Here is a 56,681-nt window from a genome sequence, read left to right on the forward strand (position 1 = left end):
CTAACACCAGCAGAGAAATTTGATGCCTGTGTTGCGTCGATCCGTTGAAACCACACCGCAAAGCGGTCATTTGGGAAAACTACCGGAAGTTCCGCTTTGCGGACCATTCCCGACCTTAGCTGTACAATCATGAACTGGCTGGACGCGCCACTAAGCAGACCTTCGCTGCGGCCGCCAAATTCGTGCTGTGAGTGCGAAGCAACCAAATGGGGGGCAAAATCCAGACTTTCGCTGCGGGTGCAAAGGCGACCCAATCCCAAGGCGAAAGCAGAAGTCTTGGCTGGCGCTCACTGGGTCCGTTGTATGAGGTAAACGGCTCGCTTAACCTACTGTCTAACCGTCGTTACTTCGCTTTTGACGGCGTATCGAAACAGGCCCGGTAAGGACAAGTGACAAAATGAACTCATTTGAGCAGTCGAATATCTGGAAAAGTGCCTTTGAACGTTCAGGAGAAGAGCAGTTAAAGGAAAGACTGTCCTCGGCTTTGAATGCCGTTAGGGAAAACGCCAGCGTATTGGGTTCCAAGATAGCTGCGGATTTTCCCAGCCTTACCGTCCACGACATCACACATATGGATGCTTTATGGGACGTTGCCGACCTTTTGGTCGGGCCGGATCATGGACTAAATCCTTTGGAAGTTTTTGTCCTTGGATGCACCTTTTATCTCCATGATGCTGCGCTTTGCTTCGAAGCATATGAGGGCGGACGGGATGCAATCCGGCAGACCGATGTTTGGAAGGATGCCAATTGGCGGCACAAGCAAGCCGGCCAAAAAGATCTTGAAGCCAAAAAGAACGCAGATTTCGACGCTATTAGAACACTTCATGCTCAACAAGCAGAGAAGATTGCCTATGAAGAGTGGAGAGTTGATGAAAACGGTGAATCATTCTTTGTGATCGAAGATCGTCTAATTCGTGAGCATCACGGGCGCCTAATAGGTAAACTAGCAGCCTCCCACCACTGGGATATTCATCAGGTAGAAGAACAATTACAAAACATACAATCTCCGGTAGTTGGCTTTCCAAATAACTGGACGATACGGCCTTTGCTGTTGGCCTGTATACTTCGATGTGCAGATGCGGCCCAGATAGATGGTACAAGGGCACCTGAAACTTTGCTGTGCCTGCTTAAGGCAAGCGGTGTGTCTCAAGACCATTGGCGGGCGCAAAACAGGATCGGTGCAGTGTCTCGGCTGGAAAACTCGTCGAAGCTGTTAATCTCAACCACTAAGCCCTTCGCCAAGAATGATGCCTCAGCATGGTGGGTCATGTACGACAACGTCCAAATTGTTGAACGGGAATTGGCAACTTCAAATGCACTTCTAATTGAGACCTACGGTAGCGAGATTGCGCTTCTCGCAGATGGCGTTGACAGCAATTCCGGACCAAAAGAGCTTTCTAGACGCATTCAAACAGAGGGTTGGGAACCCACGAACGCGACGGTAAAAGTCGGTGACGTAGAAAGGGTTGTTGGCGCGCTTGGCGGGCAACAGCTGTATGGTGCTGATGATATTTTAGCGGTCGTTGCCCGTGAACTGGTCCAAAACGCTATAGATGCGGTTTCGGCGCGACGGGCCTTTGACGTGAGTTTTGACGCCAACGTGGAGATATCGATTGAACTCCTGAAGCATCCCTTGACCGAAAACTGGGTTCTGCGCGTAGCGGACAAGGGGGTGGGAATGTCGCCTGCTGTCTTGTTGAACTCTCTCTTGGACTTCGGCAGTAGTTTCTGGAAAAGCCCCAAAGCGTCCGAAGAGTTTCCTGGCATGCAAAGCAAAGACGCGCAGATAATCGGGCGTTTTGGGATCGGGTTCTTCTCAGTATTCTCTATTGCAAAAAGCGTGAGAGTTTTCTCTCGTCGGTTCGACGCAGCGAGACAGAATTATCGCTGCTTAGAGTTCCCAAGTGGTCTTACACTTCGTCCGCTGCACTCATCCGATGCACCTGAAGCGGGTCTTCGCGGATTTTCTACAATTGTCGAAGTGGAGATTTCTCCGGATCAATACGACGGCGAAGGAGAATTTGAAGTCAAAGCAAACCATCAAGGTCAAAAGAGCTTTTGTGTTCCATTTACAGATTTCATCAGCTCCATGATTTGTGACATTCGAGTTGGAGTGGAAATAAAGCATGGTGACAACATCAGGCATCTCAAAGCGCCGACTGAGTTTAACACTTTGGAAGCGAATGAATTACTTGAACGAATGACTTTTGAGAAACCATCTGAACAGGCAAAAAATCTAATAATTTCCCATGCAAGTCGAATGCGAGCCATTCAACATAACGGAAAGACTTTTGGGTTTGCAGCACTAACCACAGTTCCCATCAATGGATATCACTATGTAAGCGCCAAAACCATCGACGGATTGACTACACCGCACAATCGCGGGACCGATAGCTACATAGGATGGATGGAAGCCGAGTGCCGTTCAGCGAAGAGAGATGTGGGTGAACTAGAGATCCCAGAAGAAGCACTCAGCCTATGGGTTGCTGAACAAGTAAAAATCTACCAGAGCACTAATCCCGATCTTGTTTCACGATTCGTTACGGCAGGCCATATCGAGAGTCTTGGTGGTGACCCAAGATCAGTTTTGGATCACATTATGTGTTATCAGCCAGATGGAAATGGTTTTGCCTTTATCAAGCTTTCGGAAGTTTCCACCGTAATGAACTCACACCAAATATTGGTTCCTGTAAATGAATATGGTGGATTGGATCAGTACTGTCGAAATCCAGCGAAAGCCGGTGCGTTTGTTGTAGTTCCGCATTTTCGGGCTGGCAGAAATTACATGAAGGCCAATCTTGAGAACGGTCGACCAACAGATGCCAACTCTCTGATTTCTTTGATCACAGAAAGCGCGGAGAATTCGGGTAAGGCGGTCAGCTGGGAGCGACAACCTGGTGTATTTGAGAGCGCCTTTGGGCGATCGGATGCATTGGCTTTAAAGTTCTTCTGCACGTAGAGCGACGCACTCGGGATTCTATGTATGAAGGCTTCTGTTGCCACAACATCCTTAGTCTTGGGTACGAGAAAACTCAGTACAAAGATTGAATGTTCGCTTAGCGGGCTGCGACCGCAGCATTTATGCGGTGCGCCCAGTGTCTGGAATGGGCTGGACCGTCATGCCGCGAATGCAAACGCGTGAAATGAGAGTAACGGCAGGTTGGGGCTCGAACTTGTAGTATCGGCTTCTGTTCGCGAGTGATTTTCTTGCATGTTCTCGGAAGCCGCTTACGTGTACGCACCGTGATACCTTGTTCCATCAAAAAGCGCGGATCTGATTGATCGTCGCAGTTCGCCGCGACGCCAGCCGTGATCGAACGCGATGGAGCGCCTGTAGATCCAACTGTTCTGAGCTCTTCCCTGGAACGACGGGCAGATTGGGACGCAAGCCCTACTAGGTAATTCGTTCAGCTTTGGTTAACGCACGGCTCAGCTGGTAAAATAATGCCGATAGAGGATCTCGTGCATGTCGCGCCTACAATAGCCCAGGTCACCTGCCATCGGACACCGGAATTTGAGCGTAGGAATGTGGGGTTCGCAACCTGCTACATCAGCGAAAGACCAAAAGCTGACCTTAGAGCAGTCTGCAGCATCAGCTGGTCTGGGCTCGAAGCCGACATCCGATCATTTCACTCAAACAATGACGGGCATCTAGGCGACCAAGGTCGACAATGCGCGGAGAGCAGACAAATGCACCCGCAGCACGCAGTTCTTATAGCAATGGCGGCTCAATGGCAGCTCTGGGCTCACTGCCTCAGTTGATGCATCCACAGAGAACTACAGTAGGGAGTCCTTTCTAACGGATGCTACGCCTTGCTCCGATGTCTTTCAGCAGGAGTTCCCAATGAAATGAAGTTTCAGACAAGACAAACGATATTGGTACTACAACCCGATGGATTTTGACCAGTCGCCGCTTCGCGTGTTATCCTTCCACGCAATTTCAAACGGTGACATTTATTGCAAAATGCCAGAACCAATCAAAATTAGACCACCTTCCCGTCGAGCAGAAGACCTTTCGCGGAAGCTCTTGGAGGAGGCATTTTTGGAGCCAACACAAGTCTCCGTACAAGACTATAGACAGAGTATTTCGTTCAACAGCGCCCCGGGTGGTGGTGGTGCGCAGGCTTTAGAATGGCTGATCACAGTCACAAACGTTGGCTTGTGGGAGTATCTAGCAGCATTTCTGTCGGGTTATGCCGGAAAAGAGTTCCTAAAGAGTTATTTCAAAAACGCAGGAGAAGACTTTTGGAAGGCCACTAAGCTCCTTGTTGTATCGATTGCGCGTAATTCGAGCTTGTCGAAAGAAGAAAAGAATCTGATCAAGATCACCAATGATGCTGACGACGGCCAATCGCCACTAGCGCTCACTTTGGATCCACAATGGTTGGTCAGCGACGAGGGTCGAGTTTTAATGGCTGATTTAGAGTGTCGAGCTTTGCCAGCAATTGCGGAGTTTGTTGATTGCTTCGGTGCCGATCGCAACTCTTCGCTGAATTTCACTGTCTCGCCAATAAGGAAGGAACCATTTGGCTGGGAAACTCGCGCTTTCCGCACAGCATCATCCAATGAAGTGACTATCCGACTTGTAAGAGATCGCATCGAATGGGACACGCGTGGCAAAGAAACCGGTAAGTTCGCTAATTTTTTGCTTGTGAAAATTTTCTCGAAAGGGGGATGGGCCAAAACTACTCAGGTGCAGATCTATAAGTGAACACAGGTTTTGTCGGCCTATTATCCACGCGACAAGACACATTGCAGTTTGCCATTACTGAGATTGACGCAGCCGCTGCGAAATTTCACTTTGTCCGCGCTTTCCCTCTTCACTCAGCGGAACTGAACGTCCGGACTGCGCCGTCTGCGACTTGCTGCGCGAGAATAGAAGAAAGCGTGGCAAAGGCAGCTCAGGGCTATTTAACGGACCTTGCCCCCCCTGCCCTTCTTGTATCAAAGTTGGCGGAACAGACTTCCAGAAAAGGTCCCTCAGTTGGCGACTCTTGTACTGGGCAAGTTACTACGTCGGGAAGCAGGATGACTTGTGATTGGGGCCCGCATGTCGCCACGCTCAAATTCAACCCTCCGATCAGGGAGTGCGGATGTTAATGCATTTGTCTGACAAAGGTGCCAGCTGATGACTAACCCCAACGGTCAGAACGTCGAGGTGGCCAAAATTAATGCACGCGCGTTGATTATCACAGCCGTAATTTCAGCCGGTTCTGGCTTTGGTGTGGCAGCGCTTGCCTTGCTAAATGACGACGGCCAGAAGACAGGCTTAATAGCAGCGGAATGGGAAGACGGGGATCTACCACCCTCGGTCTGCACTACTGTTGACGGCGAAATCGGAAAAATTGTTGTGACGACTGCGATCTTCAACAAACCAACTGGTTCATTTCATGCCTTCGAGCAACAACACATAAAACCAGCCGGTAAATACGGGTATTCGACCAATAGCATTGCAGACCTAATCCCCAAGACCGGCGATTATCGTGTTCGCCATTGGGGCGCAAAATGGGAATGTGTCAAATGATGTCCAAGAAAGGTGTGGATTGACCTATGTTTGGTTGGCTTAAAGACGAACACAATCGAGGCGTCGTAACCCTGATAGTAACCATCTTGGCACTTTTGATCGGTGGTATTTGGACGGTTTTCACGTTCTTTATAGATAGACTGCCGCAACTGGCCCCGGATACCGAAGTTCCCGAGATCGTAGTCGAGGAACCTTCCGAGCAGGTAGTCGATGTGGAAATTCTCCTTGGGGACTATGATGGAGCGGCTTCCTTCGTAGTGGATGAGAATTGTCAAATCGACGGAGCTATAGATTGGGTGAACAGAGTCGATAACAGCACAATTGTAAATAATAGTGTTGTCGGTCAGGTCGATTGTAGAACGTTAACTCTAAAGCGGCCCTCAGTTGGCGACTCTTGTGCTGGCGAAGTTACCACATCAGGTACCAGGATGGCTTGTGTTTGGGGTCCTCATGCCGCCTCTCTCAAATTCAACCCTCCGATCAAGGAGTGCGGATGTTAATGTATTTGTCTAAGAAAAGTGGAGAACCAGATCATGAGTAACAGCACAGTAACCATAATATTCAAAGGCGGCGCAATCCTCTCGGTCGATGCGGCGATTGATGAAGGCAAAGCGATATTGGCTCAATGGGACAAGCATTTGAAAGATCCTAAAAGCCAGGAATTCATTCAAACCGGGTATGCCGACACAAAGGGAGACCTTCGCTTACGGGCTGTAGAGATTGCCGGTATGACTAGGCTCACCTCCTAGACTTCCAACAAAGGTGCCAATGACAGCTGAGCGGACAGAGCAGCCATTTGACTGAGCCTCCCCAACTGAACTGGTCCACCGTTATGTTTAGGAAACGGAGGACTACAAATGGCAAACAAGAGACCGAAGCCCGAAGAGATTGTCTCGAAGTTACGGCAGGTTGAAGTTCTGATGGGGCAAGGCATGTCCCGTCTTGATGCGATCAGGCAGATTGGAGTTGTTGAGCAAACCTATTACCGCTGGCGGAAGAAGTACGGTGGAATGGGTGTTGATCAATTGAAGGAACTGAAACGGCTTCAGAAAGAGAACGAGCGGCTGAGACGCGCGGTTTCAGATCTGACGTTGGACAAACTGATCCTGACGGAAGCCACAAAGGGAAACTACTGAGCCCCGCTCGTCGTCGTGCTTGTATTACCCATATACGCAACCAGCTGAACGTTTCCGAGAGACGCGCCTGCCGCGTGCTTGGACAACACCGATCCACGCAACGGCGCGTCCCACAAGGTCGCGCTGACGAAGACCGACTGGTGGCCGACATGATCGAGCTGGCCCGTCAATACGGCCGATATGGCTATCGCAGGATCGCAGCGCTGCTGAGAGAGGCTGGGTGGTCTGTTAGCGACGGACGGATTGAACGGCTTTGGCGACGAGAGGGGCTGAAAGTGCCAGTGAAACAACCGAAGAATGGACGGCTCTGGCTGAATGACGGATCATGTGTCCGGCTTCGACCAGAGCATCGCAACCGGATGCATGACCCATCGTTCAGGAACGGTCGAGAGTTCGCAGCTTGGTTGGGCCTGACCCCTGCCAATAAATCCAGCGGCGGGAAGGAGAAGCTTGGACGGATTACCAAAATGGGAGACCAGTATCTCAGACAATTGCTGGTTGTCGGGATGACGTCTTTGGTTCGGCAAACCAGATCCCATCCCGAACGAGCGAACAAGTGGCTGACATCACTGCTCGAACGTAAACCAGCCCGCGTCGCGACAGTCGCCATGGCCAACAAGACCGCCCGGATCGTATGGGCCGTTCTGACCCGCAACGAACCTTATAGCCCAAGAGCTGCAGCCTGAAACCAGAGGAACAAAGAGTTAGCAAGACCCGCGAGATGATGGTGCACAAGTCAGCCGCCAAAACCAGGACACCCCGCCGAATGTCCCGGGCGCTACAGCCCGTATTCCTGTAAGGGACCTGGTTTGCGGAACCCATCAGGGCCAGCGGTCAAAACCGCGCAAACAGGCCGGACACATGACTGCTTCTGACAAACGCACGAAATCAGCTCAAAAAGGACTTGCTATGCAGGAGCCATCCACACAGGATTTTCGCTACAGACGCTGACGCTAGTTCTCGAATCAAACCGGTTGATGTGGACATTCTTTCGAACAGAAAAGGCAGTTTGCTCGAGATTTAGAGATTTCCGTGAGCAGCAAAGGAAAAAATTCTTAAACTCTCAGTTTAACTGCCTCTGTCTACGTACCACTTGTTGCGTGTGCGCCAGCGCGCATCCGCTAGGTATTGAATACCGGGCGAGATAATGAGCTTCGTAATGTCAAGTCCTAATTCTTAGTTTGTTCCGCGAACGCTTGACCTGCTCAAAGTTTCTCCATAAATCTGCTTCTCCAGACCGCGAAACCAGCTTAGAGGCTTGTCCGCGGGCGTTGTGGCATTTTGCTACGGCAGACATCTCATACACGTTTACTTGTGTGAGAGAGTAGCGGTTTGAACCTATTTGCATCGGCGGCCTCTAGGGGCCGCCGTCAAAGTTCGTAGATGAATTTCCCATTTTTCTTGACAGCGTATGCCCAGCTGTCTGGAGCGCCATGCCTCAGAGCCACATCATTGGTGTAGTCCACCGCGTATTTTTGTGGTTGGGAATAATATATCGGAACATCTGCTTTTCCCGATCGCTCTGAGGCAATCGCAAACAGGCACATCGCTAACGAAAAAGGCTTGGGACCATAAGGGGCCATAACCGAGGTTTTTTCGCCACCTTCAGTTACAATCTTTATTGCGTCAAATGTTTGAGATACGTCTATTGAATCCAAGTGCAGGTAGCTAATTGGGTCTGATCCTTCAATTAGACTATCATCTTTTTGCACCTTCATCTCCACTTCCTGGACAAACTTCCAGTTCCGATGAATGCCGGGTGGGCCCGGCGGGAAGGGAAAAAGTAGTTGCAGAGACATTGCCTTGTCGTCCCCGAAAAGTTGCATCATGCTATGCGTGTGAAATCCTACCCCTACAAACGCAAAGTCGTGGTCGTCTCGGTCATCTTCTGACATGAAGGTAGGTAGGACACGAAGAGTTTCGGGGTTCTCAGATAGTGCCTCCGCGTGCACGTCTCCTTTGGTATAGATAACCTGAAGATTGGTTACATTTGGATTCTGCACCAAAAACCTCACCATTGGGAAGAACCAGCGCTTCGGCAATGAGGTAATGTCCAAAACTATGTTGCCCGACGCAGCAACGGCTTTGTCACAGATTGCTCGGATAGTATCAATTGATGCCTTTAGAGGTTCACGCAATTGGTTGATCTGTGCGGCGCAGTTGGCCGAGATTATTCCCAGGTTGTTGTTATAGGCCTGCTCGCGCTTTAGCTGTTCTTCAGCTTGACCTAACAAAGGATCGTCAATTCGAATGAAAAAAACTTCGTCTTTTTCTGCTGCTGAGGCAGCAACAGACTTAGCACTCCGCTTTTCAAAGCCGTGACAAGCAATGAAACTCCATTTTTCCTCATCATACTTTGCGCGCAGCCACGAAGGACGGCCCCAAGGGCGAAATTTGAAGCTCTGCATATTCTTCTAAAATAACTCTTCTTGCTGTGCTTTCGGGCTTTGAGCCAAAGGAACATCATAGCCAGCCTTGTAAATCCAGTCGGCTACTTCGCGAATACGAGCATAGTAGGGCTCTTTGGTACGCACGTATGGAAGACCCAATGTCGGACAAAAAATAGGGTGAAAATAAAACTTGGTTCGTTGACCCGCTCCTGGGTTTTTAGTTGTGTGCCTCAGCATTAACATGTTGGCGTAGTCCGCCAGTTGCTCAAGGAAACCTCTAACGGCTGGCAGATTATCAAGTTCTTCATTTAGAATGGAAAACCCATTGGCTCCCGGGTAGCTTAACTTTTCGTCCGACAAAATTTTGTAGCGGAGAACATCCCCCACATACTTCACGAACCTTGCGCGTTCCGCGCTTCGACCTGATTGTTGAAAAACCATATCGTACCAAGCATTGCTGGCTCTATGAATCGCGGTCGACTGGACGCCTACGCTTATCTCAGGAAGTGTTGACCGTGAAACTTCTGGCCGGTCGTTTCGCTGCAACCACGTACTCCAAATAAACTGGTTGAGGCCGAGGAAAGCCAAGATACTTCCACCTGAGAGTTCCAAAATTTCCTTCGCGCCTCCCCAAATCGATTTTTGCCTACTTTGAGAAGCAATCAACACAGCGAGTACGTTGGCTCGCTCCTTCCTCCACCACCGATTTGAATTCCGCATCCATGGTAGAAGCTCATCGCGAACATTTATGTTCTCGCGATCTCCTTTTTGGCGTACCCAAAACTCACCAAGTTTCGCACTGTACAAGTCTTTTTTTGCAAGGCGGAGCAAGGCATCTTTAGTTTCTCTAGACCACTCGGCATCGAGCTTAAGATATTTCTCAGGTTCCCGCAGGCCCATCTCTTGATTAACCTTTTGCATGGGCGTGAGGTTCGGACCGTAAACGCGTTCGAGCAAATCCTCATCCAGTTCATCCGAAAACGTAAACTGTGCGTAGCGGAGCCGTCGTGCAAAAACATCCTTTGCAAAACTGTCAAAAACATTTTTGGCACTAGCGCTGTCATCCTCGTCTTTCTTAAGAATTTGATCGAGGTCGATGTATTTGTAGTCCCTCATGAACTCTAAATTACCACTTGTTCCGTGTATCCGACCGTGCCTCTTCCACGAATAACCTCTGGTGCCTATACGATAGGACAACTCAGGATTTCGAGATGCCAAGGCTTTGTTAATCACAGCTCGATAATCGACCGTTTGCCCTGGTGTATCGCGTGAAGAAATATTCCCAAGTTCTTCATATTGATCGATATCGACAAAAACATTTGTGTCGGCAGCTAGCGCTCCACTCGAATGAAGAAGTTCGGCTAACGCGATTTGTGGAGCACCAATCGCCGTCGCGGTATCAAAAATTTCGCTAGACAGTTCCATGTCCTTCCCATGGACAAACCGGCGGTAGAGTTTAGCGCGATGCTGTAATCGAAGCCTTAGTTCGCTGATAGAATTGCACTCACCAAGCCAACCTTCCCAAACCGCCAAGTTGGCAATTTTCGGTGCGAGAAGATCCATTTGTTCACGGTCGAAATTTAGGCCTATCTCGTCCCTGATGTTTTTTGAGGCGCCAAGATAAACCTCGATGCTCTCCAAGAGGCTGTCACATATGAGGTAGTTTAGGAAATCAGCAAAGAGCAGCTCTGTCTTTTGAACATTCTCATCAATGGCATCACGATAGCCAAAGTCGATAACGCTACTGTGAGCCAAGTTGACGGAACCACACACGAACTTCCGCAAGGACTCCGGTACGGGGAATTCTCTATTGGCTTGCTCGTATTCAATTCTGGTTTGAGGTTTGAGCAGTTTTAGCAACATGCTCTTTCCGCAACCTTGTATTCCGGTAACAACAATGTTGCCAGGCATAAACAGTGGTTCCGTATGCGTAACAAGCATCGGGCTGAAAATAGTGACAAACTCATTTGAGCTTATCCGGTCACCCACATAGAGTTCGAAGAAGGGATTTGCTTTCATTACTGTCTATTCACCCTCGGGAAGAGCGGTGTCCAAGTGTCCGATTCGAAGTGGAAAATCGGCAGCGAATTGTTAGGGCAGTTTGAATACATGATCACTTTGGCTCCGGTTTGCTTGAAGCCAAACATGTATTTCTCTGATGATACTCCCACTTTGTCCTTAAGCCCACAAAGAAACTTCTCTGCATCAGTTGCCTGATCTGTCTTAGTGTTCTCATATGAATGAAATGCTGAAGATGGCAGCAATAGCGCTGGATCATATGTGACGTTGTCCAGCTCGCCAACTGTCTCGTTCAAAACCTCGTCACCCTTGGGGCAAACGACAAGAGGGCATAGTAAAATTCGTGTTTCCGGTAGAGCATCGGCTGCAAATTTCACAACACCTTTCGCCTGAGTTCCGGAGCCGACGAAATCTTCTAGCAATACAAGATCCTGTATTTCTTTTTTTTCTACGTAAGCTCTAATTTTAGCGACATTCCCGAACTGCCTCAGAGATCGCCAGTCTGGGCGTTTGTCCAAGCTTTTAAGGCCATTAACCTTCAAAAACGAATTGATACGCAAGCTATCGGAGATAGGGCAAATCCAAGCTTTGTTGATTCTGTCTACGATGCTTTTCTCAAGATCACTTGAGAAAACATCTACTTCTTCAACTTCCAACATCCATCGAAAAAGGTTGCCGTGAAAAACTGTGCGATAGAGCGCCTCAAATTCACGGCGACCGACAAAGAAAACCTTCAAAAGCAGAGAAAGTAGGTGTTGTCGATCCTCTTCAGTATCAACATTGTTCAACCAATCGAGAAGCCTTTGGCGAAAAGGATGGAACTGTGAAGGCTCATAATCGTTGAAGACTTTCTTACTGAGAAAATCAATCATTGATACGGACTCAGGCGGCAAAGGGCTTCCTTCGGAGGGAAAGTCCCAAGACGGTGGGATTTGAGTGAGTTTGGTCATGTCAACAGTTCTCGACAGGCCTGCGCGATTTGGATGGACATTGGTGGTGGGACTGCATTGCCGATCAACCTGAAAGCATCTTTCTCTCGTTCAGGGAATACGAAGTCGTCAGGAAACCCTTGAAGTCTAGCAGCTTCTCTAACGGTCAGACCTCTGTTTTCCGAAGGGTGCAAAAAAAGCTGGATATCGCCAAAACGAGTATCGACGGTGGGTGAAACATCGTCTGGTTCCAACCTTCGATATTTTCCGTTGAAGGTATCTCTTAGGTCATAGAGGTCTCCTGATCTTCGTATGAAACCTCGTTCTTCCAATTGAACTAACTGACTACTTTTGATCTCTGGGAGTTCCTTGCCAATCTCAACAAGCGAAACTGGGTCCGCATCGCCGAAACTCCGCTTCCGGTTTCTTCTACGAAGAGCCCGAACTGTAGTCAGAATTTTCTTTTCATATTTTGACGTATTACCAAACCATTCGGGGATGTCCCAAGTCGCGACACTTGCGTCTCCTCCTCGGACGTTGCACAGCTTTTGCCCAATACCGATCCGCTTTGCTATGACAGCATGTTTACTACCCTTTGTCGGATACTTTGGGTTGTGCGCTTGAAGTGCGGTGGACATACCTCGAAAGGCTTTTTCGACCGTAGGACGGTAAGATCGGTGGGGCGTTGGGCATCGAAATGACGCACTGCCAAGACGAGCTAGGATCACCGTACGTTTTCTTCGTTGAGCCACTCCGAAATCTGCGGCGGAATATACTTGAACTGAACATGAATATCCGCCTTCAGTAAGTATCTGTATCGCTAGCTGTAGATATTCTTGGTTCCGCCTGTTGGTTAAAGCCGCCACATTTTCAATGACCGCCAGTTTTGTTTTGCTTTCGACCACAATTTCGCAAGTTGCTAACAGAAGAGAGTTCCTTGGGTCGTTTTCTTTATAACCGCCACCCGTAGAAAAGCCTTGGCAGGGTGGCCCTGCTACAATTACGTCTGAGGGGGTTTCCAACACAAAGGGATGGCCGATAACTTGCCGTTTGGCGGCAATAGAATGGTTCATATTATAGCACGAAACAGCTTGGGCATCATTGTCGAATGCGGCTTGGATGTTGAAGCCCGCGCGAGCGAACCCGTAGTCCAATCCGCCACAACCGGAGAATAGGCTGACCACCCGTAAAGCGCTATGATCCAAGTCGAACACTGATTTCTACTTAGCTTTGCCACGGAGACACAGCGTAGTTCGCTCTAAGTGGCTGATTGGCCAGGCTGTCGACGTCATTTCGCCGTTTCTATCCGCAATTGATAAGTGGCGATGTTGAAAATGGTTCATTTGCGCCTGTTTTTGGCAGTATGTTCTCGATTCATGCCTTATCTTTCACAATCGTGACTTGTTGAGCAACAGGTGATTATCGGCAAGGCAGATGATGAGCTTAACCTGGTCAGAGCGGCGATAACTAAGACTGTTGCGCATAGTTCCTTGACGCACCCCTTCCGAATTTACGAAGAGAGGAGCTGACATCTCTATCAAATGTGAAGCAGCATCATGTTGCGGTGACTTGGTATTGGCGACCCGACTGCATCAGGTTTTCTTTGTGTACCCTCGTGACAGAGCATGATCTCATTTCACTTTCGGGAAGTTTCCTCGGTGTCCAGGGCGGACAGCCCCGGCACGTACTTTAAATGTGATGCTCCTTGCGCAGTCCCAGCCGGTAGAAGGCAAAAATGCTCTGGAGGTACAATTGGCTTGGAGGAGTAGGTTAACACGGGATAGGGACGTCACAGTATGAACGTTCTTGCCGCAGTTGGCATGCTATGGGTCGGTGTAGGTTGTGCGGACCAATCTGATACGCAGCTTGAGCAAAGGGAGAGATTGCCTCGCGGCCTAGATTATATGCTTGCTTGGACGTCGATGAAGGACGTACTTATATTGGTTGGTTCCGAAAGGCTTAGGTGCGTTTGTTCAAAATCACGTGTGAATGCTAGCATTCGCGTGAAGGAGGGCGATTCTATGCGAATGCCAGCTTGGCTTAGCACACTTTTTTTGTTGGCATTCTTTTCCTTCTGTTCTTCATATGCTGTTTCAGCAAATGACTTGCGGATCGTTCCGCAACTAAACGCGACGCGCCTTGCTCCCAGGACGGTCCAATTCAATCCAGGGAAACCCGACATATTGTTCGTACTCAACAAATTCGGCCGGATTGACATTCTTGATGTTTCGCAACTCGATCGCCCAATGAAGCATGCCGAGATCCTCACTGGCGCGCTCTCGGCTGCATTTTCTCCGGACGGTAGCCTCATTGCCTCAGGCGGGCCTGACGGAACGGTTCGGCTCTGGGAATTGAACGGCGCCCTGGTTGGCGCGCCGTTCAAGGGGCACGGGGACTGGGTCCGGAGCGTCGCATTTTCTCCGGATGGCACGCGCATAGTCTCCGCCGGCGATGATGGCACAATACGGCTCTGGGAACTCGACGGCACCTTGGTGGGAGCACCTTTCGAAGGGCACGTTGGGTCAGTCCTGAGCGTTGCTTTCTCTCCGGATGGCACGCGCATAGTCTCCGGCGGGGTTGATGGCACGATACGGCTCTGGGAACTGGACGGCACCCTGGTGGGAGCACCTTTCGAAGGGCACGTTGGGTCAGTCCTGAGCGTTGCATTCTCTCCAGACGGCATGCGCATCGTTTCTGGCGGGGCTGCTGGCACGATGCGTCAGTGGGCTCTTGACGGCACTCCATTCGAGATGCCTTCCCATGCCTACCGGTACGCGGTCCTGAGCGTTGCCTACTCGCCCGATGGCACGCAGATCGTTACTGGCGGGGGAAGTTCCTACGTCACCACATCCAATGGTGCTGATGGTTCGGTGCGACTTTGGGGGCTCGACGGAAAGGCAGTCGGTCCGCCCTTCGAGAGTCAAGGTCGCTCGGTCTCGAGCGTCGCATTTTCTCCGGATGGCACGCGCATAGTCTCCGCCGGCGACGATGGCACCGTTCGGCTCTGGCAACTCGACGGCACTCCGGCGGGCATACCACTCGAGGGGCAAGGGAACTGGGTCCTAAGTGCTGCCTTCTCTCCGGATGGCCGACGTGTAGCATCCGGAGGGGAAGGCGGCATCGTACGGTTTTGGGAACTCGACGGAACCCCGCTCGGGTCTTCCCGCGAGCGACACGGGGATTACGTAACAAGTCTTGCATTTTCTCCAGATGGCATGCGCATCGTCTCCGGCGCGGATGACGGCACGCTACGGCTCTGGGAATTGAACGGTACTCCGGTTGGACAACCCTTCGGGGGGCACGATTGGTGGGTTGCAAGCGTTGCTTTCTCTCCGGATGGCACCCGAATTGTTTCTGGTGGGAATGACGGAAAAGTGCGGCTCTGGGCGCTTGACGGATCTCCAGTGGGCAAGCCGTTCGATGGACACGGGGGGAATGCAGTCTGGAGCGTTTCCTTTTCGCCGGATGGTACACGCATCGTTTCAGGTGGAATTGACGGTACGTTACGGCTCTGGGAAATTGACGGAACGCCGCTCGGTAAGCCAATCGAGGCGCACGTTGGCCCGGTTTATAGCCTTGCCTTCTCTCCAGATGGAACCCGCTTCGTCTCCGCCGGTGATGACGGCTTGGTAAGGCTTTGGGCGCTTGATGGCAAACCGGTCGGCCTACCTTTCAAGGGGCATGGGAGTCCGGTCCGGAGTGCCGCCTTCTCTCTGGACGGCACTCGCATTGTCTCCGGCGAGGGCGACGGCAACCGCGGCTACACTTATCGTGGCGAGACTAAGGTACAGGTTTGGGAACTGGACGGCACCCCGGTCCACGCACCCGTCGAGGGGTGCAACAGCAGTCTTGTTGGGTACTTGGCGACCGATAGGTTGGCCGCTTGGTGCATCGATCGACTCGCCGTTTTCGACGCACGTCTCGATCTATTGGGGAGCGTATTTTTTCGCGATGGAGCTGCAGTCGCTGTTCTCAATGGTGAAGGCGCACACTTTTCTGGAGACGATGCGCGATCGTTTCTCAAGACATTCTCAGATTCCGATGGGAAAACCGCCTCTTTGGATGAGACCCCGCCAGTGACTCAAGAGCGTGTACGGCAGGTACTGCTGAATGATTGGCATCCACTTGGGCGCGCGTTCATTTCTCTCGAGTTTGCGGCCAAACAAGCGCAAGCAGTTTATCAACGTCAGCACGCCGTTATCAGACTCTCATTCTGGCCAGTTCTTGTTTGGTCTATCGTTGTCTTTGCCGCATTCCTCTCTTGGCTAGTGGTGCCCGCTTGGCTCTGCAGCCGGTTTCTTCCCAAGGCCGTGGAACCGGATCCACCACCATGGAAATGGCTTGTTGACGTAGTGACCACCTTCGGATGGGCTAGCCGAACCGGACGGCCAGTTAAGGCGTGGCTACGCAAGCATCGCCACTCGCTGGAGCGGGCATGTTTTTTGGAACGCCGACCTGTGGTTGAGAGAGAACGCTATGCCGAAGTGACCATGGACGGCGCACTAGAACTGCTGACGGCCAATCGGCTACGTGGGGCTCGGCTGATCGCTTGGGTTCATGGTGTCGGGGGGAGCGGAAAGAGCTCTTATGCTTTCGCGTACGCGCGGCGTCACCTCGTGGGGAGAAAGGACCAACCGATGCCGGTTCTCGTGGATGAGGACTGGGAAGGATCGCTCACTTCCCATGTGGCCGGTTTGCTCCGGCTTACCGACTGGGACAGAGGGCCGACTGAAACCATCGTCAAGCGTCTCGGGTCCGCGGGTCTGCTCTGCCCGATCGTTGATTCACTGAGTGAGAGAAGCTCCGCCAATGCGGCAAACTACGTGGAGCACGCGATCAAGAATAGCCATTTCCGACATCTCATCGTTACATCACGTGAAAACCCGCACGGCTCGACCGTTTGGCAAAGCGCGACGATCGTGGCGACGCAACCATTGTCTCGCAATGAAGTTCCAGCTTTCGTCAAGCAATACGTGGAGGACGTGGCGCTCCGCAGGGAAGTGAATCGGCGAATCGCAAGTTTCGTTGACGCCGATCTTATGCCAAACCCTCTATTCCTTCGGTTCGCGGTTGAGCAAGCAATGAAGGGCGAACTTGGATCGACGAAACAGGTTGATCTCGTGCTCCGATATGTGGAAGCGGCACGGATTGACCGGGTCGACGTCAATGGCGACGACTTCCTAAGGGCGGCTAGCCACGCCGCTGTCGAAGCTGTCAGAGGAAACAGGCTCTTTCCTCGCGAACTGGATTTCGAATTTCTCAATGGCGTACTGGTCAAGGTTGCCGACGTCCTGCCGTTCCTTAACGTCAATCGGTCAAACGAGGTCCCACCGTCGAAGATAATCGAAGAGCTACTGAGTAGTGGTATCCTAAACCGGAACGCTCGGAATCGACGGATTCAATTCGCGTATGACCCGGTCGCGGAATACCTAGCGGCGTGGCGCCTCGAAAAATCACCAGCCGAAGAGAGAATACTTCGCGCCATAGTCGAGGATGCCCCGACAAGTTCCGTCGCCCAGGCGCTGGAAGAAATCGTAAGTCGTCGTGAGAGAACCAGGAAGCGGCACAGCAACAGCTACCCGCCCAATGTGAAGTAACGTTTATCGAAGCTGCAAACCTTTATAGAGATCACTAACTCTTCTAAGAGGCCGGGACATGAAAAGACAACCACAGCATCCTGAAGGCCTAGGAAGAAACCGATTGTGTGCGTCTTTGCACCAAACTTCCAAGTGTCAAGGGATTTCACACAGCCTCGGCGGCTAGCAGTCATAGATACCCGCTTTTGACCATCTGTCCGAAAGTGGTCAATTGCACGGATGCCTTAAACGGCAGATTTGTCCGCGAATCGTGAGTTCGCTGACTTCGAAGTTTTGCACCTGCGGTGAATGTCCGAAAAGCGGGCTGCGTCCGCAGCATCGCGACCTGCCGCTGGACGTCGGCTCTGGGCCGTTAGCGCAACGAATTGCAATTCGTGCGACTTAAGGGGTTTCCCGGTAGCGTTATTCACCCCGAGATATACACCAGCCGGAAGGGGTGGGATTTACTCCTAGAGACTGTAGAAAACGAAAAAAACTGCGCCGGACTGCAACAGGCGCGGGGGTTTGAATCATTGATCGGAGATCTGGTGACAGGCGGGCTGGATCAGAGCTCAGAAGTTTGTCGATAGGCGCGACGCACCATGCCAGCGGGTACAACCTGGCCCTGACGGATCAGGATCTCGTTGCGGACAGCGAGCTCCAGAAAGGCCGATACATTGCCGTTTGTGACTTCCGATGCCGCTTGCTCGGCTGCGTCCCAGAGACCGCGCTCGACACTTACGTTTTTGCGCACCTTGATCGTATCGCGCGGAATATATGGCACTGAGAGAATATAGGCCCCTTCGGCCAGAACGTCCGACACTTCGGCACGAATCTCCTCGATATCGCGCGGCACCGGCACCTCATCCAGATCCGCGAAATAGTCGTCTAAAGCCGCAATGGCATGTTTGGATATATCGGCTGCCTCATCGGCGGCGGCAAAACAGTCCGGCACGTCGGGAAAACTCACGCCATAGGCAGAGCCGGGATCGTGTTGGACGATCGCGAAATAATGCATGATTATGGACACCTTTGGGAATTCAGTCTTTCAGTTTCGATTTCCAGTTTCCGGTACTTTTATTGTTTTTTACCTAGCCAAACCAACAAGAACCCTTAGATTTTTGGTTACCCGCAGTCTGGTTCAGTACTAGCCTGCCTGCTTTGCTTCGTTGCGGGCGGTGCCGAGTGGCAGGTCCCGCTTGGGGAGTGGAATAATCACCGTTCGGTCCCCTTTGCTCAGCTTCACGTGTGGAGCTTTCTGAGACACCTGCGTGAAACCCTGCACGAGGAGCTTCTTGATGATCATCTTACTGTTTCGCTCGATATATATGTGTAATTATATACACAATGTTACAAGGGGTGGGCGCAAGTCGTGCGAAATTACTTACACAATACCTCAAAGCCGGGTCAGACCTGCAGGTAAAATTCTCGCCGGAGATCGATGGAAGTAACGGGACAAGAACGACCCTGCACCGGAGCGGTGCAAAACGGGTGCAAGCCCGGTGTCGATCTCTCGTAACGCTTTGTTTTTTATGGGATTTTCGGAACTGGCGCGGCCCTTAGCAGGGGAGCGCCTTCGACCACTCGGCCACGTCTCCGCTGGCCGGTATATCCTTGCCTGTCACCCGGATACAAGGCGATTTTCGACACCGCTGACATTTTTCTCAGACCCATCACATCTGCAACAACACCAAAAGCACTATTGGCCGGCACACAGGTTATCTGCGCTCTGCCTCGGTCAGTGACCCAAGTAGTTTGCCGAGGCCGCAAAACCCGTCATAAGGGTTAGCTCCCGCGGGTTTCGCATAGAAAACTTGCCAAACGCGCAAGGTTTAATGCATATTTGCATAGATTTAATGCCAATCATTCAAAAACTCGCATATCAAGAGGCATAAACCAGGCAAGGAGCTCGTCGCGCTCATTACATACCTTTGGGGGAAGGGAAGTAAGGTTTGGCCTGGTTAAAGTTGATTTGTATTGCTTGGTGCTTGGTGATTCTGCCGTCACAGCTGTCCGCCAATATCGGTACTGTTATTGGCGTCCAACAAGGCGCAGAGGTCACACGTGCGGGGAAATCACAGCAATTGCGTGTAGGTATGGAAGTTGCATCGGGAGATTCTATTTCGACCGACAGCAACGGGGTTGTTCAGCTGGTATTCGTTGATGAAACGAAGATCGCAATTGGTCCAAACGCACAAATGACGCTGGATGTGACGATGTTGCGCGGCAACAAAAAGGCCAAGACCTTTGCAGTTCAGGCGCTGGGCGGCAGTTTTCGGTTTATTTCCGGCAAGAGCAAAAAGCGGGTTTATTCCATTCAGACACCGTCCGCGACAATGGCCGTACGGGGTACCACCTTTGACATGTGGGTCGTCCCCGGCACTCAGAGTGCGATGCTGGTTCTGGAAGGCCGGGTGGAAATGTGTAGCCTGAGTGGAAGCTGCCAGTCGACCGGACGTCAATGCACCTTGTTTGCAACGACGCAATCCGGCGGTATCGGGCGCCCTGTGGACCAGGAGCAATATGAAAAAGCGCTGATGAACGGCTTTCCTTTTGTTCAGTCACAGGAAAGACTGCTGGCTCCTCTGCAGGTGGATTTCGGAGGATGCGGAGCAGAATCCCTTCCATTGCCGCCGCAACAGTCGGACGCACGAGTACCCGATCCCCCGCGGTCTGAACGAAGCGGCGTTCAGAGCACCGCGGCGTCCGCTCCCCAGAGTGACCCATCGACCCCTGAAACGCCCACCGCTGAGCCGCCCGCCCCTGAGCCTCCAGCCGTTGGGCGTGGTAATGGTGGAAACATTGGGGGGAACACCGGCAGCGGAAGCGGTAACGGCGGCAACATCGGCAGCGGCGGCAGCAGCGGAAACGGCAACGGCGGAAACATTGGCAACGTCAGCGGTGGTGGCGCAAATGGAAGCGGTGGCACGATAGGCGGCGGCAACGGAGGCAACTTTGGCGGCGGCGCTGGTAGCGGCGGCAGCGGCGGCAATGGTGGCGGCAGCGGCAATTGATAACTACACGCCCCTCTGCGCGATATCCGATCAGGCGGGCGGGCCGCAGCAACAGCCAGCGGTTGACGCCTCCAGATACAGCTGACCCCACCGTTCGGAGGCTAACGTGATCGGAAAGCCCAAAGAAAAAACAGGTCGACGGCGTGCCTTTCAGTTTGTCGGCCTGGGACTGATCATCTTTGGGTGCTTTGTCAGGGTGCTGGATCCCTATCCGGTGCGGATGACCCGACTTATTTACTTCGACATTCTCCAGCGCTTATCGCCGCGTGAATACAACCCGGAGCTTCCGATACGGGTTGTGGATATAGATGAAAGGTCACTGTCGAATTGGGGGCAATGGCCCTGGCCCAGAACCTTACTGGCGCAGATGGTAAAAAACCTGGGCGAATACGGCGCTGCTGCCATCGCGTTTGATATGCTGTTTGTTGAGCCGGACAGGTTTTCCCCGTCGCGACTGTTGAACGACCCGACCCTTGCCGATGTGTTGTCGTTAGAGCGTCGTGCTCAAAAAAGGGACAATGACGTGGTATTCGGGTCGGAAATTGCCAATTGGCCTGTCGTTCTGGGAGCTGCTGCGCGACTTTCCCGCGAGGGAAGACAAATAACCCCCCTGGCCGGTCTCATTGAAATTGGTGAAAAACCAACCGCCGGATTGGTCACTGTCCCACATTGGACGCCACCCGCGCCGCCACTGGACCGAAGTGCGGCCGGTTTAGGAGGGGTCAATGTCTCGCCTCTCGGAGGGATGGGGATTGTGCGCCGTGTGCCCGTCCTGTGGGGCGGACCGGATGGGGCATTGCCAAGCCTGAGCATCGAAGCGCTCAGGGTCGCTTTGGGCGAGCCCATCATTCTGATCGAGGGCGCCCCGGACGAAGCAGGAATTATGCTGGCCGTCGAGATTGGGGGTTTTCGATTGCCTACCACGGAAAATGGTGAAATCTGGGTCAGGTACAGGCGCGAAAACCCGGATCTCTACCTTTCGGCTGACGATGTCATGCAGCAACAGGAGAATCCGGACCTGCGTGCTGAAATTGAAGGCCGGATTATTCTGGTCGGCACATCGGCCGCCGGGCTGTTCGATATGCATCAGACCGCTCTGGGTGAGTCTGTTCCGGGTGTGTCGATCCATGCGCAAATTCTCGAACAGATATTGACGAATGAGATGCTGAGCCGATCGGATGTAACAGCGGCGCTTGAACTGTTGTCCTTTATCATCCTCGGGATAGTGGTCACAGCCGTCATGGCAAGGTTTGGGGCGGTCGCATCATTTGTGGCGGGCGGGGTGTCGGCAGCGGTCGTTCTTGGGATCAGCTGGCTGGCATTCCGGAACCAGCTTGTCCTATTCGATGTGACCTTTCCGTTAATGGGAGGGATGGCCAATTTTGGCCTGCTTGCCGGATATCTGTTCATTTCGACCGAGCGCGAAAAACGCGTAATCCGGCAGGTTTTCTCGCACTACGTCGCGCCTGAAATTCTGGACGAAATGGAAGGATCGGGCCACCAATTGCAACTGGGTGGGGAAACTCAGGAAATCACCGTGATGTTCTCTGATATCCGGGGATTTACCCCATTGTCCGAGTCCGTTTCCGCAACCGATCTTGTGGCCCTGCTGAACGAGTTGTTTTCGAAGGTTGGTGATCAGATTTTGCACGAAAGAGGGACGATCGACAAATTCATCGGCGACGCTGTGATGGCTTTTTGGAACGCACCGCTGCCGGTCAAGGACCACCCGTGCCGCGCGGCGCAGGCGGCTCTGTTGATGCGCCGGGCACTGGTAGACTTCAACGCCTCGGATGTGATGCAGGGCCGACCGCCAATCGCACTTGCGACGGGGTGTGCCACCGGTCAGGCCTGCGTTGGCAACATTGGTTCAAGGCGCCGTTTCAATTACACCGTAATTGGTGATGTCGTAAATGTCGCTGCGCGGATCGAACAAAGCTGCCGCCATGTCAATTACGACATCCTTGTTTCCAGTTCGGTTTATGAGAAAACGAAACACGATATGGCCATGCTTGAGGCCGGGTTTGTCGACCTCAAAGGAAAAGCCGAGCTCGAAGCGGTTTACGTTCTGGTTGGCAACCGGGATCTGCTTGAAACCGCCGCATTCCAAAAGCTTGAGGCAACTCACACGGACCTGGTGTCGGCGATCCGGGACCGCCAGTCGCAAAGAAAAATTGAAGATTTATGTGAGGACTGCGTTGCGATGGTGTATCCTATCGAACCCGGTTTGCAGAAGTTCTATCGTGCGCTGTCTGGCAGAGCAGCAGATTTCCGGTCGGAATTCCAATCGAATCAGCTGATTTTCAGCCACCGCAGTCAGGAAAGAAAAACCTCTGCCTAAGACATTCAGAGCGAACCACTTTCACTAGTGACGTGTTCTTGCAGAACGGCAGGTTTTCCTCATGATGGGCATCGCAGAAATACACGCAGCGATCGGTCTGATTCCGGGTTGACGGCCAGCCGCCACGCTGCGGGCGATAACATGAGGCGCATCGAATGGCATTTAAGTTGGTTTCCTGCGACGGGGGCGGGATCAGGGGATATCTGACCTGCCTTATCCTTCAGAGCCTTCACGAAGAGACCGGATTTTTGGACAAGGCGGACGGTTTTGCGGGCACGTCAACCGGCGGTCTGATCGCCGTTGCGCTGGCGGATGGCCGGACACAGGGCAAGGATATGGCTGTGCTGATTGGCGAGTTGGCTGCGCATTACAGGGGCGATGCCGACCTTATCTTTCAGGAGAACGAACGTGGCTTGCTGGATCGGGCTCTGGATAACATTCTGCGTCGATTCAAGCTTGGGGGCGGCCCGGGCATCACGGCCTCGCAATACAACGCCTCGGGGCTTGAACGAATTGGCTTGTCGCTAGTTGCGGATCGAACCATCGGCTCACTTTCGTCCGACGTGGTTCTGGCTGTCAATACGGTCTGCTTGCACCGCAACGACAAGGTCGGGTGGGCCCCGTTCACGATCACGAACCAGTACCTCGAACATGAATCCTGGCTGAATATGGAGGCGGTCAAGCTGCTGGACGTCGCGATGGCGAGTTCCGCCGCGCCTTCTTATTTTCCGCCGCACCTGATCACGGCGGGGGGCGAAGATTACGGGTATTTTGCCGATGGCGGAACCTTTGCCAACAACCCGGTGATGAACGGAATCAACGTTGCCATCGCCGCAGATCGGGCGAAAGGGCTTGAGGATATTGAGGCGCTGTCCATCGGCACCGGTCAGCAGCCAACGGACATTTCAGAGGCGATGATCAAGGACCCCGATGGCTGGGGCCTGCTGAAATGGTTCGGCGTCACGTCGAATGCCCCGAAAGGTGCTTTGATTGAATTGCTGCTGACTACGTCAGCCGAGAACCAATACTGGATGGCACATCTGGTTTTGAAAGACCGGCTTGTACGCATCAATCCTCCGCTTCCCAAAGTCGTGGGGCTGGCGACGCACAAACCGGACTCCTACAGGTTGATGGAAGAGGCCTTTCAGACCAGCAAGCAAAGCGAGTTCTGGGCAAATGCCGTCAAAATGGTGCGCGGCTGGTGATCTCTGGGTGCATTCCGAGCTCTTACCGACAGTTTCAACGCAACCCAGTCGTCGTTTCTGTTGCCTTTGAACGCGCAACGCTTATGGTTAACGCGGAATTTTCAGCGAGTTTTCAACGACTGAAAAAGGGGGAGAGGTATGAGCGATCCCGGCATCGCCGAGAAGCTGGTGGAGGTGTTGCATCGCCCAGACGGTGATCCCACCATGCGCCCCGTGCACACAATCGGCATCAGCGCGACAGGGTATTTTAAACCTTCTCCGATTGCCCGCAATTTTTGCGCCGCCGATCATTTCAACGCGGAAAAGACGGATGTAATCGTGCGGTTCTCGAACGGATCGGGTTGTGCCATCGTGCATGACGGTTGGTCGGACGTGCGCGGAATGGCGGTACGGTTTCACCTGTCCGATAGTACCGATACCGATCTGATCGCAATGACCCTGCCCGAGTTCTTTGCCCCAACACCCGAGACCTTTCTGGAATTCGCCGAAGCGGCCAGACCCAAACCGTATGAGGCCGAGACCCCCTGGCAAAAAATCCTAAACTACCTGCAATTGATGCTGCCAAAGCGTGACCCATATCCGGGTGAAACCATCAGCCCGGATGAAGGCGCTATCGGGTTCGCGGACAACAACGCCTATTCTCAATTGGGAATACTGCAGGCTGCCCAAATCGGCGCCCCAACCAGCTATGTCCGCGCGGCCTATCATGCGGTGCATACCTTCGTTGTTACCGGATCAGACGGCACGCGCCGCTGGGTACGGTTTTCGTGGCAGCCGATTGCAGGTGTCCTCAGGACCGATCCGACGAAAACGCCGGACGATGACTATCTGCGGGCCGAGTTGAGGGCGCGGCTGGCCAAGGAACCTGCGCGATTTTCCCTGATGATGACGATTGGTGAAGTTGGCGACGATTTCGGCAACTCGTCCCGCCCGTGGCCGCCGCACCGGAAGCGGATCATGATGGGAACACTGACACTTAACGCCGTGCCCGAAGACCAGTTCGCGCAATGTGAAAAGCTCAGCTTCAATCCGGGTCTGCTCACCGATGGCATCGAGGCTTCGGACGATCCGGTGCTGAAGGTGCGTATCGCCTCATACAAAATCTCAAGCGAATGGCGCGGCGGTTCCCCCTGCCCTTTCTCGGAAGGTTAAGTTCATGACAAGCCGGAACAGCTGGTTCAATAGCTACGTCAACAGCCTGCCGGAACGTGGTTGGTTCAAGTTCCTGTCTCGATACGTCGTCGTGCCCTATTGGATCTGGCGCGATCCCAAGCCAAAGCTGCCGGGCGGCCCACGCCCCTCGCCCCAACCCAGCGAGAATGTGCAGCGCATGATGAACCTGATCATGCCGCTGAAAGATCCCTCACCAGCTGGGCGCGCGCGAGCAACGCTGGCCGTCGCGCAGAACGTAGACGAGATATTTGCCGGGCTCGATAATGTCGGCACGGTGCATTTTGCGCGGTTTCTGCTGATCGACAACAACATCTGCATGATCTCGGTCTATGACGGGGATTTCAGCAACTATATTCGCGATTTCATCACAACAATCGGTAGTGTCTTCAACGATGTCATCTCGCTGGTGGACGGTGCCGAACACCTGATCCCGACCGAGCACAATGTGGAAGAGTTCATTGACTGGGTGCAAGCGCATGACCTGTTTCAGGCCGCTGATTTCCCGACCGACCTGTTCGGTCTGCAGGATGCGGCCAAGGGACTGCCACCAAACCAACCGCCGCATATGCTGGCGTCGCTTCCGCGTGAATTCGTGCTGCAACTGCATGCAAATCGCAACATTTCGCTTGGGGGGGGCTATCGTGCCTATCCCGGAGTTTCAGCCGCGCAAGTGCGCCAAAAATTCGGACAGGGCTGGTGAATACGAAACTCGATCTCGCCGACATTCAGGGCAACATTCTGCGGGGGTATCGCCGCGATCTGGTGCGCCACTTGATCCTCGAAGTCACCGACCGTGCCGCGGCGCGACGGTTTTTGGGTTCTGCGGTCGACGGTGGCAGCGACACCGTCCCCGCAATTACACCCGGCGAGTTGTGGGACATCAAACCGCCCTTCTGCTTCAACATCGGTATTACCTATGAGGGTCTGCGGGCCCTGGGCACACCGCCAGAGCATCTGAAAACCTTTCCCACCGAATTCGCGCAAGGCATGACAATGCGCGCTATGAAACTGGGGGATTTCGGCGACAGCGCGCCCGAAAAATGGCCCGCCCCGTTTGATCGACCGGACCGTGTGCATCTGATCGCGTCCATTCATTCCGATATCGCCGATCAACTCGACATGGTCGAACAACAGGTCGCCGAGGCCTTCACCGTTCTGGGTGTGCGGAACGGGCGGAACCTGCCCGAGGGCAAGGTGTTTTTCGGCTATGTCGACGGGATTTCGCAGCCGCGCTTTGAACAGGTTTACGACCCGGAGCAGGAAGGCGTGGATGAACCCATCGACCCGCTCGGAACCGCACTGTTGGGTTATCCGACCAAGCAAGATGGCGTTTTGTTCCGCGTCCCCACACCCCATGCACTTGGGTTCAACGGCTCGTTCAACGCCTTTCGTATTCTGGCTCAGGATGCGGCCGGGTTCGAGGCTTATCTGGACCAGGCCGCCGACGCCTTGATGGAACATCCCAAACGCGAGCAGCTGGTTGACCCCAACAATCTGGACCTAATCGGCAAGGGGCTGGATATGCACGGTGCGCTGCGCGAAGTCGTCGCCGCGCAGATGTGCGGGCGTTGGCGCAATGGTATCCCTTACGAGCTGTCGCCGGATGCGCAATGGCCCGAGCAAGAGGTCTCACTGACCAATTTCGATTATACACACGTATCTCGTTGCCCTGCCGGATCACACCTGAGGCGCGGCAACCCCCGGGGCGGCCCGATCGTTCAGCGTATTGCGAATTACACACGGCGGTTGGTGCGCCGGGGAATGTCCTATGGCCCGGACTTTGATCCTCAAAACCCCGATACCGAAGAACGCGGGCTGCTTGGCAGTTTCATCGGCGCAAATATCGGCGCGCAGTTCGAGGCGGTGATGTGCGACTGGATAAACCTTGGCCTGCAAGATCCTCGGATCACCGGCGCAAACGACCCGCTGCTGGGCGCGAACACACCGGAAACCAGCTGGTTCGACATGTCGCTGCCGGACGGAGAGTCCATCCGCCTGCACGGCTTTCCACGCCTGATCAATACACGCGGCGGGGCTTATACATTCCTGCCCAGCCTGACGGCGATCAAATACCTGTCTGAACTGTCTGATTAAGCAAGCTCGGCCAGCGCCGCGTCGATGCGTGCAAGCATCGGCGACCGCCCGGCGGCTTCGACGACAACGCGGGCTTTGGTCAGATAGTCCCTGGCCCGTGACTTCTTTTTCTTCGCCTTGTAGAGCAACCCCATCATCATGTCGCAACGTGCGATGTAATGACCTTTTTCATCGAACTGAGGATTTTTGCGGACCGTCTCGATCATCGCGATCAAGCGTTTCTCGCCAAAGAGCATGACCCAAACAATAGACCTGAGGTTTTTGATCAAAACCTTTATCGACCCACCCCCTTCGCCGGTCAGAATGCTCAGATACATCTCGCACAGGAACAACCGGGCCCAGTCTGCCGAAACAAGGGTGCCTTGGTCCGTTCGTTTCTGAATGGCCTCTTCAATCTGACGCAATCCGGCTGTGACCTGACCATTCAAAGCGTAAGCCACGCCCAGCATCGCTGCAGGACCAAAGGCAAACAAAGCCCAGCCTTTTTCAGTGCAATCTTTGATGTGCCTCTGAACAACCTCAATCGCGCCCGGCTTCTCCAGCGGAACCATGGCGCTGACTCTGGCTGCCTCGGCAATGGCCAGTTCGAATTCGGCTTGCGATGCTTCGCGCGCCTTTTCGGCCATCGACAGCGCCAACTCATGGTCATCCGTGACCATTGCAATCAGCGCTTTCATCGCGGTTCCATAGCCCATCGCACGCGGGTCGTTCTTGGATTTGCCAAGGGCAATCATCTGGTCCGATGCTGCATGCGCTCGCGCCACCCGGCCACGGGTCAGTTCGTTCCACCCGACCGTCGCCAGATAAAAGTTGTGGATATACGCATCGTCGATCTTTTTCAGAGCAGCCTCGATCTCACGTTTTTTCGCCTCAAACCGCTCATTCGCGATCGGAGAATGATAGATGGAAACCGACAGTTCGTTGACCATGGCATAGGCCGTGGAGGCGGGGTCCTTCAGACGCTCGGCCATTTCGGTCAGTTCCTGCTGCACCCAATGCGCCTCGTGGTATCTGCCGTTGCACACCAAACATGAAACATAGTGGTGCAGGAACAGGGCGTGGTCCCGGGTGTCGCCTACTTTTTGCAGGATCGGACGCACTGTACCTGCCAGTTCAATGATCGTTTTGACGCGCATCGAGATGTTGGCGCACAGCGCAAAGCTGGCCATGAACGCCGCGAACTGTTCGTTCGTGGCACAGCCCGGGTCGCTTTGGTACAATTCCAGCGCCGCAACAAAGTATCGATTGGCTTCGTCCAGCGAATAAACACCCAGGCTCTTGTCCCCGGCCATTGCACTGTACCGAAATGCCTGATCGGTGCGGTCCGTTTGCCCGTAGTGGAACGCCAGCGCTTCAGCCGCCTCCTGCAAACGGTTTGCGTTGCGCAGAACCAGAGCGTCAGCGATTGCCAGATGCAATTCGGAACGCCGCGACAATACAAGGCTCTGATAAACCGAATCCCGCAACAGTACGTGTTTGAAGATGTAGTCTGCCGAGTTACTTTCGCGATACAGCACATCCTGCGCCTGCAATCTTTGAAGAACCGCGCCGATCTCATCGGCGTTTTCGACAACCTGAGACAATAGTCCGGGATCAAATCGGCGTCCCATCACAGCGGCTGCCTGCAATACTTCGCGATCTTCGGGCTCAAGGCGTTCAATTCTGGCTGTAAGCAGGCTGCGCATTGTAAGGGGCAACCCACTTTCACTCATTTCCGCTTCGAAATGCGCCTTGCTGCCGTCGACGCGCAATGCCCCCTGATCCAGCAAAAATCCCAGAATTTCTTCGCCAAAGAGTGGGTTGCCACCGGCGCGATCGGTCAATTGTTCTGCCAGCCCATCCGGCAATTCGGTCACGCCAAGACGGCTCTGCGCCAAATCGGCGAAATCTTCTACGCACAATGGCCTCAGCGCTATGGTCGTCACGCCGGTTTCACCCAGCCAGCCCGGTACATATTCCGGCCGTCGCGTCTGAATGATCAGCAGGTTCGAAAGGTCGGAATCTTCGATCATATTCGCTAGCAGACTTTCGGATGCGCTGTCGATCCAGTGGCTGTCTTCGATCAACAAAGCCACCCGGTCGTGCGCGCACTTTATTTTTAGCAAATCCGCCAGAAGCTCGCGGACGCGCAATCCGACCAGAACGCCATCCAATCCGTCCAGTGACCCCTCGGGCGGCTTGATCCCCAGCAGATTCATCATCAGGCCCAGGTTCACTTGCGTAAACAGCCCAGACTTTTTAAGGCCTGCTTCCAGTTTCGCCTGGACACGCAATAGATTGTCCGCGTTGCTGATTAAAAAGGACTTCCGAATTATCTCCAGGAAGGGCAGGAACGGCACCTGCTGACCATCCGCAAAACAGTATCCTGTCAGTACCGCCACATCGTCAGACGGCAACTGGTGAAGAAACTCGAATACCAGGCGCGTTTTGCCCAACCCTGGTTCAGCCACCAAATCTACGACTGAGCGCGCGGATTTGGACCGGGCAAGCGCCGCAGACATTGCGACCAACTCATCCCTACGACCGACATGATCGCTCAACCCCTGCGCGACCGAGGCGCCGAACCGGGTCGCGTCGTCGGGGACTGCCTGCAATTGCCACAGTTTTTGTGGACCGGGCAAACCCTTGATCGAATGCTCGCCGAAAAAGCTCAACTCAGCAGTCCATTCGACCAGACTGCGTGTGGTATCGCAAATCAGGCTGCCCCCTGACTGCGCAAGGTTCTCAAGACGCGCCGCCAGATTCACTGTATTGCCCACAGCGGTTGTCGGACCATCCTTCCCTTGCACCGCTGCCATCAGGACTGTACCGGAACTTATTCCAACGCGCATTTCGGGGCGTACACCGAAACGGGTGTCAAAATCTGTCGCGGCTGATTTGAACGCTGCGTGAATTGCCAGCGCGGTGCGGCAAGCGCGCAATGCCGGGTCCTCAAGCGCCTCGGGTATTCCGAACAACGCCATTATACTGTCGCCGGCAAAATCGCGCACTGTTCCGCCATTGTCTTCGACCACACGGACAAGCGTGTCGTAGACCATGCGCACAAATTCCAGCGCTTTTTCTTCCTCCAGCCGCGCGACAATTGCGGTATAGCCGACCATATCGGCAAACAAGACAGACACCTGGCGCCTTTGCCCCGGATCCGCCGACTGCCGCACAGTTATATCCGTAGTATCCCCCATATGAACAAGGGGTTTACATCACGGCAGGCCGTACCGCCAGTATTTGCGGTTAATAAGCCCGTAAGGCACATTCAAATGGCAGCCAAAATGTCACGCTGGGCGCGCATATGGTCAGATAGTGGTCCCTAAACGGGCCCATACCGGGTCAGGAATTAAACTCCAGTTTCAACCCCGGGCGAGGCCATCTGGTCTTGTAGATTTTGCCGGTGCTCGACGCAGTGATCCATAAATCGCGCATATCGCTGCCACCAAAGCACATATTCGTTGTGAAAAGATCCGGAACGTTCACGTGCTCATTCGTGCCATCAAGATTGAACACTGTGATCCCGCCATTAAATATCGTGCCAACGCAGACTCGCCCGTCCGCTTCGACCTTGAGGCTGTCCAGCCACTGATACCCCGGCAAAGTTTGCACGACATTACCCGGCATTCCCGGAATTGGTCCAGGTTTGACTTGTCCCGGCCCCGTAATCTCCATCGCCCAGAGCCGCCCGAACACAGTGTCCGAGACGTAAACAGTCTTGCCATCCGGTGACAAGCCGACCCCGTTAGGCATGGGAATTGTAGCGGCTTTGATCAGAGTTTTGCCGTCGATCGAGGCGTAGTAGAGACCACCATAGCGAGTGGACTCATCATCTTCGATCCCCGTGTCGGTGAACCAGAAGCCGCCGGACTTGTCGAACACCAGATCATCCGGCGCAATCAGACGTTTGCCTTCGTACGAGTCGTACAACTGCGTCACAGCGCCCGTTTTCAAATCGATGCGGTGGACGGAACCGCCCTTATAGTTCGGCCGTATCGGAGCCGGAACGGTGATCTTCTCGGGGCCGAACGGCACAAAGCTGTAGACGCCGCCGTTGTTGCAGACATAGGCCGCCCCATCCGGGCCAATTGCAACACCATTGGGTCCGCCGGGAATTTCCGCCACAACACTGACGTCTCCGTCCGGCGAAAGGCGCGCCAGCGTCTGTTCCTTGATGTCAACGAACAGGACCGAACCGTCGTTCATCGCAACCGGGCCTTCGGGAAAACCCAACCCGCTGCACATTTCCTTGAGTTCCAATGCCATTCCCGTTCTCCCTGGTCGCGCCGAAGATCTGGATAACGCGACGTCTGCCGATCCTTACCGATTTGCCAAAGCAAACGGCATCTCCGGCACTATTCCGCAAAACTCTTCGTTTGTACCCACTTTTTTTCAGACCATTGGCGCTGGCCAAACTTTATCCGGCACCAGCCCCGTTTTGGTGCTTTCCTATCGTTTCGGCCGTGCTGTTCGGAACAGCAACAGGAACACGAACACCGAGCCGATGGATGTGGTGATGATCCCAACAGGCAGTTCCTGCGGCGCAAGCAATAACCGGCTGACGATGTCCGAACCGGTCAGCAACACCGCGCCCACGATCGCTGCGGTCGGCAACAGCTGGCGGTGCAATGGCCCTGCGATCCCGCGGGCAATGTGGGGCACCATCAGACCGACAAAGCCAATCACCCCCGCCACCGAAACGAACACCGCCGTAGCGAGGGCAGCGGTGAAGAACATGCTGAACCGCAACCCTTTCACGGGCACGCCCAGTGTCGAGGCGGTCAGGTCTCCGGTCAGCAGCGCATCCAGCCAGCGGCTACGATAGCGCGAATAGATCAGGATCAGAAGCAACCCGGCGCAGACCAAAGGAAACGTCTCCCACCGGGCCAGACCCAGACCGCCCAGCATCCAGAAGATGACCGAATGTGCGGCGCGGCTGTCACCTGCGAAAATCAGATAGTTGGTGATGGCCGAGAACAGGAACGAAACCGCAAGCCCGGAAAGGATCAGTTTCTCGGGCGCGCTTGCGCGCAGGCCGTGGACCAGTGCCAGCACGATGCCCGACGCCACAAGCCCGCCGCAGAACGCGGCAAGAGGCAGGGTCCAGAAACCCAGAATGTCTCCGGTCACTGTAATTACGAACACGGCGCCCGCAGCTGCACCCGAGGAAAGGCCGAACAGGAACGGGTCGGCCAGATCGTTGCGTGTTGTGGTTTGCAGGACAACACCGACGATACCCAACCCGGCTCCGATCACGGCAGCGAATAGCGCTCGCGGCAGGCGCAGGTCGAACACGATCCGATGTAGGGGCGACATGTCTCCGTCGCTCAATCCGGTGCCCAGCAAGACAGCAATTACCGTCTCAGAGACCGGAATGGACGTGGTTCCGTAGATGGTCGAAACCAGCAAGAGGGCGGCCAGAATGGCCGCCCCCAGTATAAGTGTCAGGCCCAGTCGGCCCATATCAGCTAAGGCCCGGATGCATGGCCCGTGCCATTTTCGAGATCGCCTCAATATTTGCCGGTCCGGGGGTCAGCTCCTCGTACCGAAGACCAATCCAACGTTTGTTTTTCACGGCATCGGTCTGCGACATCACCGGGTGCTCCTGCAGGAACTTGAACGTATCCGCTGCGCCGTTTCCGGTCTGGTAGTCCAGCAGAACGAGGAATTCCGGGTTCGCGGCAGCGACCGCCTCCCACGAGGTACGGCCCCAGCTTGTGTCCATGTCGTGGGTGACGTTCTCACCGCCTGCGGCGGCAATCATCGCGTCGGGAATGGCGAACTTGCCCGCCGTAAAGGGCGCATCCGCCGGACCGTCCAGCAGGAAGACGCGCGGCTTGGGCAGGTCGGCCGTTTGAGCCTCAATCGCGGTAAGCTCATTTTTCCAGCCCGTAACCAGCGCCTCGGCTTTGTCCTCGACATGCATGACCTTGCCCAGCCGCAGAACGTCGTCAAACAGCAAATCCATGCTCGCTTCGGGGCGATCCTTGTCCAAATGCACGCAGCTTTCGGTCAGAACCATGGTCTTGATGCCGAAGGGTTCCAGCGTATCCGGAGTTACGTCCCCACCGGGTTTCATCCCGTAATACCAGCCTGCAAAGAACAGGTCGGGCTCGACCGCAACAAGGTTTTCAACCGTGGGGTATTTTGGCGCAATCTCGGGGATATCACCGCGCAGCATGTCGAATTCCGGGATGGTCTTGTACCAGCCGGTGATGCCGGTCAGGCCAACGATTTTGTCTTGCAGACCCAGCGCAAAGGCCATGTCGGTCATGTTCATGTCGTGTATGACCAGCCGCTCGGGCTGGGATTTAAACACCAGCGGCTCACCGCAGTTGTCGACTGTGACCTCATGCGCGGCGGCGCCGGTTGCCATGGTTGTGACCAGTGCCACGGACCAGATGTGTTTCATTCAGGAATGCTCCTTGGGGTATGTTGAGACTTTGGTTCTTCGGATATCCAGCGCCGGAATCACGCGGCCTTCATGGTGAAAGCACAAGTAATCGACGCCAAAAGTGTCGCGGACCCGTTCTGGAGTCAGCACCTCGGTAACACGACCGAAGCCTGTGAGCCGCGTGGATTTCATCAGTGCTACGTGGGTGGCAAATTCAGGGATCATCACCAGATCGTGGACGATCATCACCACCGTGATTCCCAACTCGGCGACTAAGGACAGCATCCGCCCCTTGGCATCCGGGTCGAGATGATTGGTGGGTTCGTCCAGAAACAACAGAGAGGGATTCTGCGCCAGCGCCCGAGCAATATGCGCGCGTTGCCGCTCGCCCCCGGACAACACCGCCATCCGCTTGTCTGCCAGTGCGCCGAGGCCGGTCAGGTCCAGAATTCTGTTAAGTTCCCTGGCGTGTTCATCCGCTGAACGGTCAGCCCAAATCGGGATCTGACCCAAGGCCACGTAATCCTTCAAAAATAGCCTGCCATCCGGAAGCTCTTGCTGGCTGACGACGGCGATCATGCGGGCACGCTCTTTGGCAGGCATGTGTTTCAGGCAACGCCCGTTGACCAGTACGTCGCCGAGCACGGGCTCAGCCGTTCCGCACAAAAGGTTCAGCAGCGTTGTTTTCCCCGCTCCGTTCGGCCCGGCAATTGCAAGGATGGCCCCTTCTTCAAGCTCGAAGGACGCGGCCTGCAACAGGACGTCACCGCTGAGCGCATAATATTCAAGGTCACGCGCGATGAGGAAAGCAGAGGTCGTCATGAAGGCTCCTCCAATTGAATTCGAGGCAAACGGGACAGAGTTTTTGTGAAAAGCGGGCGCGGCCGGTCGGTGGCGTTGGTCCACCCGTCCGCACTGTCGCAATATTGGTGCGCGAATTCGGCGAGAGCTTCCACCTCTTGCTGGGTCTGAATGTCGCCGAACAAGTACTGTGCTTTGCCGATGGCCTGAAACCCGACGGTCGTTGGCTGTGCGCAGCCCGCCATGCAGTCAGCGGTACGGATAGCAAACCCCGCAGGCAGCTTGCCGATCAACGCGCTGCGCATGGTATCGGCTGGCAATGCGCCACTACAGGTCGAACAGATCAGAAGAAGATGGTCAGGTGCTTCTGGCATTGCCCGCTCCGCTTGACCTTAAGCGCGGACAGAAGGTGCCGATCTTGTAAACACGTATCAGACGTGCCATCAAAGCCTCCTTCCAGGACGCCCCGCCCCGGGTTGGTTGAACACATGATGGCAGGTCTCCTGACTTGCGGGTCGTTGCTTGGCCATCCTTCCCGGTCCGTCAGACCAGTGGTTGTTTGGCGTTGCTCACCGCTTACAGTTGCGGGGGCAGTTACGGACTTGGCGCCAACAGGCAAACCGCACCGTATTCCCTTTTCATCCCTTGGGCGCACCATAGGGGACCATCGGGGGATTGAGTGCCCGAGATCAGCGAATGCGTCAATATTTAATTCATGGCGCTAAGGGTTGGAACTGGCCTGCGGAGAAGTGCTCGTCCAACCCAGAAGCACCAATTCACTAATTACTTCGTCGGCGTGGGCATCGTCACTGTGTATGCTTTTGAGCATAATTTCATTTGGCGCTTCCGGCCACGCGCGTTCGAGTTCTGCAAGTTTTGCCCGTGCCTCATGCTCTCGCCCAAAAGCTGAAAGTGCCGCGGTCGCATAGCCCAGTGAAGGAGCGTTCAGGGGATCGTCAAATTGTTTGGCCGCTTCAAACTGGTCAACCGCCTCTTCGATTTCACCAAAGAACGGCGCCACCGCCCCCATGAGATCAAGAACCGCCCCGTCATTTGGATCAAGTTGTACGCCGCACCGCCCGAGCATCAAGGCGGCTTGATAATCGCGGGCTGCGAATGACACCCAGCTTTTGGCGGATTGGCTCCAGGCCTGATCCTGTGCCAATCGCACGGCTTCGCTCGCGAACTCCATCGCCGCAGTGGCATAATCGGTTTTGGAATCCGAGAGAGGGGTGATGACCGTAAGCGTCGCAAGCGCCTGAGCCGCACCGGCATAGCCGCTAAATTAGTCAGCATCCATTCCAATCCCACGCTCAAATGCAGAAAGAACGGCCAATTGGCGTGTCAATTTCGATCATCGCCGCTTTCTGGGCGCTCGAGTGTTTTGCGGGTGCGATTGCATAATGATCATCGTCGAAGGTTCTTTCATCCTGGTCTTCCTGCCAGCGGAAAAAGTACGGAATTAGGCAACCCGCAACGCTGAAATGTCAGGAAGGCCAGAAGGTGAACCGACGTTTCATCGCACCAACAAACCGATGCCGAAAAGTCAGGTGAAAACCTCATTTCCGGGATGTCAGTGACACGTCGGAAAAAGACCGCTCACGCGGTCTACTATTAGCTTGACACTTCTTTCGACGGGTGCTTCATACATTGATCTCTGCACCGGAGCTGTGTTTTTCTGAATTCATGCTAATGAGGTGAAATCCTTGGCAGATTTAGCCGAAAAACCCAATCTCCTCCGGTGTTGGAACAATAAACCGGAGCAAGCAGGTCGCAACCTATGGGCTTCAACGGCACGAAAATACGGATAGCTGCAGCTTTTTGAGCCCGCTTTGAATCAGAAAGAAATTGAGTGAAACCTTTCAAAGATATAGCCACGGATCTTTGCACGACAATAGCTTCCAAAGATGAGTCAAAGGCGATTCAATCCGGCGACAAATTTCGCAGCTTCGTAAGAACTCAACTCTCGTTAAGGAACTCCAAATCACCTGCGACCGTCTCATCCATTTATAATGAAGTGATGAACCACCCGGAGCTTTGGAACAAGCTTCCGAAATTTGAAATGAGCGCTAAGGAATTCCAACCGGAGGGCAACGTCCAGTTCGGTATTTCACTTGTTTCCTGCTGCATGAACCGGAACGACCACCTTGTACAAGCCATTCCGTCCTGGCTGGCTCACCAGGAAATAAACGAACTTATCATCGTGGATTGGAGCTCCGAAGTTCCCGTCGAGATTTCCCTCAGTGAAGCGGGCATATTCGATCCGAGAATTCGCATACTTCGCGTCGAAGACGAAGGGGCATGGGTTCTTTCCCATGCGTATAATCTGGGCTTCAGGGCTGCGACCAACGACACGATTGTCAAAGTCGATAGCGACGTGATTCTCGACGGCTCTTTCTTTCGTCAAAACCCTGTTGGCGAAGGGCAATTTATCGCCGGAAACTGGAGGCTGGCGAAGGAAGGGCAAAGCCACGTCAATGGGTTCTTCGTTGTTGGCCGCAAAGAACTCCTCGGCGTAAACGGGTTCAACGAACGTATTGTTACCTACGGTTGGGATGATGACGACCTGTACGAACGCTTGACCAAAGCGGGTGTGCAAAGAGTCGATGTCGACCCTGACACAATCCGCCATATAGATCACACCGACATTCGACGCGTCGATCGTTTCAAAGGTAAACCGGTTTGCGGTTGGGACGAAGTACAAGCTCTCCCCCAGTTTTGGATCCACTTAAACAGAATACTGGAATCGTCGTCAGCGCCCTGGGACTCCACCTACCCGATGGCAAGTTTTCTTTTGCTCGGCGAGTCTGATGATATCCTGAGATTAAGGCGGAGTTCCCCTTTTGGCGTGGATACTTCCCTTATCGGGACGCGAAAGGAGCGTACCGAAGCAGCTTTCGCGGCGATCCATCAAGTCTTTGATGGTGTCGTAATCACTTCGACCTCCGAGGCGCTGGACTACGCGCTGTTAACCCGCCCGCTAAAAGACGCTATCGTGGTAACCGGCCAAATTTCACTGCATCCAGAGGAAGAGGATGGTGAAGTTTCAGTGCCCTTGGGGCACAATACTCGCAAGCCTAAGCTCATAATCGATGCCCAGCATGGTTTGGGAAACCGACTACGAGCGATCACTTCTGCATATGGATTTTCAACCGTTCACGACCGTGAACTCGTAATCCGATGGATCCGAGACGATCACTGCGATTGCAGCTTCGAAAGTTTGTTTGATTTTGATGGTGAAGTCGAAAGCGACAATAGTACAGATCCTGAAAATGCTCTGACTGTCGATCTGATGAACAAGGCGTTCAGAGATTCTTTTACCCCCGACACATTGGCTCGGACAAATCGAAATGTTGTCATCCAGTCCGCGTACAAGTTTACGGGCGGTCAGCCGTACCACAAAATTGAACGTGAGTTTTTGCACACGTTAAAACCAAGCGCCGATGTCCAGGAAATGATTGATTCCGTCAGGAGCCCGAACGATGTTGCCGCCCATATTCGAATGAATGGGGGAGCGGCCACCGATCCTCATGGTGACGTTGCGGGAGACTGGTCCAAAATTGAAGACGAAATAGCCAGACGCGCCCGAAGCAGATCCCACTATGGCTATTTCTTTAAGCGCCTTGAGGAATTGTTTGGAGATACGGAAAACTCAACGATTTTTCTGGCCTCGGACAATTCAGAAACCTACGAAGCGTTTGCTTCCAAATACGGTGATCGCGTTTCTTTCCTCTCCAGGTCGGTATTCGACCGGTCGGAAACACAACTCAAGTATGCTCTCGCGGACATGATTTTGCTTTCCCGTGCTCCGGTATTGCTGGGAAGCAATTGGAGTTCCTTTACTGAAGTTGCGCATTCGATGTCAAAAAACCAAAGGCTGGAAATGTCAGGGACGCACTTTTGATGTGGTCCCTGATGGAACAACCGCGCAATTCTACCCCCACGAAACTGCCTTCTAGAGCGTAGAAATCCTTATGACTGAAAACGAAATAAAAAGCCTAGCAGTTAAACAGGTGATTTCGGCGTGTAAGCAGCAAGTAGACGAAGTTATTGTCCTTGAGGGCCGTCATCAGACGAAATGGTGCGAGGCTTACGCGCAAAATGGCATTTCTCGTGTTACACGCACTTCTTTCGACACGCTTATACAATCAACTGCTCAGCAACAATCTGAAGGTGGTGGTTTGCGTATTGTTCACGCAACGAGGGGTATTCCCGCATCCAGCCTCAGCGAAGCCGAACAAAGCGTAAGTCAGATTACAAGTGTTGCAGATATAATTGTCTTTTCTCCGGTTCCGGTAACAGAACAAGAATCCCAGGATTTGCTGATTTCCTGGCCAAGTTTTTGGGCTATGCTATTCTTGGCGGAGGGATATCTGCTACGGGATGCGATACGGCCAAAGATCTGGCACAATAACTGTAACGATTGGGAAAGCTTGCAAAGCACGGTAGTCTTCACAAGAAATGGTTTCGACGGCTTTTCGATGGACGCCGAGGCTGGCTGCGTCGGTTCGGTTGTTGACTTCGTTCACCCCTCAATCCTTGAGGAAAACCTAAGAGGCCTTTCTGCTCTTCAAATGAGCAACTTGATAAAACCAGGCTTCCCCAGTGCGTCCCCAAGTCCTGTTGTGTCCGTTGGTTCCGGTGCTTCCGAAGATACAACGCCACAAATCTATTTGGCCCTCCCCAAGCGATACTCAAAGAGAGAATATGAGACTAAGATTCTTCAGGAACGCCGTGCATGGTGGAAAATAGCGCTTCGTTCACCCTGGCGTTATTCTTATTGGGGAGATCTTTGGCGGTTCCAGCGACGAAGCAAACGCATGCTAAAGATAAAATAGTTTCAGGTTCACGACACAACGCCCATATGGAGCGAGAACATTGACAATGACGCCGATTGAAAAAAAACAAAACGTAAAAAAGAGAACTTTTGAAAACTTCATATTCTTGGAAGAACAGAATATTGTTTTTGGGTATGTTCCAAAAGTCGCTTGTACAAACTGGAAAGTATTGATCCGAAGGCTGCAAGGGCACTCAGATTATGAAAACAAACAAATAGCACATGACAGGAAGAAATCCGGATTCAGATTTTTAGATCGCACATCAGAAGCTGACACCAAAATACTGATGGACAATGACGTACAAAAAATCGCATTTGTACGAAATCCATATTCACGTGTTCTGTCTGCTTACCTGGATAAAATTGACAGGATTAATAAGAATAAAAATAACGCGAACAGCAACGACTTTTTTGTTTCAATTTATAATGATATCATTAACTTTCGTGAAAGTTCCGAGCGTAATTCGTTTGCGCAAAAGGTGTTGGACCGTTTTAACCACTCCGAGGGACGCCCCATTGATTTCCTGACGTTTCTTCAGTGGATCAAGGCCAATCAGTCGCATTCGTGGATTGCGCAAGATGAACATTGGGCCCCTCAATCAGATATTCTGAGATACCCCACAATCAAAATAGATTTTCTTGGTCGGTTCGAGAACCTTGGCAAGGACGCCGAAATTGCGTTGCGCATGATGGGCGCAGATTTTGGTTTTCCGAGTCAAAACGAAATAGGATTTAAGGCAACCCGTGCAACCTCTCAGTTGAAAGAATTTTACAGCGATGCGCACATCGAATTAGTGAATGAGCTTTATTCATCCGATTTTGACGCATACGGTTATAGTCGCGGAGAAATAGACTATATCACTCGATAGTTCGATATTTGCTTCACAATGTCAGGGCCGCGTTTCTAATCAGAACCCTGAAATTCCACCGGGCTTCTGCGGGTTCCGCCAACCAAACGACGGCGGTTAAAAGGCAAGGTCCCCCGACAAATACGTCATATAGATGGCTAATTGGCTGGGACTTGACTTTAAGGCGATAGACATACCCAGACGTTGTGGTGAGGTTGCTCGAAAATCAACTCCGGTCGGTGTTTGCGCAATCTCTGAACTATCAGCCACGATGATTGAGCTGAAGCGCTATCCCGGCAAGAATGTAGGTGAAGAACACCACATCCTCAGCCTCTTCAGTTTAAAACGTTTAAAAATCTAACAACTGCGTTGAAGTTCGCCTGTTGCAGAATGACAGCATTCTAATACCACTGCAGCGATCTCTCAGCCGCCTGGTGGCCATCACCCAAACATATTCATCCAGCGGATCATCATCGGCGCCAGGCAAATCAGCAATAATACCGGCATCATGCATATGGCCATCACGGCGGACATTTGCACCGGAAGACGGTTGGCTTTTTCTTGAGCGCGAAGCTCGCGATCCAATCGCATATCAGTAGCAAATCTGCGCAACGATGCAGATATGCTGGTGCCGTATTGATTGGATTGCAGGAACGCGTTTGCGAACGAATTCACCTCATCAATGCCGACGCGTTCCGCCATGTCCATAAAGGCGGCCTGACGTTCCTTGCCGGCTTGCAGTTCCAGTTGGAGAATTGTGAACTCCTGAGAAATTTCCGGTGCGGCGTGCGCCATCTCGTGCGACACACGCACCATCGCCGCGTCAAATCCCAATCCGGCCTCAATCGCCACTTGTAACAGGTCCAACGCATTCGGAAGGCTGTGTTCGATCGCCTGACGGCGTTTTTTTATCCGGTATCGCAGCCAGAGGGCTGGGCCATAAAACCCGGCCACCATCAAAGCAGTCACAATCTGCAATGCGTTCACCCATGTGATGCCCTGCAAGAGATTTGCGATCCGAAACTGAACCTGAGTTTCTATCGGCAGCGCCAAGGTCAGCACGAATACCGTCGGCAGCACGAACCCCATGACGACGCGAAACAAATAGAAAGTACGAATGGCATGTTTGCGCTGAACGCCAGCCTGTTTCAGCAGCCTGCCGATTCTGGAACGTTCACGTTTGGACGTGGGTACAAATGCCTTGAGTAGCCCGTGCGGATCACTGTTATCCCCTTGAATAAGGTCAAAATCCGCCCCGTGCCCCCGCGATATCGACCCAACACGCATGCGGCGTGCAGCCGTGTCATCGCTTGCGGCCATGCCAGAGACCCCAAGGACCACAAAAAATATACTTACAGCAATAGCGCCCAGCAAAAGATACTGCAGGGGCAGATTTTGGTCACCCAGAAAATCTTGAAAATATTCCATTTTTCCACTCCCGGTCAGAACTTAAACTTGACGAGCCGTCTCAGAATGAGCCCCTGCGCGAGGATCAGGCCGATGATCATGTATGCGAAATAGGGAAACAGCGGATCGTTTCGGACATCGCCGTAAAACGAAGGCGTTGAAAGCTCGATCGAGAGGTAGATAAACACCGGCAGGATCGTGAGAATAAGACCACTCAAACGACCCTCGGCAGAGATCGCCTTGATTTTCTTCTGCATGGTTTGACGGTCTCTGATTACCTGAGAAAGAATGCCCAGTATCCGAGCAAGATTACCGCCGGTCCCGTGCTGAATGCCGATGCTGACCGCAAGGTAATTAGCATCCTCGGTTCCCACGCGTTTCGAAAAATCCTGAAACGCTGTTGCAACGTCATCGCCGTAGTTGATCTGGTCTTGAATAATGCCAAATTCCGAACCGATTGGATCCGGAAGGTCCGTCGCCACATTCCCGACCGTTACGGCTACGGGATGACCAACCTTGAGACCGCGGGCCATCAGATCCAAAGCATCCGGAAGCTGTTTTGTGAGCTTGTTGGATCGGGCATCTTTCATAGCGACCAACGCGATTAACGGTAGTGCCGTGGCGAGAATGGCGCTCAATGCCAAAGCAAGCTCCGGTGCAAGATAGCGGGACGCGGCAACAAAGAGCACCGCGGCAAAGAAAGCGACGGCAAAAACGACTGAAATCGGGCTGATCGTCACTCCGGCCTGTACAAGCAGGCGACGAAAGCGGGCGATAACTCCGGGATTTTCACCAGTAGCAGACATCGCGGGGTCACGCAGCAATTGCAAAACCTGATCGGTCGAAGCTCCGCCCTGGATCATTTTCATGCGGCGGTTTCTGGCCTCTCTGGATGTTTCCTTGCGCAGAAAAAACTGCTGAACGCCTTCGTAAACCAGCAATACGCCAAGGAAAATCGAAATATAGATCAGAATATTCAGTGTATTTGGCTGTAGGTCTATCATGATGAATTGGCCCCATGAATAAACATGTTGGTGTCTACATCGACCCCAGCCGCAACCAGTTGGTCGAAGCATTTCGGTCGAATGCCGGTGGGCAGGAACTCACCCAGAACCTCCCCGCTCTCGGACTTGCCACGGCGTTTGAAGACAAAAATGTCCTGCATAGTAATCGTGTCGTCTTCCATGCCGGTTATTTCCGAAATGCTGACGACCCTGCGGGTACCGTCGCTGAGGCGGCTGAGCTGGAGTACGATCTGAATAGCCGAAGCGATTTGTGACCGGATGGTTCTGACCGGCAAGTCAGCGCCGAGCATCGTGACCATTTGTTCGACCCTGCTAAGCGCATCGCGGGCCGAGTTCGCATGAACGGTCGTCATCGACCCGTCATGTCCTGTGTTCATGGCCTGAAGCATGTCAAAGCATTCTGAGCCACGAACCTCACCGACGATGATGCGATCGGGACGCATCCTCAGGGCGTTGCGGACCAGATCACGTTGAGTGATTACGCCCTGACCTTCAGCGTTTGGGGGTCGGGTTTCCAGTCTAACAACGTGGTCTTGCTGAAGCTGAAGTTCGGCGGCGTCCTCGATGGTTACGATGCGCTGCTTGCCATCAATAAACGATGAAACGGCGTTCAGCATGGTCGTTTTGCCGGTCCCGGTGCCGCCGGAAATCAGAATGTTCAGACGTGCCTCCACAAGCGCCTCGAGTAGCTTCGCCGCCTGGTCATTCATGCTTTCCTGATCGACAAGCCTTTTAATTGTCAAAGGGTTGCGCGAGAACTTACGGATCGACAAAGCCGGTCCATCGACGGAACACGGTCGAATAATCGCGTTGACGCGGCTGCCATCTTCCAATCGCGCATCTACCCAGGGTTGGGACTCGTCGATGCGCCGACCAACTTTGCTGACGATCTTGTCGATAATCCGCAAAAGGTGACGCTCGTCGCGGAAACGGACGGTAGATTGCTCCAGAAGTCCAAAGCGTTCGACGTAAACCTGGTCATACGAATTGACGAGAATGTCGTTGATGGTCGGGTCTTCCAGCAGCGGCTCCAACGGCCCCAATCCCATGACTTCGTGAATGAGTTCGTCAACCAGAGCCGAGAAAGCCTCTGACCGCATGTGCAGATTTTCAGCCTCGACAAGACCGGTTACCAGGGACGCGATCTGGCGTTTCAGTTCAGACCGTTCGACCTTGTCGATGACAGACAGGTTGAGCCGGTCAAGAAGCTCGCTGTGCAAGCGGCTTTTAAGTTCCAGATGCGCTTGCAGGTCAGTATCCACAGGTTCAGGAGCCATCTTAGCCTTTGGGGGCGTTTCGATTGGCCGTTCCAGTGTCAACACATTCGACTTGGAAACAGCCTTGCGTGATCTAAATTCGTTGAACACGGTGATCTCCTTTTATGTACTTTTTGTTGCTACGGCCTGTACATCAGCCGACATGGCAGCAGCCAATTTTGCCAAGGCCTTTCCAAGGTCTGATTGAGGTTTCATCTCCACAACCGGCCGTCCGAAATCCACGGAATTGCGGGCGACTTTCGGATTGTCCGGCAGCCAGTGTTTCAGCTTTGTTTCCAAAACCTTTTCAGCCTCACGGACATGGGATGACCGGATCAGCGTGCTTCGCTCACGGTTGACGACGATCTCAACCGGCAGCGTCACGTTTGCCTCTCGGTAGAAGTCAATCAACCGCCGCGCCTGACGCACGCATGGCACAGTAGTGTCGGTGACGAGCGCAAGCTGGGCTGCGCGCTTGAATATGGGTTCGACCCACTCAACAACGGCACAGGGAAGATCGATTACGATATAATCGTACCGCTGTTGAAGCAGGTCGAGCATTCCTTCGATCAGATCGGGACGCATCGACTGAAGCGGAACCATCGGCGCCGGTGCACATAACACGTCAACGCCAAGGGTGTGTTCCTGAAGGACTGAAGACAGAAAATGGTCGTCAGGTTTTTCCGCGTTTTCAATCAGTTGAAGAAATCCGCCATTATCCTCAAGATCCAGAAAGACGTTTGAGTTTCCAAACTGAAGATCAAAATCCAATAGCGCGACACGGTTTTTCGCAGACTTCCTGAAGAATGACCCTTTCCCGCCCACAAGTGAGCATGCGAGGTTAACGGCAACAGTTGAAGCCCCGACACCCCCGCGAGACTTCGCAACCGGTATCACTTTACCCAGCGCCGATACCCCATCCGGCAACGATGTCTGCGGAACCGCACGTGCGCTTATTTTTTCACTGACCGCCGCTTTCAAACCCTCGCCGTCTATCGACAGCGGCAGGACTTCGTCGATGCCGGTCTTCCGCAATTCGCGCGCTTTGGAAATTGAAAGGTCATTCTGTGTCAGGGCAACAAACAACGTGTCGTCATCCCTGTGTGCCAGCACGTCTTCGATGGCCTGCACTTCACCCACATCATCAGGGTCGATTTCAAAGATCACCACGTCATGTTTGAACGCAAGTTGAAGGGCAGTCCCATTCAATGCCTGGAACGTTGTGGCATTTCCCGTGACTTTGTTGTCCTCTTCCGCCGGAAAAACGCCCGCGACAACCTGAGCGATGGCTTCGCTTTCAGAAACAAGCATCACCGAGTGTGACTTTAGGTTCGAAATTATTTTGTCCATTATCCTGACTCTCCTAATGCTAGGTCTTCAGCAGGCAGCGAGACGCTGAAATTGGAGTAACCGGCTGTCATAGGAATTGTGCTGTTCGTCGCGCCCGCGGCATTTGCCAGCGCGGCCAGCGGTGACACGAATTGAAAATCGTTCAGGTTCAATTCGACTGTGACCATGGGTGTGTAAGGGCCACCCAGGAAACCCAGATTGGAGTTAAAATCGTAATGAAACTGTAAATTGTCTATTGTGGCGCTCGGGGGCAAAAGCGGACTAATGCGAGCCCAGATTTCCGAGGCGGTGGGATTGGTAGCATCACCTGGGCACATAGGGGTCTGTGGATCATCGCACACCCCGGCCGAGGCGCTGCAGGACGTGCCAAATCTTGGCGACAAAGGAGATGAGCCGCGCAGGTGCGTTGCAGGAACTCCGGCGCAAGCGGGCGGGCGAACAATTGCGATGCGCGCAGCAAGCTGTGAGGCTTTTTGAGCATTCACAACGCTGTAGGATAGTCGGCCGAAATCCAGTAACGACAGGAAAAGGAAAAGAAACAAGGAAACGACTATAGCGAACTCGACAAGAACGCCACCGCTCTGATCCCACAGGATTTTCTGCCCTATGCGGCGCAATTGCGCGCGGATATGCGACTGGCTTTTCATTGTCCAAATATCCGAGATGTGTCAGAAACGTCGGTGGTCACCGATGACAAGCCGCTGCCGAAAAGCGACAACAAGTTTCCCATCGGAATTTGAATGGTGATGTTTGCGCTGACCGTGCCTACGGGGGCCGGATTAACTCGGTAAGTTCCGGACATGCAAGACAGGCTGGGCGTTACCGAATTGACCGTTATGCTCGGCGGGAACAGGCTGTTGGCGTGTTTGTCGTTCTCGACGATACCTTTCAAAGTTGTGGTGAGCCCCGCAACAGAACCGCCAGAGGAACAGATATCCGCCGGCGCCACTCTGGACAAATAGCGGCCGGCATCCCGGACACCTGCAATGACCGACTGGTACGACCACATCAGGCGCGCGGATTCCAACGTCAGAGCCAACATCAGCAGCATGACCGGCATGACGAGGCCAAATTCCACGATGATTGCTCCGTCGTCATTCTTTGCGAAACGTTTGAAAGGGGCTGTCAGACGTGTTTTCATGACCCTGCGCTCCCTCAGCGATACAATTGCACGACATCGCGAAAGATACCGCCGAACCCATTGCCGCCGCTGCCCACGCCCGAAACGTCCGGGAAGCCGACAACTTCGCCGTGGATGTCAAAACTGGGCGGCGAAGCACCGTCATCACCAACCGGTTCGGTCAGGAAAACAGCGACGAATTTTGTAACCGGTACACCCGTAGTCGAGCCTGAAACCGGGTTTTGAGCACAATCGATCCCAGCCGCTGTAACGACGCGTCGTGCGGGATTACTCGACATTTGACTGGAACACATTGGCCGTCCGGTTTCGGCGAGCGACGGGTTCAATATAGCACTTGCATTCGGTGGTGAGTGAGGGTTGGTGTTCCCGTAAGCTATTTCCCGCAGGTACATTCCGTACCGAGTCCCGGCAAAGACAGAATTGGATCCGCTCAGTGCGGGCAGATGAGCATCGCTGCCTATTCCATCTGCAACGCCATCCGCAAGGTCGTGGTTTTGATTGAGATACCCTGCGCGATCCCAAACACCATCACCAAACCGGTTATTACCGCCGCAGGTACCTGCTGTCATGCAAGTGTCGCGACCAAGGGCGGTCGTGTCAGGAGTGACCTCTTCATTACCCTGAATGCAGGCACCGCCGCCGTTTTTCTGAATTCCCTTAATGACGTTAGGCGCGGGCGCAAAATCCGGATTATTTTTCTCTCCGTTAAGAACGGAACGATAGATGTCAAAGCGAACGTTGAACGCCGCGTTGGTGATTCCGACTTTCTGACCAGGTTCCGTATCCAGACCATTTGTCAGAACGCATTGCGTAATTTGATCCTGCGCCGCGATAAGGCAGGCCAACTTGTTGCCGCCCTCATCTGCACACACGCCCGACGTGTCTTGAAATGCCGCCAAGTCAATGAAGCCGAAGTTGCCCGGACCCCATGCGGTGCCATTCCCACCGCTACGAAGCAGTATCTGGTCACCAACGGTCAGTGTGGACTCCCAATTGGGTGGCAGGCAGAACATCAGCGGTGAAATATCGCAAGCGGCCTTCGAGTATCCGGCCACAGCCTCAGCTGAAACGCTGGCCGCTGAAAAACCACCTCCGCCAAGCATTTTGTCCAGTGCCGACGCCATACTCATGCTTACTGATTTCGGCGTCAGCACGATCTGCGCAAATTTGGCTTTCCTCGCATCCGTGGTGATGTCCGCCCCCAGCGGTGTCAGGTCGGAAGCAGGAAGCGCGGTATGAAACGTGAGCGTGTAATCCGACGAACCTGCAAGCGCGGTGGGTCCGGTAGCAAAGGTCTGACTGTCACTGATCAGATTCGCAGCGGCATTCGTTGCGCGAGTGATTGCGTCTGGTTGCCCGTCCAACTCACCAGCCGCAGCCAGTGCGACGTTGTCGGCAAAGGATTGAAGCTCTGCGTGGGTCGAATTCAACCGGCCGACATCCAGTGTGATGGCGAAGAAGCCGAGAAACGCAACCAGAGCGGTACCCCAGAGGATGGCGACCGTGCCGCGCTCTTCCCTCGAATAGTTTGATATGAACGCCTTCAGTAACATGGCACGGGCCTACTGAGCAGAGTTCTGGCTGATTTCGATTGGGCGAACTCTCGGCTTGACCCCAGGGGTCTCGACTGCCGGCGAAAGCTGGGCATCCGTCTGGTTGCGGGATTCTAATTCAGTGACCGGTTCAGCCCCCTTCGTCGCCTCTTCGGATTCAGGACGGTTTCTCTGGATGGTCACCACCTCAGTTTCGGTGCCTCGGTTCACTCTGACAGTGGGTTGCGCTTCGACTTTTTCGACTGGACCTTCTTCCTGCAGGAGATCGCGCAAGCGAACCATTTCCATTGGCTCGTCCTCGACACCGTCCAACGTTCTGAGGGTTAGACTCAGCGTTCCGGCCTTTTGCGCCAGAGCAAGGCGCTGACCTTGCTGAGGAGTCACTTCTACTGTGATTGTGCGCGCAATCTCGGGCTGATCGCTCAGTTCTTCGGACTGCTGGTCTACACCAATCACGCGAATATTCTGCAGTATAGTTACCGCGCGCAAATCCAAATTCGCGCCCTGCGTCAAAACAATATCCACCCAGTCACCTGGGGTAACAAACCCGCCGACTGCAGTGACCGCGTCAACCTCGATTGCCATGGCACGCGTATTCTCACCCAGTTTTTGGACCAACGTGACCTTTTCGCCAAAATTCGAGACTTTCGAAAGCAGCATGACCTCGCCGGGGTAAAACCGTCCCTTGGCGCGGCGCAACTGACCCCGGCTGTCAGGAACAAGTACGCCTATTTCCGTGAAAACACCGGCTGGCAGAGCCTCACGTGGCCAAGCGTGCTTTGTAACGTGGTGCTTTTCGATCGTCTGGCCAAAAGCGATTTCCGACCGGGCGACGAAGATCTCAACCAAATCCGCCTCTGACGACGATCCGGGCGCAGTTGTCTTAAATTGAATGTGGTCTTTCGCCAGGAACACGGAGCCGGAAGCAATCGCGATTCCGAAAAACGTAGTGATAATTGGTCTGATACGCATCTCTGTCTCCAAAAGTTACGCTCAAAAAATTCGAAACATCGGTAATTTAGTTGTCGAAAATCCCGGCGGTGTATTCTGCGCCGCTACACTGGTGCGACGGCGCAGAATTCTGATGTGTTTTGCAAATTGCAGCTTGCCGACGGATCAGCAGGGATTGGTGGTGTTCAGAGCGTTACAGGCACCCTGTACGTTAGTGGCCGTTGTAGTACCCAGAAACGTGAACGCACCAACCGCAATTGAAGCGACGACCAAAAGCGCGAGGCCGTATTCAACAATTGCTGCACCGCTTTCTTCTTTGACGAACTTCTTCATAAATTTAGTCATGTTTCCCCCGAAAGGTTAAATTGAAATCCACGCTGCGTGTTATTGCAGCGCGAGCCTGGCATTTCTGCATTAGCTCTCCAATTACGGTAGCTGTGTCAAAATCCACCGCCTTCCGTCAAAAATGGTAAATTTACTACTTTAGGGTGAAAATTTAATTATAGTAGCACCTTAACGGAGAATTTCATTAACCCTGCATTAACAAGGCGTTAACGTTAAAACGAATCAATATATCTGGAAACAATGAAGATGATTAAACTTAAATTGTGGCACCAGTGTGGGCAAATTCTGCACCTATGAAATCTACGGCATGTCGCAGTTAGACAACGCTTGGAAACGGCCTCTTTATGAATATTTTATATTATTTCAACATGTTAAAAAATTCTAATTGCGCCAGCTTTGGATATTTGCCTTCGATCGAGACCATAAAACCGATTGCTGACCTAACATGACCAAGACAAATTTGTGACTGTGGTGGGAGTAGCATTGGGGAGCCCGACGGAGTTGTTTAGTTGGGTTTGTAAAAAGAGTAATGAGTGTAAGTTTTTCCAAAGGCGTTCACGCGCGAAACAGCTTGAATTTGGTTATGGAATGGGCGCATGCGTTAAATGGCAACAATGCCATTTTAAAAGTTCTTGACCAACTAATGCGGTTAACAAGTGCAGATGCAGCGATAATTACCCGCACTTCCAAGACAGAACGGCAAGTAAAGTATATTGCGCGTTGCTGCATTCAAGAGGGGAAAGTTTGGCCTTCGCAGCCCCAAACACAAACGGAGTTTGTTCTGGGCAATTGTATTTATACTGCAAAGGCCGGATCAATTTGGAAATTGTCAGATGTGAAAGCAACTGACAACGCGTCGACCTACTCTTACCGGGATCAGCATCCAAACGGTCTGGGCGAGGTGATAGTAGTGCCGCTTGAAACGAAGGGGGGGCATGTCGATCACCTTGAACTGCACTACAGACACCGCCCCAAAAGCTACGACTTGGATCTGCTAACTGTATTAGCTTCAACACTTGCCTCTGGTTGGCGCAGGCGTGTACCTGGTTCGATTTCAGCGGCGTCTGAACAGGTACGACGTCACCGTCTCAGAGTGGTCCAGGTTGATGGACACGTACCGATCCTGGACCCTCAAAACCCTACGGAACTCAGCAGGTGCGAGTTTCGAGTTTGCGCGATGATGAAGGAAGGAATGACGGTTAAGAAAATTTCGGAAACTCTGTCTGTCTGCCCTACCACCGTCCGTTCGCACCTGAGCTCGATTTTTTCGAAGACGGGCGCTTCGAACCAAGTTGAGCTACTGCATCTGTTAAACCGAAAGACCGAAGCGAGGCACAAGTCTACCCGCTCTGGGATATCCCACTCCGGCTGACCGCTCATGGCGTCTTATTGCGTTGACATGTTCACGATAGCCATAAGTTCAGGCGAGGCACTGACCACTCGCCTGCTTGACCTCCGATCAATTTGATTTCACCAAAGGCTGCACCTCGGCCCCAACAATAGCCGAATGAGCGTCTTAGAGCTGCGGTGCAGTTCGCCGGAACTGACAGCGACTCACGACATTGTCCACGAATTCGCGACAACGTTAACGCAAGGTGAACAATGTATTCTCGGAGTATTCAACCAGCTTAGCGCATACTCACCCTCTCGGGCCGGGCCATCTGATACGCGCCTGGCTCCACAGAAGGGGAAAAGCATGATTAAGACTGCCACTGAGGTTGCAATAGACCAAGTACGTGCGGGCATCAAATCTTCCGGCCCCGCAGCACACGAAGAACTCTCAAACACCACGAACCCGAACACGGGTCGCTTCCCTCCTATCGAACATGCTTTGATGGATATTGTTAACAACAAGCGACTGGAAGGGGCGAAGAAGAACGTCTGACCCTACATTACGACGTCTTCTTATTTTCCGGGCCACGTCCTACCCGGAAAAACTACAAGCCCAGGCCCGCTCCGAAAGGAGCGGGCTGCTTTATGTTGGAAACTTTGACTCTGTGCCCGTGCTACCGGTTTTCAGGCTTCACGCTTAGCCGTTTCTTGCAAGTTCATCCTCCAGTTCCTCTTCGGACGTCTGATCTTCTCCCGCCGGATCGTCACTGGCTTCATCCTCATCTTCATCGTCGGCATGTTCCTCGTCGGTATAGTCACCGTCGTCCTCACCGTCAGCATATTCGTACTCGTCATTCAACGTACCAAGCGCGGCTTTAACAGCCTCGTCGTCGGGGTTGGAGGCTCTTACTGCACCGAGAACGCGATCCTGCTGTTCCGTTGCAACGTTGTCGTCGTCAGAAAAGTCGCCCTTGTAGTGACCCAGAAGACCGGCTTCCGCTTGGTGCACTGCCTCTGCGGCTGCTGCTTGATCCTCAGTTGGTCGCTTAACCGGATTTCCGTCTTCATCTGTGGTTAAGTCGTGCGCATCCTTGACGGCCTGTGCGTCTTCCAAATCGTCAGGGTCAGTCGATCCTGGATTGGCCTCTTCGTTGGCGAGGACCTCCTCTGCTTCTTCCACGGACATTGGGGCATCGTCCAAAAAGCCAAACGCCGCATTGAGTTCTTGAACTTCTTCAGGACTCAACTTGCTGTCTTTACCCATGGCATGATTGAAATTGGCGTCCGCTACTGCAAGGCCTGCGGCGAGGCTGACCGGCCCCGTACCTTTCGCATACTGACCGTTGGCGATATGTGCGAGCTTTGCCTTTGTGCTGGAATTTATTGCACCATTCAGCTTGCCGAGGTTGCGGGGATCAAGCGTACCATCGTCAATGTATATTGCTTTTCTGCTTGTCGGTCTCGGGGATTGCTTGACAGAGGTGTTTTTTGTTCGTGCTGTGGCAGCCTGCTGCTTTTTGCCATTGAACAAGCCCTTGATGCCTTTTTTTTGCGTCTTGTTGGCAGCGTTGCCTTTCTTTCCGCCAAACAAATCCTTCAGAGAGAATTGTTTGCCTTTAGAGCGTTTCGAAGCTCCCCCCGCAGTACCAACGGATTTGCGACCCGACTTTCCTGCAGCTTTCTTTCCTCCGCCCTTGGACGTAACAGATCCAGAGCCCTTACCCTTACCGTCGCCGCCACTGTTGTTACCGACACCGTTGCCTTTGCCACCGCTGTTCCCTTTGCCACCACCGTTTCCGTTCCCGTTACTGCCGCCATTTCCCTTACCCTCTTTCGCATAAACGGTATCCGGAAACGTGAATGCTCCAACAATTGCAGCAGATCCCAGCAGGGCAATTGCAATGGTGGATGCTTTCAAAAGGCCGGTCGATTTGGTTTTCATGACGGTCCTCTTTCGTTGAGTGCAATTTTCATTTGTCAGCGCATCAGGATATGGTGTGAAGGCGCAGATGTGTGTGTCGGAATCAGGAACCAATGTCCCGATTTAAGCCTATTATCATTGAACCCACGACGAACTGGTCGTTCATCGCCAGTTCACATTGAAATCAGTAGAATTAAGATGCGCTAGCACGTTAATGAGTATGGAAGATGAGAAAGCTTTTTGTCATCGTGTGTCTGCTCGCCTTTCTCCAGGCCGGAGAGGGGCATAGCGCCGTGCGCGAGTTGAAACAGTCTGAATTGCGCAAAGCAACAACTTCGGGCAGCACCATTCGGCTCAAGAAAGTTATCAAAGGGGTCGAAAGGGTTTTCGGCGGGACCCCTGTTGATGCGCGCGCATTCCAGTCTGACAAGGTTTATTACCGAATATTGGTCAAGAAACCCAACGGCAAAATCATCAGCGTCATCGTTAACGCACAAACGGGTGTCGTCGTTCCCAATCGTTCAAGTATCGGACGCCAGATATCCAAGGCAGCCCAGTCCACTCCCGGAAACACTGCCAGGGCTAACTCGCAGGGGAAATCCAGCCACACGGGCAATCAGGCCAACAACGGAAATCGCGGGGGCAATAGCAACAGCGGTGGAAACGGTAACAGCGGTGGCAACGGCAACGGGAACAGTGGCGGCAACGGCGGTGGCAACGGCGGTGGCAACGGTGGCGGCAACAGCGGTGGCAACGGTGGCGGCAACGGTGGCGGCAACGGCGGTGGCAACGGCGGCGGAAACGGTGGCGGTGGCGGCAACGGTGGCGGCAACGGTAACGGTGGCGGTGGCGGCAACGGCAACGGTGGCGGCAAAAAATAGTGATTAAAAAACTTTCTGCGCACCTGTAGAAACAAGATATGAGAGTATTACTCGCCGAAGATGAACCGCACCTGTGCGAGCAGGTCAAGAAACTGCTAAACGCCGAAGGTCGCGTGGTCGATATCGTGAACAACGGTGTCGATGCCCTGCATCTGGGCACAACCGAACCGTACGACATGATTATTCTCGACCTGGGCCTGCCAGAACGCGACGGCATCTCTGTGTTACGCGAATGGCGAGGCGCAGGCATCAAGACACCAGTATTAATCCTGACCGCCCGCGATGGCTGGAGCGAACGAGTTGATGGATTGGATGCCGGTGCGGACGACTACATGACTAAACCGTTCCATTTGCCTGAATTGGCGGCACGAGTCCGCGCCATCTTGCGCCGCCAGAGCGGGCAACTGAACCCTGTGATCGAGATGGGGAACGTCGTTCTGGACACTCGTAATGGTCGCGTGACCGCAGACGGAGTTCCGGTTGATTTGACCGCCCAGGAAATTGCTGTGCTTACCTATCTGGCCCACAATGCCGGGCGTTTAATCCCAAGAACCGAGCTTTCAGAGCACATCTATGAATATGATGGTGATCGGGATTCGAACACCATCGCGGTTTTCATAAACCGACTGCGCAAAAAGTTAGGACCCGACCTGATCACGACGGTTCGCGGTCGTGGATATATGATCGATTCAATCTGATGTTATCACTTCGTCAACGGGCATTGCTTGGGGGGATCGCATCCGGGGCCTTGTCCGTTGGTGTGGGTACACTGGCCGTCTTCTCCTATATCGATTCCCGAGTTTCAAATCGGTTCGACACCGCACTTCGGGACCGCCACACGCAACTTGTCGTCGGGTTGAGTGTCACGACCCAGAACCCCGATTTCTTGCGCGACCTCATGTTTGATCCGGCCTATAGCGCACCGTATTCTGGCCGGTACTGGCAAGTCACCAACAGCGACGGAGAGATTTTCACATCCGCTTCGCTTTTTGACGAAACAATCGCTGAACCGCCCGGTTCCCCAGAAAACGTCACACTTTGGACTACCTCGGGTCCCGAAGATGAAGCGGTGCGCAGCGCCTATCAAGAAATAACCTACGAAGATGGAACCGTTTGGGGCATCAGTGTCGCCGAAAGCCAGACCCAGCTGATCGACGAGAGACGGGCAGCTCAGCGCAGTCTTTTGCCCGTTTTTGCAGTTGTCGGGTTGATCGGTGTCGCGGGTTCCTTGCTGCTTATGTCGATTATTCTGGGGCCACTTCGAAAATTGCAAACGGATGTGGCACATCGGTGGGATTCAGATGACGACCTCAAGCCTGCTGACTACCCGAATGAAGTAGCTCCTTTGGTTGAGGACCTGAATCAGCTTATGCGTCGCAATCGGGATATCGTGTCCGGTTCTCGAAGGCACGCTGCCGATTTGGCACATGCTCTGAAAACACCAACAACCATATTGCGAAACGAACTCCAGGGTTTGTCCGAGACCGGGGTCAAGACCGATATCGCCCAGGAAGCTTTGGATCGGGTTGACGCTCAACTCAGTCGTTCGCTCGCAAGGTTGCGGGCAATGAATACGGCGGAACTGACACATTCACGCACCGATCTTGCACACTCAGTCGATCGGCTGGCGCGGCTTTTTTCAACGATAGCTGAAAGAGATGGCAAAGTACTGGAAGTCAAAAGTGATCCGGAACTCTGGGTACGTATGGACACGCAAGATATCGAAGAAGTTCTTGGAAACTTGTTGGACAACGCTGTCAAATGGTGTCGCAGCACCGTAAGATTGACCGCAAAACGCCAAGAGGGCTGTATCGAAATACGCATCGAAGACAACGGCCCCGGTATCCCGGAAGACGCACGACGCGAAGCGCTGCGGTCTGGAGGACGTCTCGACACCTCAGTCAGAGGCAGCGGATTGGGGCTGGCAATCGCAATTGATTTATTGAACGCATACGGCGCACGGCTTGATCTGGGAATATCGGATTCCCTTGGTGGATTGAAGGGTCGGGTAGCGATCCCGACTAAAATCAGCGCAACCTCAGAATAAGTGTAAGCGTTGCATAGCCCCCATATTTAATATCTGATCAAGCTACTCTGAGCGGTTTATGATGTCCTCCAAAAGGATAAAGGCATCATGAATTCTCAAGTGTTGGGTGAGCTCGCAAGTGACCAGGAAACCGAAAAAGCGTTCCATGCCTATGGCCACTCAATTCCCGTTGGGAAAGACGGTCGCCGTCTGTGGCCCCTAAATTTCAAAGATTAAATGGGGCAGCGTATGAGGGCTGGTCGTTTATCTGTCGGCGAAGTTGCAAAGACGTGTGGTGTCAAACACGAGATTGCCTCCAGGTGGAAGAAAACGTCCGAGAAAAAGGCGTCAGGTCCGCACTCAACCTTAAAACCTAAATCTCAACCGTCTTTTGCTGAGATTTAGGTCAGCTCACATGAGCAAACTGTCCCAGCTGCGTCAGAAAACATCATTTTCAAGCGAGGCGGATGTGAAGTCCTATTTCCCGCCAATGATCCACTCGGGAAACTGGCAACGCTGATCAGGGCATTTGAGGGCGACGTATGATTACACCATCTGGAAACTTTAAGTTCTACGTAGCGACCGAGCTCGTCGACTTTCGCTAGGGTAGCGCCACCATAAGCTTTGTTGGCCAGAACGGAAAGGTGTCAGCCTGGGGTGCGCTTGCAATGCTTACGATCGGCCTTCCGAAAGCGCTCGTTGGGGCAGTTGCAGCGATAGCTCACTTTGTCCGCAGTGCCGCGTTGAAGGGATGTCGAAACAAGGTCCCTATTGGGAACAATAGCTGCCGAATGCACTCGCTGAGGTCAATTAGCTCGGGAACGGCGCATTGGGCTCAGAGCCGTCATTCGAGATATCGGCTTTGGCGGTGGTTTCTCCCTACCCGGGGTATACACGGGGCCGGGTATACCCCGGGTAGGGAAAAATCCCTCTGTATACTTCTACGCGCAACGCAGTTTCACCTGGCTGACAGTGCTGACAGTGCAGACGGAGACTGTGGGTTGGTTTTTCTTTTGGGGAGAGATTCGGTTTAAGGCTACGCCAGCTTTGGAGTGTTTAAGGTGCTGTTCTTTGCTGTGTGGCGCAGTACTGCTGTAGCACCGAGGCTGGTCGTCCTAAGCACGAGAAGCGCCCCTTTGGGCGCTAGTGCGTTGATTTAATGTTGTTATATTTGGTTGCGGGAGCAGGATTTGAACCTGCGACCTTCAGGTTATGAGCCTGACGAGC

Annotated in this window: 42 protein-coding genes, 2 pseudogenes and 1 riboswitch; of the genes and pseudogenes, 20 read left to right on the top strand and 24 right to left on the bottom strand. The window is 53.3% G+C overall.

Annotation, left to right across the window (positions count from 1 at the left end):
• Positions 1–397 precede the first annotated feature (397 nt).
• A complete protein-coding gene (locus tag GOX66_RS19970; protein ID WP_170764864.1) occupies positions 398–2,959 on the top strand; it encodes an HD domain-containing protein in 2,562 nt (853 codons plus the stop codon).
• Between the two features lie 277 nt (positions 2,960–3,236).
• Here GOX66_RS19970 and GOX66_RS19975 read toward each other — a convergent pair.
• Positions 3,237–3,385 (bottom strand): annotated as a pseudogene (locus GOX66_RS19975) (IS110 family transposase); the annotation flags it as partial.
• Positions 3,386–3,892: 507 nt separating this feature from the next.
• Here GOX66_RS19975 and GOX66_RS19980 point away from each other — a divergent pair.
• From GOX66_RS19980 to GOX66_RS19995, 4 genes and pseudogenes are all read left to right on the top strand, one after another.
• Positions 3,893–4,711, top strand: coding sequence for a hypothetical protein (locus GOX66_RS19980; protein WP_170764866.1), 819 nt, complete (start codon positions 3,893–3,895; stop codon positions 4,709–4,711).
• Positions 4,712–5,128: 417 nt separating this feature from the next.
• Positions 5,129–5,524 (top strand): hypothetical protein, encoded by a 396-nt coding sequence (locus GOX66_RS19985; protein ID WP_170764868.1) that lies wholly within the window; start codon positions 5,129–5,131, stop codon positions 5,522–5,524.
• Between the two features lie 533 nt (positions 5,525–6,057).
• Positions 6,058–6,273 (top strand): hypothetical protein, encoded by a 216-nt coding sequence (locus tag GOX66_RS19990; protein WP_170764870.1) that lies wholly within the window; start codon positions 6,058–6,060, stop codon positions 6,271–6,273.
• Positions 6,274–6,381: 108 nt separating this feature from the next.
• Positions 6,382–7,346: pseudogene (locus GOX66_RS19995) on the top strand (transposase).
• A 684-nt stretch (positions 7,347–8,030) separates the two neighbouring features.
• Here GOX66_RS19995 and GOX66_RS20000 read toward each other — a convergent pair.
• From GOX66_RS20000 to GOX66_RS20015, 4 genes are read right to left on the bottom strand one after another with little or no spacing between them, the layout of a single operon-like run.
• Positions 8,031–9,068: a hypothetical protein gene (locus GOX66_RS20000; RefSeq protein ID WP_170764872.1), complete on the bottom strand. Its 1,038-nt coding sequence runs from the start codon at positions 9,066–9,068 to the stop codon at positions 8,031–8,033.
• A 6-nt stretch (positions 9,069–9,074) separates the two neighbouring features.
• The gene (locus GOX66_RS20005) at positions 9,075–11,069 is read right to left on the bottom strand and encodes an ORC-CDC6 family AAA ATPase (RefSeq protein WP_170764874.1); all 1,995 of its coding nucleotides are present in this window, start codon (positions 11,067–11,069) and stop codon (positions 9,075–9,077) included.
• The gene (locus GOX66_RS20010) at positions 11,069–12,019 is read right to left on the bottom strand and encodes a phosphoribosyltransferase-like protein (protein ID WP_170764876.1); all 951 of its coding nucleotides are present in this window, start codon (positions 12,017–12,019) and stop codon (positions 11,069–11,071) included. The genes GOX66_RS20005 and GOX66_RS20010 overlap by 1 nt, the downstream gene beginning before the upstream one ends.
• Complete coding sequence (locus tag GOX66_RS20015; RefSeq protein WP_170764878.1) at positions 12,016–13,212, bottom strand: DNA (cytosine-5-)-methyltransferase; 1,197 nt, start codon at positions 13,210–13,212, stop codon at positions 12,016–12,018. The genes GOX66_RS20010 and GOX66_RS20015 overlap by 4 nt, the downstream gene beginning before the upstream one ends.
• Before the next feature lie 807 nt (positions 13,213–14,019).
• Here GOX66_RS20015 and GOX66_RS20020 point away from each other — a divergent pair.
• Positions 14,020–17,595, top strand: coding sequence for a hypothetical protein (locus GOX66_RS20020; protein ID WP_170764880.1), 3,576 nt, complete (start codon positions 14,020–14,022; stop codon positions 17,593–17,595).
• 544 nt (positions 17,596–18,139) lie between these two features.
• Here GOX66_RS20020 and GOX66_RS20025 read toward each other — a convergent pair.
• Both GOX66_RS20025 and GOX66_RS20030 read right to left on the bottom strand, forming a co-directional pair.
• Positions 18,140–18,592, bottom strand: a complete 453-nt coding sequence (locus GOX66_RS20025; RefSeq protein WP_170764882.1) for a type II toxin-antitoxin system HicB family antitoxin — start codon at positions 18,590–18,592, stop codon at positions 18,140–18,142.
• A gap of 129 nt (positions 18,593–18,721) precedes the next feature.
• Positions 18,722–18,880, bottom strand: coding sequence for a type II toxin-antitoxin system HicA family toxin (locus tag GOX66_RS20030; RefSeq protein ID WP_174822807.1), 159 nt, complete (start codon positions 18,878–18,880; stop codon positions 18,722–18,724).
• Positions 18,881–19,565: 685 nt separating this feature from the next.
• Between GOX66_RS20030 and GOX66_RS20035 the strand changes: the two genes are divergently transcribed.
• The 6 genes from GOX66_RS20035 (at position 19,566) to GOX66_RS20060 (ending at position 27,401) form a co-directional block, all read left to right on the top strand.
• Positions 19,566–20,588 (top strand): FecR family protein, encoded by a 1,023-nt coding sequence (locus tag GOX66_RS20035; protein WP_336509506.1) that lies wholly within the window; start codon positions 19,566–19,568, stop codon positions 20,586–20,588.
• A gap of 106 nt (positions 20,589–20,694) precedes the next feature.
• Entirely contained in the window at positions 20,695–22,929 is a 2,235-nt protein-coding gene (locus tag GOX66_RS20040; protein WP_170764884.1) for a CHASE2 domain-containing protein, read from the top strand.
• A gap of 155 nt (positions 22,930–23,084) precedes the next feature.
• On the top strand, positions 23,085–24,134 hold the full coding sequence (locus GOX66_RS20045; protein WP_170764886.1) for a patatin-like phospholipase family protein: 1,050 nt from the start codon (positions 23,085–23,087) through the stop codon (positions 24,132–24,134).
• Positions 24,135–24,272: 138 nt separating this feature from the next.
• Positions 24,273–25,286 carry a catalase gene (locus tag GOX66_RS20050; RefSeq protein WP_170764888.1) on the top strand — a complete coding sequence of 338 codons (1,014 nt, stop codon included), beginning with the start codon at positions 24,273–24,275 and terminating at the stop codon, positions 25,284–25,286.
• Between the two features lie 4 nt (positions 25,287–25,290).
• Complete coding sequence (locus GOX66_RS20055) at positions 25,291–26,007, top strand: hypothetical protein (protein ID WP_170764890.1); 717 nt, start codon at positions 25,291–25,293, stop codon at positions 26,005–26,007.
• A complete protein-coding gene (locus GOX66_RS20060) occupies positions 26,004–27,401 on the top strand; it encodes a Dyp-type peroxidase (RefSeq protein ID WP_170764892.1) in 1,398 nt (465 codons plus the stop codon). Before GOX66_RS20055 ends, GOX66_RS20060 begins: the two co-directional genes overlap by 4 nt.
• Here the strand turns inward: GOX66_RS20060 and GOX66_RS20065 are convergent.
• The 7 genes from GOX66_RS20065 to GOX66_RS20095 all read right to left on the bottom strand — a co-directional run bounded on the left by GOX66_RS20065 (position 27,398) and on the right by GOX66_RS20095 (position 35,746).
• The gene (locus GOX66_RS20065; protein ID WP_170764894.1) at positions 27,398–30,523 is read right to left on the bottom strand and encodes an AAA family ATPase; all 3,126 of its coding nucleotides are present in this window, start codon (positions 30,521–30,523) and stop codon (positions 27,398–27,400) included. The genes GOX66_RS20060 and GOX66_RS20065 overlap by 4 nt on opposite strands.
• 205 nt (positions 30,524–30,728) lie before the next feature.
• On the bottom strand, positions 30,729–31,652 hold the full coding sequence (locus GOX66_RS20070) for an SMP-30/gluconolactonase/LRE family protein (RefSeq protein WP_170764896.1): 924 nt from the start codon (positions 31,650–31,652) through the stop codon (positions 30,729–30,731).
• 183 nt (positions 31,653–31,835) lie between these two features.
• Positions 31,836–32,849, bottom strand: a complete 1,014-nt coding sequence (locus tag GOX66_RS20075) for a FecCD family ABC transporter permease (RefSeq protein WP_170764898.1) — start codon at positions 32,847–32,849, stop codon at positions 31,836–31,838.
• A gap of 1 nt (position 32,850) precedes the next feature.
• On the bottom strand, positions 32,851–33,798 hold the full coding sequence (locus tag GOX66_RS20080; protein WP_170764900.1) for an ABC transporter substrate-binding protein: 948 nt from the start codon (positions 33,796–33,798) through the stop codon (positions 32,851–32,853).
• Positions 33,799–34,602, bottom strand: coding sequence for an ABC transporter ATP-binding protein (locus GOX66_RS20085; RefSeq protein ID WP_170764902.1), 804 nt, complete (start codon positions 34,600–34,602; stop codon positions 33,799–33,801).
• Positions 34,599–34,955: a DUF1636 family protein gene (locus tag GOX66_RS20090; protein WP_170764904.1), complete on the bottom strand. Its 357-nt coding sequence runs from the start codon at positions 34,953–34,955 to the stop codon at positions 34,599–34,601. Before GOX66_RS20090 ends, GOX66_RS20085 begins: the two co-directional genes overlap by 4 nt.
• A 102-nt stretch (positions 34,956–35,057) precedes the next feature.
• Positions 35,058–35,265: riboswitch (cobalamin riboswitch) on the bottom strand.
• A 37-nt stretch (positions 35,266–35,302) separates the two neighbouring features.
• The gene (locus tag GOX66_RS20095) at positions 35,303–35,746 is read right to left on the bottom strand and encodes a tetratricopeptide repeat protein (protein ID WP_170764906.1); all 444 of its coding nucleotides are present in this window, start codon (positions 35,744–35,746) and stop codon (positions 35,303–35,305) included.
• A 687-nt stretch (positions 35,747–36,433) separates the two neighbouring features.
• Here GOX66_RS20095 and GOX66_RS20100 point away from each other — a divergent pair.
• From GOX66_RS20100 to GOX66_RS20110, 3 genes are all read left to right on the top strand, one after another.
• Positions 36,434–38,485, top strand: coding sequence for a galactosyltransferase-related protein (locus GOX66_RS20100; protein WP_170764909.1), 2,052 nt, complete (start codon positions 36,434–36,436; stop codon positions 38,483–38,485).
• Between the two features lie 70 nt (positions 38,486–38,555).
• Positions 38,556–39,419: a hypothetical protein gene (locus GOX66_RS20105; RefSeq protein WP_170764911.1), complete on the top strand. Its 864-nt coding sequence runs from the start codon at positions 38,556–38,558 to the stop codon at positions 39,417–39,419.
• 46 nt (positions 39,420–39,465) lie between these two features.
• A complete protein-coding gene (locus tag GOX66_RS20110) occupies positions 39,466–40,287 on the top strand; it encodes a sulfotransferase family protein (RefSeq protein WP_170764913.1) in 822 nt (273 codons plus the stop codon).
• Between the two features lie 420 nt (positions 40,288–40,707).
• Here the strand turns inward: GOX66_RS20110 and GOX66_RS20115 are convergent, their stop codons facing one another.
• The 9 genes from GOX66_RS20115 to GOX66_RS20155 all read right to left on the bottom strand — a co-directional run bounded on the left by GOX66_RS20115 (position 40,708) and on the right by GOX66_RS20155 (position 49,294).
• Positions 40,708–41,694, bottom strand: a complete 987-nt coding sequence (locus GOX66_RS20115) for a type II secretion system F family protein (protein WP_170764915.1) — start codon at positions 41,692–41,694, stop codon at positions 40,708–40,710.
• Between the two features lie 14 nt (positions 41,695–41,708).
• Positions 41,709–42,677: a type II secretion system F family protein gene (locus GOX66_RS20120; protein ID WP_170764918.1), complete on the bottom strand. Its 969-nt coding sequence runs from the start codon at positions 42,675–42,677 to the stop codon at positions 41,709–41,711.
• Complete coding sequence (locus GOX66_RS20125) at positions 42,674–44,065, bottom strand: TadA family conjugal transfer-associated ATPase (RefSeq protein ID WP_336509507.1); 1,392 nt, start codon at positions 44,063–44,065, stop codon at positions 42,674–42,676. The genes GOX66_RS20120 and GOX66_RS20125 overlap by 4 nt, the downstream gene beginning before the upstream one ends.
• A gap of 12 nt (positions 44,066–44,077) precedes the next feature.
• Positions 44,078–45,304, bottom strand: coding sequence for a CpaE/TadZ family protein (locus GOX66_RS20130; protein WP_170764920.1), 1,227 nt, complete (start codon positions 45,302–45,304; stop codon positions 44,078–44,080).
• Positions 45,304–45,951: a TadE/TadG family type IV pilus assembly protein gene (locus GOX66_RS20135; protein ID WP_170764922.1), complete on the bottom strand. Its 648-nt coding sequence runs from the start codon at positions 45,949–45,951 to the stop codon at positions 45,304–45,306. The genes GOX66_RS20130 and GOX66_RS20135 overlap by 1 nt, the downstream gene beginning before the upstream one ends.
• Positions 45,948–46,445 carry a TadE/TadG family type IV pilus assembly protein gene (locus GOX66_RS20140; protein WP_170764924.1) on the bottom strand — a complete coding sequence of 166 codons (498 nt, stop codon included), beginning with the start codon at positions 46,443–46,445 and terminating at the stop codon, positions 45,948–45,950. Before GOX66_RS20140 ends, GOX66_RS20135 begins: the two co-directional genes overlap by 4 nt.
• Positions 46,446–46,459: 14 nt before the next feature.
• Positions 46,460–47,998, bottom strand: a complete 1,539-nt coding sequence (locus GOX66_RS20145) for a pilus assembly protein TadG-related protein (protein ID WP_170764926.1) — start codon at positions 47,996–47,998, stop codon at positions 46,460–46,462.
• A 9-nt stretch (positions 47,999–48,007) separates the two neighbouring features.
• Complete coding sequence (cpaB, locus tag GOX66_RS20150) at positions 48,008–48,970, bottom strand: Flp pilus assembly protein CpaB (protein WP_170764928.1); 963 nt, start codon at positions 48,968–48,970, stop codon at positions 48,008–48,010.
• 144 nt (positions 48,971–49,114) lie between these two features.
• Entirely contained in the window at positions 49,115–49,294 is a 180-nt protein-coding gene (locus GOX66_RS20155; protein WP_170764930.1) for a Flp family type IVb pilin, read from the bottom strand.
• A gap of 643 nt (positions 49,295–49,937) precedes the next feature.
• On the opposite strand from GOX66_RS20155, the gene GOX66_RS26355 reads away from it, so the two are divergent.
• Together GOX66_RS26355 and GOX66_RS20165 are read left to right on the top strand one after the other, a co-directional pair.
• A complete protein-coding gene (locus GOX66_RS26355; protein WP_419555571.1) occupies positions 49,938–50,666 on the top strand; it encodes a helix-turn-helix transcriptional regulator in 729 nt (242 codons plus the stop codon).
• A gap of 324 nt (positions 50,667–50,990) precedes the next feature.
• Positions 50,991–51,179 carry a hypothetical protein gene (locus GOX66_RS20165; RefSeq protein WP_170764934.1) on the top strand — a complete coding sequence of 63 codons (189 nt, stop codon included), beginning with the start codon at positions 50,991–50,993 and terminating at the stop codon, positions 51,177–51,179.
• A gap of 144 nt (positions 51,180–51,323) precedes the next feature.
• On the opposite strand, the gene GOX66_RS20170 is transcribed toward GOX66_RS20165, so the two are convergent.
• Positions 51,324–52,568 (bottom strand): hypothetical protein, encoded by a 1,245-nt coding sequence (locus GOX66_RS20170; RefSeq protein ID WP_170764862.1) that lies wholly within the window; start codon positions 52,566–52,568, stop codon positions 51,324–51,326.
• Positions 52,569–52,774: 206 nt separating this feature from the next.
• On the opposite strand from GOX66_RS20170, the gene GOX66_RS25650 reads away from it, so the two are divergent.
• The 3 genes from GOX66_RS25650 to GOX66_RS20185 are packed head-to-tail and all read left to right on the top strand — an operon-like array spanning position 52,775 to position 55,475.
• Positions 52,775–53,428: a PepSY domain-containing protein gene (locus GOX66_RS25650; protein WP_214652707.1), complete on the top strand. Its 654-nt coding sequence runs from the start codon at positions 52,775–52,777 to the stop codon at positions 53,426–53,428.
• Between the two features lie 38 nt (positions 53,429–53,466).
• The gene (locus GOX66_RS20180; RefSeq protein ID WP_170764936.1) at positions 53,467–54,126 is read left to right on the top strand and encodes a response regulator; all 660 of its coding nucleotides are present in this window, start codon (positions 53,467–53,469) and stop codon (positions 54,124–54,126) included.
• The gene (locus GOX66_RS20185; RefSeq protein WP_170764938.1) at positions 54,126–55,475 is read left to right on the top strand and encodes a sensor histidine kinase; all 1,350 of its coding nucleotides are present in this window, start codon (positions 54,126–54,128) and stop codon (positions 55,473–55,475) included. The genes GOX66_RS20180 and GOX66_RS20185 overlap by 1 nt, the downstream gene beginning before the upstream one ends.
• The last annotated feature ends 1,206 nt before the right edge of the window (positions 55,476–56,681 follow it).

The sequence above is a fragment of the Ruegeria lacuscaerulensis genome (assembly GCF_013031245.1).
Lineage (GTDB): Bacteria > Pseudomonadota > Alphaproteobacteria > Rhodobacterales > Rhodobacteraceae > Ruegeria > Ruegeria lacuscaerulensis_C.

What these genes read in the sequence shown, in the direction of transcription:
- GOX66_RS19970 (WP_170764864.1), top strand. Translation starts at nt 398, where the DNA reads ATGAACTCATTTGAGCAGTCGAATATCTGGAAAAGTGCCTTTGAACGT.
- GOX66_RS19980 (WP_170764866.1), top strand. Translation starts at nt 3,893, where the DNA reads ATGGATTTTGACCAGTCGCCGCTTCGCGTGTTATCCTTCCACGCAATT.
- GOX66_RS19985 (WP_170764868.1), top strand. Translation starts at nt 5,129, where the DNA reads ATGACTAACCCCAACGGTCAGAACGTCGAGGTGGCCAAAATTAATGCA.
- GOX66_RS19990 (WP_170764870.1), top strand. Translation starts at nt 6,058, where the DNA reads ATGAGTAACAGCACAGTAACCATAATATTCAAAGGCGGCGCAATCCTC.
- GOX66_RS20000 (WP_170764872.1), bottom strand. Translation starts at nt 9,068, where the DNA reads ATGCAGAGCTTCAAATTTCGCCCTTGGGGCCGTCCTTCGTGGCTGCGC.
- GOX66_RS20005 (WP_170764874.1), bottom strand. Translation starts at nt 11,069, where the DNA reads ATGAAAGCAAATCCCTTCTTCGAACTCTATGTGGGTGACCGGATAAGC.
- GOX66_RS20010 (WP_170764876.1), bottom strand. Translation starts at nt 12,019, where the DNA reads ATGACCAAACTCACTCAAATCCCACCGTCTTGGGACTTTCCCTCCGAA.
- GOX66_RS20020 (WP_170764880.1), top strand. Translation starts at nt 14,020, where the DNA reads ATGCGAATGCCAGCTTGGCTTAGCACACTTTTTTTGTTGGCATTCTTT.
- GOX66_RS20025 (WP_170764882.1), bottom strand. Translation starts at nt 18,592, where the DNA reads ATGCATTATTTCGCGATCGTCCAACACGATCCCGGCTCTGCCTATGGC.
- GOX66_RS20030 (WP_174822807.1), bottom strand. Translation starts at nt 18,880, where the DNA reads ATGATCATCAAGAAGCTCCTCGTGCAGGGTTTCACGCAGGTGTCTCAG.
- GOX66_RS20045 (WP_170764886.1), top strand. Translation starts at nt 23,085, where the DNA reads ATGGCATTTAAGTTGGTTTCCTGCGACGGGGGCGGGATCAGGGGATAT.
- GOX66_RS20050 (WP_170764888.1), top strand. Translation starts at nt 24,273, where the DNA reads ATGAGCGATCCCGGCATCGCCGAGAAGCTGGTGGAGGTGTTGCATCGC.
- GOX66_RS20055 (WP_170764890.1), top strand. Translation starts at nt 25,291, where the DNA reads ATGACAAGCCGGAACAGCTGGTTCAATAGCTACGTCAACAGCCTGCCG.
- GOX66_RS20070 (WP_170764896.1), bottom strand. Translation starts at nt 31,652, where the DNA reads ATGGCATTGGAACTCAAGGAAATGTGCAGCGGGTTGGGTTTTCCCGAA.
- GOX66_RS20075 (WP_170764898.1), bottom strand. Translation starts at nt 32,849, where the DNA reads ATGGGCCGACTGGGCCTGACACTTATACTGGGGGCGGCCATTCTGGCC.
- GOX66_RS20080 (WP_170764900.1), bottom strand. Translation starts at nt 33,798, where the DNA reads ATGAAACACATCTGGTCCGTGGCACTGGTCACAACCATGGCAACCGGC.
- GOX66_RS20085 (WP_170764902.1), bottom strand. Translation starts at nt 34,602, where the DNA reads ATGACGACCTCTGCTTTCCTCATCGCGCGTGACCTTGAATATTATGCG.
- GOX66_RS20090 (WP_170764904.1), bottom strand. Translation starts at nt 34,955, where the DNA reads ATGCCAGAAGCACCTGACCATCTTCTTCTGATCTGTTCGACCTGTAGT.
- GOX66_RS20105 (WP_170764911.1), top strand. Translation starts at nt 38,556, where the DNA reads ATGACTGAAAACGAAATAAAAAGCCTAGCAGTTAAACAGGTGATTTCG.
- GOX66_RS20110 (WP_170764913.1), top strand. Translation starts at nt 39,466, where the DNA reads ATGACGCCGATTGAAAAAAAACAAAACGTAAAAAAGAGAACTTTTGAA.
- GOX66_RS20115 (WP_170764915.1), bottom strand. Translation starts at nt 41,694, where the DNA reads ATGGAATATTTTCAAGATTTTCTGGGTGACCAAAATCTGCCCCTGCAG.
- GOX66_RS20120 (WP_170764918.1), bottom strand. Translation starts at nt 42,677, where the DNA reads ATGATAGACCTACAGCCAAATACACTGAATATTCTGATCTATATTTCG.
- GOX66_RS20130 (WP_170764920.1), bottom strand. Translation starts at nt 45,304, where the DNA reads ATGGACAAAATAATTTCGAACCTAAAGTCACACTCGGTGATGCTTGTT.
- GOX66_RS20135 (WP_170764922.1), bottom strand. Translation starts at nt 45,951, where the DNA reads ATGAAAAGCCAGTCGCATATCCGCGCGCAATTGCGCCGCATAGGGCAG.
- GOX66_RS20140 (WP_170764924.1), bottom strand. Translation starts at nt 46,445, where the DNA reads ATGAAAACACGTCTGACAGCCCCTTTCAAACGTTTCGCAAAGAATGAC.
- GOX66_RS20145 (WP_170764926.1), bottom strand. Translation starts at nt 47,998, where the DNA reads ATGTTACTGAAGGCGTTCATATCAAACTATTCGAGGGAAGAGCGCGGC.
- cpaB (WP_170764928.1), bottom strand. Translation starts at nt 48,970, where the DNA reads ATGCGTATCAGACCAATTATCACTACGTTTTTCGGAATCGCGATTGCT.
- GOX66_RS20155 (WP_170764930.1), bottom strand. Translation starts at nt 49,294, where the DNA reads ATGACTAAATTTATGAAGAAGTTCGTCAAAGAAGAAAGCGGTGCAGCA.
- GOX66_RS26355 (WP_419555571.1), top strand. Translation starts at nt 49,938, where the DNA reads ATGCGGTTAACAAGTGCAGATGCAGCGATAATTACCCGCACTTCCAAG.
- GOX66_RS20165 (WP_170764934.1), top strand. Translation starts at nt 50,991, where the DNA reads ATGATTAAGACTGCCACTGAGGTTGCAATAGACCAAGTACGTGCGGGC.
- GOX66_RS20170 (WP_170764862.1), bottom strand. Translation starts at nt 52,568, where the DNA reads ATGAAAACCAAATCGACCGGCCTTTTGAAAGCATCCACCATTGCAATT.
- GOX66_RS25650 (WP_214652707.1), top strand. Translation starts at nt 52,775, where the DNA reads ATGAGAAAGCTTTTTGTCATCGTGTGTCTGCTCGCCTTTCTCCAGGCC.
- GOX66_RS20180 (WP_170764936.1), top strand. Translation starts at nt 53,467, where the DNA reads ATGAGAGTATTACTCGCCGAAGATGAACCGCACCTGTGCGAGCAGGTC.
- GOX66_RS20185 (WP_170764938.1), top strand. Translation starts at nt 54,126, where the DNA reads ATGTTATCACTTCGTCAACGGGCATTGCTTGGGGGGATCGCATCCGGG.